Source organism: Haladaptatus ordinarius (genome assembly GCF_054177595.1).
The window spans coordinates 1-55088 of sequence record NZ_JBPEHH010000027.1 but is presented as its reverse complement, the minus strand read 5'-3'; the positions used below and the strand labels follow the sequence as shown (position 1 = coordinate 55088).

Annotated in this window: 55 protein-coding genes and 3 pseudogenes (1 of these 58 running past the window's edge); 28 read left to right on the top strand and 30 right to left on the bottom strand. The window is 60.6% G+C overall.

Annotation, left to right across the window (positions count from 1 at the left end; translation table 11 throughout):
* On the top strand, positions 1-1515 hold the 3' portion of the coding sequence (locus ACR3FF_RS11920; RefSeq protein WP_458188246.1) for an aldehyde ferredoxin oxidoreductase family protein. It extends 240 nt beyond the left edge of the window; 1515 of the gene's 1755 nt are visible here — the last part of the coding sequence; the start codon falls outside the window, past its left edge; it ends in the stop codon at positions 1513-1515.
* On the opposite strand, the pseudogene ACR3FF_RS11915 reads toward ACR3FF_RS11920, so the two are convergent.
* Together ACR3FF_RS11915 and ACR3FF_RS11910 are read right to left on the bottom strand one after the other, a co-directional pair.
* Positions 1512-2876: pseudogene (locus ACR3FF_RS11915) on the bottom strand (molybdopterin oxidoreductase family protein); the annotation flags it as partial. The gene ACR3FF_RS11920 and the pseudogene ACR3FF_RS11915 sit on opposite strands and share 4 nt — an antisense overlap.
* A gap of 79 nt (positions 2877-2955) precedes the next feature.
* Positions 2956-3339, bottom strand: a complete 384-nt coding sequence (locus ACR3FF_RS11910; protein WP_458188245.1) for a PaaI family thioesterase — start codon at positions 3337-3339, stop codon at positions 2956-2958.
* A gap of 55 nt (positions 3340-3394) precedes the next feature.
* On the opposite strand from ACR3FF_RS11910, the gene ACR3FF_RS11905 reads away from it, so the two are divergent.
* Positions 3395-4159, top strand: a complete 765-nt coding sequence (locus ACR3FF_RS11905) for an enoyl-CoA hydratase/isomerase family protein (RefSeq protein WP_458188244.1) — start codon at positions 3395-3397, stop codon at positions 4157-4159.
* A 129-nt stretch (positions 4160-4288) separates the two neighbouring features.
* Here the strand turns inward: ACR3FF_RS11905 and ACR3FF_RS11900 are convergent, their stop codons facing one another.
* The gene (locus ACR3FF_RS11900; RefSeq protein WP_458188243.1) at positions 4289-4687 is read right to left on the bottom strand and encodes a DUF7347 domain-containing protein; all 399 of its coding nucleotides are present in this window, start codon (positions 4685-4687) and stop codon (positions 4289-4291) included.
* 108 nt (positions 4688-4795) lie between these two features.
* Between ACR3FF_RS11900 and ACR3FF_RS11895 the strand changes: the two genes are divergently transcribed.
* Positions 4796-5494: a hypothetical protein gene (locus ACR3FF_RS11895; RefSeq protein ID WP_458188242.1), complete on the top strand. Its 699-nt coding sequence runs from the start codon at positions 4796-4798 to the stop codon at positions 5492-5494.
* Positions 5495-5620: 126 nt separating this feature from the next.
* The gene (locus ACR3FF_RS11890; RefSeq protein ID WP_458188241.1) at positions 5621-6298 is read left to right on the top strand and encodes a hypothetical protein; all 678 of its coding nucleotides are present in this window, start codon (positions 5621-5623) and stop codon (positions 6296-6298) included.
* Between the two features lie 45 nt (positions 6299-6343).
* Here the strand turns inward: ACR3FF_RS11890 and ACR3FF_RS11885 are convergent, their stop codons facing one another.
* The 5 genes from ACR3FF_RS11885 to ACR3FF_RS11865 all read right to left on the bottom strand — a co-directional run bounded on the left by ACR3FF_RS11885 (position 6344) and on the right by ACR3FF_RS11865 (position 10485).
* Complete coding sequence (locus ACR3FF_RS11885) at positions 6344-7621, bottom strand: RNA-guided endonuclease InsQ/TnpB family protein (RefSeq protein WP_458188252.1); 1278 nt, start codon at positions 7619-7621, stop codon at positions 6344-6346.
* A gap of 238 nt (positions 7622-7859) precedes the next feature.
* Positions 7860-8321, bottom strand: a complete 462-nt coding sequence (locus tag ACR3FF_RS11880) for a twin-arginine translocation signal domain-containing protein (protein ID WP_458188240.1) — start codon at positions 8319-8321, stop codon at positions 7860-7862.
* The gene (locus tag ACR3FF_RS11875) at positions 8318-9331 is read right to left on the bottom strand and encodes a DUF7972 family membrane protein (RefSeq protein WP_458188239.1); all 1014 of its coding nucleotides are present in this window, start codon (positions 9329-9331) and stop codon (positions 8318-8320) included. The genes ACR3FF_RS11880 and ACR3FF_RS11875 overlap by 4 nt, the downstream gene beginning before the upstream one ends.
* Positions 9328-9534, bottom strand: a complete 207-nt coding sequence (locus ACR3FF_RS11870; RefSeq protein WP_458188237.1) for a DUF4177 domain-containing protein — start codon at positions 9532-9534, stop codon at positions 9328-9330. Before ACR3FF_RS11870 ends, ACR3FF_RS11875 begins: the two co-directional genes overlap by 4 nt.
* A gap of 75 nt (positions 9535-9609) precedes the next feature.
* Positions 9610-10485, bottom strand: coding sequence for an amidohydrolase family protein (locus tag ACR3FF_RS11865; protein ID WP_458188236.1), 876 nt, complete (start codon positions 10483-10485; stop codon positions 9610-9612).
* Positions 10486-10625: 140 nt separating this feature from the next.
* On the opposite strand from ACR3FF_RS11865, the gene ACR3FF_RS11860 reads away from it, so the two are divergent.
* Positions 10626-12617 (top strand): hypothetical protein, encoded by a 1992-nt coding sequence (locus tag ACR3FF_RS11860; protein ID WP_458188235.1) that lies wholly within the window; start codon positions 10626-10628, stop codon positions 12615-12617.
* A gap of 228 nt (positions 12618-12845) precedes the next feature.
* Here ACR3FF_RS11860 and ACR3FF_RS11855 read toward each other — a convergent pair whose 3' ends face one another.
* Positions 12846-13307: a MaoC/PaaZ C-terminal domain-containing protein gene (locus ACR3FF_RS11855; protein ID WP_458188234.1), complete on the bottom strand. Its 462-nt coding sequence runs from the start codon at positions 13305-13307 to the stop codon at positions 12846-12848.
* A gap of 51 nt (positions 13308-13358) precedes the next feature.
* On the opposite strand from ACR3FF_RS11855, the gene paaI reads away from it, so the two are divergent.
* The 4 genes and pseudogenes from paaI (at position 13359) to ACR3FF_RS11835 (ending at position 16713) form a co-directional block, all read left to right on the top strand.
* Positions 13359-13751: a hydroxyphenylacetyl-CoA thioesterase PaaI gene (gene paaI, locus ACR3FF_RS11850; protein WP_458188233.1), complete on the top strand. Its 393-nt coding sequence runs from the start codon at positions 13359-13361 to the stop codon at positions 13749-13751.
* Between the two features lie 175 nt (positions 13752-13926).
* A pseudogene (locus ACR3FF_RS11845) lies at positions 13927-15027 on the top strand (RNA-guided endonuclease InsQ/TnpB family protein); the annotation flags it as partial.
* Positions 15028-15082: 55 nt separating this feature from the next.
* Positions 15083-15658, top strand: a complete 576-nt coding sequence (locus tag ACR3FF_RS11840; protein WP_458188232.1) for a LiaF transmembrane domain-containing protein — start codon at positions 15083-15085, stop codon at positions 15656-15658.
* Positions 15659-15813: 155 nt separating this feature from the next.
* Entirely contained in the window at positions 15814-16713 is a 900-nt protein-coding gene (locus tag ACR3FF_RS11835) for a universal stress protein (protein ID WP_458188231.1), read from the top strand.
* 61 nt (positions 16714-16774) lie between these two features.
* Here the strand turns inward: ACR3FF_RS11835 and paaK are convergent, their stop codons facing one another.
* Positions 16775-18064 carry a phenylacetate--CoA ligase PaaK gene (gene paaK, locus ACR3FF_RS11830; protein WP_458188230.1) on the bottom strand — a complete coding sequence of 430 codons (1290 nt, stop codon included), beginning with the start codon at positions 18062-18064 and terminating at the stop codon, positions 16775-16777.
* Positions 18065-18207: 143 nt separating this feature from the next.
* On the opposite strand from paaK, the gene ACR3FF_RS11825 reads away from it, so the two are divergent.
* Positions 18208-18630, top strand: coding sequence for a hypothetical protein (locus ACR3FF_RS11825; RefSeq protein WP_458188229.1), 423 nt, complete (start codon positions 18208-18210; stop codon positions 18628-18630).
* 18 nt (positions 18631-18648) lie between these two features.
* Here the strand turns inward: ACR3FF_RS11825 and ACR3FF_RS11820 are convergent, their stop codons facing one another.
* On the bottom strand, positions 18649-18774 hold the full coding sequence (locus tag ACR3FF_RS11820; protein ID WP_458188228.1) for a hypothetical protein: 126 nt from the start codon (positions 18772-18774) through the stop codon (positions 18649-18651).
* Positions 18775-18954: 180 nt separating this feature from the next.
* On the opposite strand from ACR3FF_RS11820, the gene tnpA reads away from it, so the two are divergent.
* Positions 18955-19386 carry an IS200/IS605 family transposase gene (gene tnpA, locus ACR3FF_RS11815; RefSeq protein ID WP_458188227.1) on the top strand — a complete coding sequence of 144 codons (432 nt, stop codon included), beginning with the start codon at positions 18955-18957 and terminating at the stop codon, positions 19384-19386.
* A pseudogene (locus tag ACR3FF_RS11810) lies at positions 19383-20656 on the top strand (RNA-guided endonuclease InsQ/TnpB family protein). Before tnpA ends, ACR3FF_RS11810 begins: the two are co-directional and overlap by 4 nt.
* Before the next feature lie 47 nt (positions 20657-20703).
* On the opposite strand, the gene ACR3FF_RS11805 reads toward ACR3FF_RS11810, so the two are convergent.
* Positions 20704-22959 carry an NADP-dependent malic enzyme gene (locus tag ACR3FF_RS11805; RefSeq protein ID WP_458188226.1) on the bottom strand — a complete coding sequence of 752 codons (2256 nt, stop codon included), beginning with the start codon at positions 22957-22959 and terminating at the stop codon, positions 20704-20706.
* A 72-nt stretch (positions 22960-23031) separates the two neighbouring features.
* The gene (locus ACR3FF_RS11800; RefSeq protein WP_458188224.1) at positions 23032-24111 is read right to left on the bottom strand and encodes a M24 family metallopeptidase; all 1080 of its coding nucleotides are present in this window, start codon (positions 24109-24111) and stop codon (positions 23032-23034) included.
* Between the two features lie 295 nt (positions 24112-24406).
* Between ACR3FF_RS11800 and ACR3FF_RS11795 the strand changes: the two genes are divergently transcribed.
* The 5 genes from ACR3FF_RS11795 to ACR3FF_RS11775 all read left to right on the top strand — a co-directional run bounded on the left by ACR3FF_RS11795 (position 24407) and on the right by ACR3FF_RS11775 (position 29155).
* Positions 24407-24886 carry a COX15/CtaA family protein gene (locus tag ACR3FF_RS11795; RefSeq protein ID WP_458188223.1) on the top strand — a complete coding sequence of 160 codons (480 nt, stop codon included), beginning with the start codon at positions 24407-24409 and terminating at the stop codon, positions 24884-24886.
* A 95-nt stretch (positions 24887-24981) separates the two neighbouring features.
* On the top strand, positions 24982-25821 hold the full coding sequence (locus ACR3FF_RS11790; RefSeq protein ID WP_458188222.1) for a transporter substrate-binding domain-containing protein: 840 nt from the start codon (positions 24982-24984) through the stop codon (positions 25819-25821).
* 18 nt (positions 25822-25839) lie between these two features.
* Positions 25840-26673 (top strand): amino acid ABC transporter permease, encoded by an 834-nt coding sequence (locus tag ACR3FF_RS11785; RefSeq protein WP_458188221.1) that lies wholly within the window; start codon positions 25840-25842, stop codon positions 26671-26673.
* Positions 26670-27404, top strand: coding sequence for an amino acid ABC transporter ATP-binding protein (locus ACR3FF_RS11780; protein ID WP_458188220.1), 735 nt, complete (start codon positions 26670-26672; stop codon positions 27402-27404). Before ACR3FF_RS11785 ends, ACR3FF_RS11780 begins: the two co-directional genes overlap by 4 nt.
* A gap of 77 nt (positions 27405-27481) precedes the next feature.
* Positions 27482-29155 carry a Na+/H+ antiporter NhaC family protein gene (locus tag ACR3FF_RS11775; protein ID WP_458188219.1) on the top strand — a complete coding sequence of 558 codons (1674 nt, stop codon included), beginning with the start codon at positions 27482-27484 and terminating at the stop codon, positions 29153-29155.
* Positions 29156-29439: 284 nt separating this feature from the next.
* Here the strand turns inward: ACR3FF_RS11775 and ACR3FF_RS11770 are convergent, their stop codons facing one another.
* The 4 genes from ACR3FF_RS11770 to ACR3FF_RS11755 all read right to left on the bottom strand — a co-directional run bounded on the left by ACR3FF_RS11770 (position 29440) and on the right by ACR3FF_RS11755 (position 32514).
* Positions 29440-30894, bottom strand: a complete 1455-nt coding sequence (locus ACR3FF_RS11770; RefSeq protein WP_458188218.1) for a replication factor C large subunit — start codon at positions 30892-30894, stop codon at positions 29440-29442.
* A gap of 42 nt (positions 30895-30936) precedes the next feature.
* Entirely contained in the window at positions 30937-31311 is a 375-nt protein-coding gene (locus tag ACR3FF_RS11765) for a type II toxin-antitoxin system VapC family toxin (RefSeq protein ID WP_458188217.1), read from the bottom strand.
* Positions 31312-31542, bottom strand: coding sequence for an AbrB/MazE/SpoVT family DNA-binding domain-containing protein (locus tag ACR3FF_RS11760; RefSeq protein WP_458188216.1), 231 nt, complete (start codon positions 31540-31542; stop codon positions 31312-31314).
* 300 nt (positions 31543-31842) lie between these two features.
* Positions 31843-32514 (bottom strand): DUF998 domain-containing protein, encoded by a 672-nt coding sequence (locus ACR3FF_RS11755; protein WP_458188214.1) that lies wholly within the window; start codon positions 32512-32514, stop codon positions 31843-31845.
* Positions 32515-32727: 213 nt separating this feature from the next.
* On the opposite strand from ACR3FF_RS11755, the gene ACR3FF_RS11750 reads away from it, so the two are divergent.
* Positions 32728-33177 (top strand): pyridoxamine 5'-phosphate oxidase family protein, encoded by a 450-nt coding sequence (locus tag ACR3FF_RS11750; protein WP_458188213.1) that lies wholly within the window; start codon positions 32728-32730, stop codon positions 33175-33177.
* A 91-nt stretch (positions 33178-33268) separates the two neighbouring features.
* Here the strand turns inward: ACR3FF_RS11750 and ACR3FF_RS11745 are convergent, their stop codons facing one another.
* Complete coding sequence (locus tag ACR3FF_RS11745) at positions 33269-33466, bottom strand: HalOD1 output domain-containing protein (RefSeq protein WP_458188212.1); 198 nt, start codon at positions 33464-33466, stop codon at positions 33269-33271.
* Between the two features lie 131 nt (positions 33467-33597).
* The gene (locus ACR3FF_RS11740; RefSeq protein ID WP_458188211.1) at positions 33598-34314 is read right to left on the bottom strand and encodes a bacterio-opsin activator domain-containing protein; all 717 of its coding nucleotides are present in this window, start codon (positions 34312-34314) and stop codon (positions 33598-33600) included.
* 224 nt (positions 34315-34538) lie between these two features.
* Between ACR3FF_RS11740 and ACR3FF_RS11735 the strand changes: the two genes are divergently transcribed.
* The 5 genes from ACR3FF_RS11735 to ACR3FF_RS11715 all read left to right on the top strand — a co-directional run bounded on the left by ACR3FF_RS11735 (position 34539) and on the right by ACR3FF_RS11715 (position 37228).
* Positions 34539-35144 carry a GNAT family N-acetyltransferase gene (locus tag ACR3FF_RS11735; protein ID WP_458188210.1) on the top strand — a complete coding sequence of 202 codons (606 nt, stop codon included), beginning with the start codon at positions 34539-34541 and terminating at the stop codon, positions 35142-35144.
* A gap of 2 nt (positions 35145-35146) precedes the next feature.
* Positions 35147-35746, top strand: coding sequence for a GNAT family N-acetyltransferase (locus tag ACR3FF_RS11730; protein WP_458188251.1), 600 nt, complete (start codon positions 35147-35149; stop codon positions 35744-35746).
* Positions 35697-36089 (top strand): DUF7385 family protein, encoded by a 393-nt coding sequence (locus tag ACR3FF_RS11725; RefSeq protein ID WP_458188250.1) that lies wholly within the window; start codon positions 35697-35699, stop codon positions 36087-36089. Before ACR3FF_RS11730 ends, ACR3FF_RS11725 begins: the two co-directional genes overlap by 50 nt.
* A 92-nt stretch (positions 36090-36181) precedes the next feature.
* On the top strand, positions 36182-36835 hold the full coding sequence (locus ACR3FF_RS11720) for a helix-turn-helix domain-containing protein (protein WP_458188209.1): 654 nt from the start codon (positions 36182-36184) through the stop codon (positions 36833-36835).
* Positions 36836-36988: 153 nt separating this feature from the next.
* The gene (locus ACR3FF_RS11715) at positions 36989-37228 is read left to right on the top strand and encodes a HalOD1 output domain-containing protein (protein ID WP_458188208.1); all 240 of its coding nucleotides are present in this window, start codon (positions 36989-36991) and stop codon (positions 37226-37228) included.
* Positions 37229-37244: 16 nt separating this feature from the next.
* Here ACR3FF_RS11715 and ACR3FF_RS11710 read toward each other — a convergent pair whose 3' ends face one another.
* Together ACR3FF_RS11710 and ACR3FF_RS11705 are read right to left on the bottom strand one after the other, a co-directional pair.
* Positions 37245-37754 (bottom strand): GNAT family N-acetyltransferase, encoded by a 510-nt coding sequence (locus ACR3FF_RS11710; RefSeq protein ID WP_458188206.1) that lies wholly within the window; start codon positions 37752-37754, stop codon positions 37245-37247.
* A 24-nt stretch (positions 37755-37778) separates the two neighbouring features.
* Positions 37779-38390 carry a metal-dependent hydrolase gene (locus tag ACR3FF_RS11705; protein WP_458188205.1) on the bottom strand — a complete coding sequence of 204 codons (612 nt, stop codon included), beginning with the start codon at positions 38388-38390 and terminating at the stop codon, positions 37779-37781.
* A 349-nt stretch (positions 38391-38739) separates the two neighbouring features.
* On the opposite strand from ACR3FF_RS11705, the gene glpA reads away from it, so the two are divergent.
* From glpA to ACR3FF_RS11690, 3 genes are read left to right on the top strand one after another with little or no spacing between them, the layout of a single operon-like run.
* On the top strand, positions 38740-40416 hold the full coding sequence (gene glpA, locus ACR3FF_RS11700; protein WP_458188204.1) for an anaerobic glycerol-3-phosphate dehydrogenase subunit GlpA: 1677 nt from the start codon (positions 38740-38742) through the stop codon (positions 40414-40416).
* Positions 40406-41728, top strand: a complete 1323-nt coding sequence (gene glpB / locus ACR3FF_RS11695; protein WP_458188203.1) for a glycerol-3-phosphate dehydrogenase subunit GlpB — start codon at positions 40406-40408, stop codon at positions 41726-41728. The genes glpA and glpB overlap by 11 nt, the downstream gene beginning before the upstream one ends.
* Positions 41725-43110: an anaerobic glycerol-3-phosphate dehydrogenase subunit C gene (locus ACR3FF_RS11690; RefSeq protein ID WP_458188202.1), complete on the top strand. Its 1386-nt coding sequence runs from the start codon at positions 41725-41727 to the stop codon at positions 43108-43110. Before glpB ends, ACR3FF_RS11690 begins: the two co-directional genes overlap by 4 nt.
* A gap of 229 nt (positions 43111-43339) precedes the next feature.
* Here the strand turns inward: ACR3FF_RS11690 and ACR3FF_RS11685 are convergent, their stop codons facing one another.
* The gene (locus tag ACR3FF_RS11685) at positions 43340-43522 is read right to left on the bottom strand and encodes a hypothetical protein (RefSeq protein ID WP_458188201.1); all 183 of its coding nucleotides are present in this window, start codon (positions 43520-43522) and stop codon (positions 43340-43342) included.
* Positions 43523-43776: 254 nt separating this feature from the next.
* On the opposite strand from ACR3FF_RS11685, the gene ACR3FF_RS11680 reads away from it, so the two are divergent.
* Together ACR3FF_RS11680 and ACR3FF_RS11675 are read left to right on the top strand one after the other, a co-directional pair.
* Positions 43777-44427, top strand: a complete 651-nt coding sequence (locus ACR3FF_RS11680) for a cupredoxin domain-containing protein (protein ID WP_458188200.1) — start codon at positions 43777-43779, stop codon at positions 44425-44427.
* Positions 44428-44496: 69 nt separating this feature from the next.
* A complete protein-coding gene (locus tag ACR3FF_RS11675; protein ID WP_458188199.1) occupies positions 44497-44820 on the top strand; it encodes a hypothetical protein in 324 nt (107 codons plus the stop codon).
* On the opposite strand, the gene ACR3FF_RS11670 is transcribed toward ACR3FF_RS11675, so the two are convergent.
* From ACR3FF_RS11670 to ACR3FF_RS11635, 8 genes are all read right to left on the bottom strand, one after another.
* Positions 44801-44917 carry a rubrerythrin-like domain-containing protein gene (locus ACR3FF_RS11670; protein WP_458188198.1) on the bottom strand — a complete coding sequence of 39 codons (117 nt, stop codon included), beginning with the start codon at positions 44915-44917 and terminating at the stop codon, positions 44801-44803. The two genes, ACR3FF_RS11675 and ACR3FF_RS11670, sit on opposite strands and share 20 nt — an antisense overlap.
* 68 nt (positions 44918-44985) lie before the next feature.
* Positions 44986-45918 carry a DUF368 domain-containing protein gene (locus ACR3FF_RS11665; protein ID WP_458188249.1) on the bottom strand — a complete coding sequence of 311 codons (933 nt, stop codon included), beginning with the start codon at positions 45916-45918 and terminating at the stop codon, positions 44986-44988.
* A 131-nt stretch (positions 45919-46049) separates the two neighbouring features.
* The gene (locus ACR3FF_RS11660) at positions 46050-49100 is read right to left on the bottom strand and encodes an oligosaccharyl transferase, archaeosortase A system-associated (RefSeq protein WP_458188197.1); all 3051 of its coding nucleotides are present in this window, start codon (positions 49098-49100) and stop codon (positions 46050-46052) included.
* 192 nt (positions 49101-49292) lie between these two features.
* Positions 49293-50729 (bottom strand): oligosaccharide flippase family protein, encoded by a 1437-nt coding sequence (locus ACR3FF_RS11655; protein ID WP_458188196.1) that lies wholly within the window; start codon positions 50727-50729, stop codon positions 49293-49295.
* Positions 50730-50775: 46 nt separating this feature from the next.
* Complete coding sequence (locus ACR3FF_RS11650) at positions 50776-51723, bottom strand: glycosyltransferase family 2 protein (RefSeq protein WP_458188195.1); 948 nt, start codon at positions 51721-51723, stop codon at positions 50776-50778.
* The gene (locus tag ACR3FF_RS11645) at positions 51716-53044 is read right to left on the bottom strand and encodes a sulfatase-like hydrolase/transferase (protein WP_458188194.1); all 1329 of its coding nucleotides are present in this window, start codon (positions 53042-53044) and stop codon (positions 51716-51718) included. The genes ACR3FF_RS11650 and ACR3FF_RS11645 overlap by 8 nt, the downstream gene beginning before the upstream one ends.
* A gap of 2 nt (positions 53045-53046) precedes the next feature.
* Complete coding sequence (locus ACR3FF_RS11640; RefSeq protein ID WP_458188193.1) at positions 53047-53724, bottom strand: glycosyltransferase family 2 protein; 678 nt, start codon at positions 53722-53724, stop codon at positions 53047-53049.
* Entirely contained in the window at positions 53693-54847 is a 1155-nt protein-coding gene (locus tag ACR3FF_RS11635; RefSeq protein ID WP_458188192.1) for a glycosyltransferase, read from the bottom strand. Before ACR3FF_RS11635 ends, ACR3FF_RS11640 begins: the two co-directional genes overlap by 32 nt.
* Positions 54848-55088: the final 241 nt, after the last annotated feature.

Here is a 55088-nt window from a genome sequence, read left to right as displayed (position 1 = left end):
TCGCCGCTGACGGGGACGTTCCTCGATTCGTACGCCGGTGGTTCGTTCCCGGACCATCTCGGTGGCGCGCTCGGCCGTCACGTCGGCGTCCTCGTTTCGGGCGTCGCATCCTCCCCCGTCGTCGTTCGTCTCTCCGAGGGGGACGCGACGGTTGAGGCCGCAGACGAACTCTGGGGTGCGGCCATCGACGAAACCTGTGACGCGTTCGACCGACCGGTCGCTTGCGTCGGCCCCGCCGGTGAACGACTCGTGCGATACGCGACCATCGGCTCCGACGGCGGCGACCACCACGCCGGTCGCGGCGGTGCGGGGGCGGTCATGGGGTCGAAACGGCTCAAAGCCGTCGTCGCGGACGGTGACCCGCCGTCCGAGGCGAGGGGAGAGAGCGACGGTGAGCACTACCGCACGACCGACGTCGGCCGGTGGCAGGCGTCGAGCGAGACGCTCGAAACGCTCGATTTCGCCGACGAAGTCGGCGTGCTCCCGACCAGAGGCTGGCAGGAAGGGTCGTTCGAGGGGGCGGACGAACTGGGGGTCGAAACCGCTCGCGAGCGGGCGACCGGTCGTGAACGTCCGAACGATGCCGTCACGGGAGGATTCCGCGTCGAGAGTAGCGAGGGAGAGACGGTACCGCGCGGTGCGACGCCGATTTCGCTCGGTGCTGGACTCGGTATCGACGATTTCGACGCGGTCGCGGTCCTCGGTTCGAGATGCGACCGCCTCGGCCTGGACGTCATCAGCGCGGGAAACGCAATCGCGTGGACGATACGTGCCGCAGACGAGGGGCTACTCGACAGGGACGTTGCGTTCGGCGACGACGAGACGGCACGCACGCTGCTTTCGGAAATCGCCTTTCGGTCGTCTTCGCTCGGCGACGCGCTCGCGGAGGGGGTCGATTCGGCGGCCGAAACGTACGGTGGGGCCGGAATCGTTCCCGCAGTGAAAGCGATGGATTTGCCGACGTACGACCCGCGCGCCACGCCTGCGATGGCGCTGGCGTACGCGACCAGCGACCGCGGCGCGTGCCACCGCCGGGCGCGTCCGGTGCTCGAAGAGGTGGTCGCCCCCGACGAGTGGAGCGACGAACGACGCGCAAAAGCGGTCGTCGCGGAACAGAACCTGCGGTCGCTGCTGTGGTGTCTCGTCGTAGACGACTTCGCGGGCGAGGCGCTGTGGGAGGACCGCGGGACGGGGTGGTTACGGTCGCTCGACTCCGCGTACGCGCCGACGGACTACGAGCGAGTCGGCGAGCGAGTCTGGACGATGACTCGCCTGTTCAACGTCCGCGAGGGGTTCACGAGAGCGGACGACGCGCTTCCGTCGGCCCTCACCGAACCGCTCCGCGGTGGTCCCCACGACGGCGCGCGACTCGCCACCGAGGAGTTCGAGCGTCTCCTTTCGACCTATTACGAGAGACGAGGGTGGGACGAACGGGGACGTCCGACGTGGAGTCTGCTCGAACGTCTCGAACTCGACGACGTCGTCGACGACGACACCCCGGTCGGGGGTCGCTAATTGTCGCTCGCCCGTTCCTCATCGGGTCGGCTATCGAACTCGTCCGCCGGCGGTTCGACCGAAAGTGGCTCCTCGCCGGGTTCCGGACCGAGTGGCTCGATTCTGACGCTCGTGACCTTGTACTCGGGGATGTAGGAGGTCGGGTCGAGTTCGTGTTGCGTGAGTTCGTTTATCGCCCCGTGGACGAAGTGCATCGGGATGAAGACGACGCCGGGGTCGGAGGTCTCTTCGACGCCCGCCTTCACCACGATGTCGCCTCGTCGTGATTCGACGCGGACGTACTCGTCGTCTCTCACCCCGAGTTGGTCTGCCATCTCGGGATGGATGGTGACGAAGCTCTCGGGGACGTAGTCCATCAGCACCCCGACCCGGCGGGTCATCGTTCCCGTGTGCCAGTGGTAGAGCACCCGTCCGGAGGTGAGCATCAGCGGGTACTCCTCGTCGGGCAGTTCGACTGGTCCGGCGTAGTCCGCCGGGACGAACCGGGCCTTGCCGTCCTCGAAGTTGAACTCGTCTTCGTAGAGGAACGGCGTTCCGGGGTCGTCTTCGTCCTCGCAGGGCCACTGGATACCCTCCGGCGTCGATTCGAGGCGGTCGTACGTGATGCCGCCGTAGATGGGCACGAGGTCGTTTATCTCGGCCATCACGTCGGCCGGGCCGTCGTACTCCCAGTCGAAGCCGAATCGACCGGCGAGGGCACAGAGGATGTCCAGGTCGGGTCTCGCCTCGCCGGGTGGCGAGACGGCCGGCCGGACACGTTGTACCCGACGCTCCGTGTTCGTGAACGTCCCGCTCTTTTCTGCGGCAGAGGCCGCCGGAAGCACCACGTCGGCGAACTCGGCCGTCTCCGAGCGGAAGATGTCCTGTACGACGAGGAAGTCGAGTTCTTCGATGGCGTGTTCCGCCTCACGGATGTCGGGTTCGGAGAGGACGGGGTTCTCGCCCATGATGAACATCTCTTCGATGTGTCCGTCGAGGATGGCGTCGTACTGTTCCGGCAGGCGGAGACCGACCTCGTCCGGCGGGCGGACGCCCCACGCGGCCTCGAACGTGTCGAGGACGTCGTCGTCGGAGAGGTCCTGATACCCCGGGAGCGTGTGCGGGGCAGGCCCCATGTCGCCGCCACCGCCTTGCACGTTGTTCTGGCCGCGGAAGGGCGACAGCCCGGCCCGTGGTTTGCCGAGGTTCCCCGTCACCAGTGCGAGGTTCGTGAGCGCGAGGACGTTTCGCGTTCCGTGAGCGTGCTGGGTCATCCCCATCGCCCACCCGAAGATGCAGGTGTCGGCCTCGGCGATGGTCTCCGCGGCGAACGTCAACTCGTCCAGCGCGACGCCGGCGAGTTCCTCGACTTTCTCCGGCGTGGTGGCTCCAGTTCTTCGATTCCGGTGGGGCCGACGCCGAGGACGGTCACGAGGATGGTACGCCCGCGACGGTGCAGTCTCATCCGGTCTTGTAGACGCCGCGAGCGTCCGCGACGTGCTCGTCGTCTTCGTCGTAGACGCTCACGTCCACGGTTCCCACGTCGCTTCCGTTTCTGACCACATCCGCCTCGGCGTAGAGGTCGCCCGTGCCCGCACTGAGGTAGTCGATGCGCATGTCGATGGTCGGTACGGGCTGGTCGTTGAGCGAGACGAGCGCCGCGCCACCGACGGTGTCCGCGAGGGTGAACGTGACGCCGCCGTGGGCCATGAGGCGGTCCTGATTCCACGACAGCTCTTCGCGCATCTCGACTCTCCCTTCGGCGTGTCCATCTGCGGCTTCGGTCACTTCCACGCCGAGCAGGTCTGCGAAGGGCATCCCCTCGAAGAACGCTTCGATGTCCATACCCCGACTGCACGTGGGGAGTAATTAAATGTACGTGCAGTGACCCAGTTCTCGTATGCACGTTTCCGACGACGACGGAATCCGCACGGTGACGTTCGACCGCCCCGAGGTTCGTAACGCGTTCACGCCGGAGGCGGCGGGCGAACTCGCCGAGATACTCGCCGACAGCGACCCGAAATCCATCGACGCGGTCGTGTTGACCGGCGAAGGCAAAGCGTTCAGCGCGGGGGGTGACATCCAGTCGATGGCCGAGCGCGAGGAGAACGTCCGCGACGCCTACGAGCGAGTGCGCGACACGCTCTCGCGCGTCGTCCACGAGGTGCTGTCTGCCCCGGTTCCGGTCGTGGCGAAGGTCAACGGGGACGCCGTCGGCGCGGGGATGGCGCTCGTGACCGCGTCGGACTTCGCGTACGCCACCGAATCGGCTCGCTTCGCGGCGTCGTTCATCAACGTCGGTCTCATCCCCGACATGGGCGGGACCTTCCTCCTGCCGCGACTCGTGGGGCTGCGGAAGGCAAAGGAACTCGCGTTCACGGGCGAACTGATTTCGGCGGCCGAGGCTGCCGAACTGGATATCGTGAACGAAGTCGTGCCGGACGAACAACTCGACATCCGAGTGACGGAGCTAACCGACCAGTTGGCCGAACAGCCGACCCGAACCATCGCGCTCGGCAAGCAAGCGCTCCACGAGAATCTCGGCAAAGATTGGCGTGAAGCGCTGGACTACGAGACGATGATTCAATCGCAGGCCTACGATATGCCCGCCCACGCGGAAGGTGTCTCGGCGTTCCTGGAGGGACGGGACCCCGAGTTCGAGTGATTCGGGGGAGTCAAGTCGCGGTGTCGAAAGGCCTCAATTCGATATTTTGACACTCGCTCGTCGTCGTCCGTAGTCGAATCTCGAATCCATACATCGCATGTCGCTCTACGAAATGACGGATAAATTATTTTACACTCCCGACAGATGGACGTGGATAACGCGATTGCAGTCTTCTTCGCCACAAACTGCACACTCGTCGCTTCGCTCCGTGCCTGCTTCGGCAAGCGCGACGGCCCCATCTGCATCCAAGTCGGCGGTTGCGAGTACGACGCGCTCGCCAGCGTGACCGAGTTCGTACTTCCCGTCGGTTTCCCGGACGAATCGCTCGCGGAGTTCGGAGAGATGGTAGTTGAACCGACCCGTGTCCCGGATTCCTACTCGCTGGCGCAGTTCGGAGAATGCGAGGGGTTCGTCCGCTGTCGCCAGTTCGCGGAGAATTGCGATGCGGTGTTCGCTCGCGAGGGTTCCGAGTGCGTCTACCGCGGATTCCGCGATTTCCTCGTCCATCGCAGGTGATTCGGGATGCATGCGTAGCCGTCACGCAGTCTCCGTGACATACTTTCTGGAACTGGTTAGCTCGACTACAGAAACAACGTTCGCGGAAACGATATATTTCTCTCGCCCGGCACACCGAACATGGCAGGTGCAGATGTCGAATTTCGGCTCGAATCGCCCGCCGACGAAGAACGGTTCGTTCGGAAGTATCTCCCGGATGCCTGGCATCGCTTCGAAACCAGTGATTTCTGGGAGACGGGCTGGTATTGGGCGTATCGCCAGTTCGCGGAGTACGATTCGGGCCCTGATTGCGGACTGGTTCGAATTATCTTCGAAGGCGACCCGGACGCGCTGGTCGAAAGCGAAAGTGACCACTGGAATCGATTCGACGGACTCGAATCGTGGACTCTCCGGCGATACGAAGAACCCGAGGAGGGGTACGAAAGCCTCCTCGAACAGCAGATGGACGCGAAAGGCGAAGTCGGCGGCGAGTGGGAGTATCGACTGAAGCCACTCACGGCGCGGTTCGCACTCTCGTATCTCCGCGAGTTCGAGGAGGAACTACCTGCCGTCGCTGAGCGAACCGACGAAAATCTGCCGGGAATCGGCTTCTGGACGGTGTATCACGACGCTATGGTTCAGTGTGGCTACGACTGGTACGACGAAACCGATGCCTGTCTGAAAGGGATGAAAAACCGACTGAAATCGCTCGCCAGTTACGAAGGGGCTGACTCGGCCCGTGAGGAGTACGACCGACTGCTCTCAGAGTGGGAGGCCTACCGGGAGGAACTAGAGACGTGGCTCGACGAGAATCCGACGGGCGAATCATCGGAGTCCTGATACTCGCTCGTTCGTCGAAACCCGAATCGGAATCCAGCTCTCGATTCGATGAACTGTGCCTCTACGGGTGAAATTCTACCACGTCATTTAATGGAATCGAACGCGAGTTTGTGAGATACGAATCCGATGGTAGTAGATTCTCTCACGACGGCGGTCGCGGTACTGGCGACGGGGCTCGGCCTCGCGTTCACGTACTTCGGCTACTCCGTCGTCACGCGACTCACGTCGTTGATCGGCGGACTCGGCGGTGCCCTGTTGGGAAGTTTCGTCGGACGGACGCTCGTCGCGCCAGCAGCCGGTATCTCCGCACCCGACGTGATACTGATTTCACTGGTCGGTGCCCTCGTCGGCAGTCTCGTCGGGAGTCGCATCGCTCACTCCACGCAGCGATTCGCCATCGTCGCGCTCAGTTTCGCCGTCTCGTCAGCCGTCGCGTACTCGATGCTTGGCAACACCGACCTCCTCCACTCGGTGTCCTCGCTGTCACTCGGTTCCGGAGCCCTCACTCCCGTCTTCGGGTCGGTCGTCGTCGGCGGAATCGTTGGAATCCTGGTCTGGCAGTTCTACCTCCCGTTCTTGGCGGTCGGAACGAGTTTCCTTGGCGCGAGCATACTGCAACGACTCGTGCGCCACTGGAGCGGTTTGCTCCCGGTCTTCCAGTCGGACGTGTGGACGTCTCTCGGGACGAACCCCGCCGTCTGGCTCCTCCTCGTCGGGTCAGGTATCGTCTATCAGTATCGCCGATACCGCAGGTCGAAATCGAGGAGTCGTCTCTCGCGGCTTCACCGACGACGACTTGGTTGACATCCTCTCGCGCCTGAAGACGCGGGAATCCCGAGCGTTGGGATATTAGGGTTTGCAGTCTACCACTTGGTCCCTCGGTGAGAATCCGTGAGACAAGTCATGAAGGTAGACTCCGGGCTGTGCCAACCAGCCGGTACTCCTATCCCCAACCAAATCGGTCGAGGACTTGGAGTTACTTTCTGCTTCGTTGATGTTGAGGCGGATGTTCTCCGCCCCGTTCACGTCCGCGTTGAACGCCGCGTCACACTCTTCGCATACGTACAGACCGCGTTCAATGCGCTGACTGTCGTCTTCTCTACCGCAGACGCAACACGTCTTACTCGTGTCGCGCTCTGAAACGTCTACGACTTCAATTCCTTCGACTTTCGCCTTATACGTGAGATTTTTGGTGAAGCGGTCGAACGCCCAGCCGTGCAAGTCGAGGTTTCCGTGGCGACCCCGGTTCTTCGAGTCGCCGTTCTCATCCTCACGGACACCAGCGAGCTTCCCGATGTTAATACGCCCCACGCCACGCTTGATACACTTCTCTACGATGTGTTTGGCGAGGCTGTGGAAGAAGTGTGCGCGGCGCTCCGACCATTTGCGGTGAAGTCTGGTGGCCTCAGACCCGCCTGATTCGTCGCATTCGGCTATTTCTTTCGGGAAGTAGTAGCCGTCCTGTTTTAGGCGGTTGCCGGGATACAAGTCGGCTTCCTCGGTGCTGTACGCAACCGCCGCGAAGTTACAGATGCCGAGGTCGATGCCAGCCGTCTCAGTACCGGGGGAGTCGGGCGTCTCGACTTCGTGTTTGCACACGAGATGTAGTTCCCAGCGACCATTCGCCTTGTCGTAGACTGCACGGACTTGTTGCAGGTTCTCGACCGTGACACCGGAGCGAGTTTCGTATTCAACAAGGATGTAGTCCCAGTCTCGCGGGTGGTCTTTGTGGTTCGCACCTTTCGAGAGTCTCACTCGGTTGTGCTTGGTGTCGTGACGGATACCTTTCTGTTTCCACGTCACGGTCGAACGCGGGTGTTCTTCGTGGACGCGGTTTCCATCGTCGTCGTAGTAATTGCGTTTGCGGTAGCCGGGCAGATTTGCACGAGAGTCGTTCTTGCGTTTGCCGTACCACGAGTTGAAGGCTTCAGCGAGTTCCTCCAGAATGCGCTGACTGGACTGCGAATGGAGTCCTTTGTATTTTGGATGGGTCTTCAACTCGCGTTTCAAATCAGAATCATCGGGAATCTCGCCCGTGTCATCCCACATTTGGCGGGAGTGATAGTTTGCGACGTTCCACAGTTTCGATGCACTCCATCCGTGCCGGGCGAAAATCCGTGACCACAGTCAAGTGGAGCGGATTTTCGCCCGGTAAGTACGATGGATGTGCATTCGTGAAACGTCTCCATAACGGATTATGGAGCGTCGTATTGTAAAAATTTGGGTTAGAGCATGGAATATCCGGCCGGGCAATCGAACGGTGGTTGGTGTAGAGTAGTGTCGGATTCATCCTGACCCTAAAGGGTCAGGTATTCTCCTCGATTTCGTATAATCCTCTCGCTCGCGGAGAGCCGGGGTACACGTCTCAGAAGAGTTTTCTACCGCCGACGGTGACTGTGACGCTATCGACCGTCTCGCCGTCGAAGTCGACAGCGGTGAGCGTCGACTTCCCCACGGGAAGAAATAGCTTCTTTTTCGTCTGTCCGCTCTGAACCGAGGCCGTATCGAACTCCGAGCCGTCCGAATGAACGACCGTCAGCCCACGGACGCCGAGTTCCGTGGTCGCCGTCGGGGTGAGACTGACTTTCGCCGACACCCGTCCACTCGCCCACGGTTCGCTGACCGAGACGCGCTCGAAGACGGACGAACCGGACAGTCCCGACACGCTCACGGTCGGACTGAGCGTGACACAACCACTGAGTCCTGCGACACTGGCACCGACCGATGCTCCGAGGAGGGACCGCCGGGAGAGCGCCGTCTGGTCGGTTTCGGCTCGCCCGTCGCGTTCGGTTCGCTCGCCTCCCTCCGTTGGTTCGTCCCCCGTCATCGTTGTGAGTCCCTGAGAATCAGCGGCCCGATGGCGAGCGTTCGTTTCGCGACCGTGGCGATACGCAGGATGTACGCGACGAGTAGTAAGAACGGGACGAGCGTGATGGTAAACGCCCCGCTGACGACCAGGAGGATGTTGGTGAAGCCGAACGTCGTGCCGTCGAACGTTCCGCTTCCGACGAACGCGAGCATGCCCCCGGCCACGAACAGTGCCGGAATCGCCGCGTAGAGAATCATCTGTGAGAGGTCGATGAGCGCCCACTGGAAGTAGAGGGTCTTGATGTGTTCGCGTGCAGGCCCGAACATCGACAGCGACGTCTTCAACTGCTCGAACAACCGGTACTGTTCGTCCGTGAGGTCGTCGGCGTAGTCGTCTCGCATCCGTTCGACGTGGAAAATCTTCCACGAGTAGTTGAAATCGAGCGCCGCGAACAGCACGTCGAACGTGCCGAACTTCGCGCCGTCGAGTTCGTCTTTGACCGTCTCCGCGTTGCCGGTCAGACTGTCGATGAACTCGTCCAGTTCCGCACACAACTCTTCGTTTCCGCCCTCGCTGACCGAGTTCCGGAGCGCTGTCGCTCGACTCTCCGTCGTGTCGATTATCTTTCGGAGAAACGTCGACGGGTCGGAGGGCGTCGTGTGTCCGAGCATCTCCCCGACGAAGTTGCGAAAGTCCATCGCTTCACTCATCCGCTGGCGTTGGTCACCGAGCGGGCCGTTCTCCTGGGAGATGACGAGTTGACTGATGGTGACGACCAGCGTCGTCCCGGTGATTATCCCGCCAATCATCGTCGAGAACAGCGTCTCGATGGTGTCCGTCCGTGCGATTTCGGATTTCAGCGGCGGGTAGAGGAACGTCCCGGCGACGACGAACGAGACGAAGAAGATGAACGCGATAGCCCCCGTCACCACGAGACGTCGCGCACCGAGGACGAGCCACAGCTTTACGCGGCTCTCTCCCGCCCGTTCGCGCATCGTGTTCGCGGTACTTATCTCGTTGTCACTCATTCTGCGTCGTCACCCGAGCGTGCCGGTCGCTTGAAGACGAGATATTTCGTTCCACCCCCGACGTATTCGATGGTCTCGACCAGTTCCCACCCGTCTTCCCCGAGGTCGTTCAGGTCGCTGACGGGGTCGATAGACTCCTTCTTCGTCGCCCCCCTGGGCGGCCTGATGGTGTGGTACTCCCACTGTTCGGACGCGTGTTGCATCACGAGTGGTGTTCTACCGCCTCGAAGAAAGAGGGTTGTGGCCCGCAGACGTATCAGTCGTGAACTTTCGTGGTGTTAGAGCCCGAGGAACCCTTCGGCGTTCTCCCACAGAATCTTACGCTGGACGTCCTCGGGGAAGTCGAGTTCTTCGAACTGGTTCAGCCACTTCTGCGGACGAATCATCGGGTAGTCGGTGCCGAACATCACCTTGTCCTGCAACAGGGTTCGCGCGTAGTGGAGCACCTGGTCGTCGATGTACTTCGGCAACCAGCCCGAGAGGTCCATGTAAACGTTGCCCTTCTGCTGGCAGATGGCGAGTTGCTCCTGTTCCCACGGGAAGGCGGGGTGTGCGATGAGAATCTGGAGGTCTGGGTGTTCTGCGGCGACGTCGTCGATGAGCATTGGATTGCCGTACTTTATTTTCAGCCCTCTGCCACCGGGCGCGCCCGCACCGAGCGTGGAGTTGCCGCCGTGGAAGACGACCGGAACCCCGAGGTCTTCGATGGTCGAGAACAGTTCCTCGTGTTCGGGGGCGCTCGGGTCGAATCCCTGTGCGATCTGCTGGAACTTGAACCCGGAGAGGTCGAGGTCTTCGACGACGCGCTCTGCCTCCTCGACGCAGTCGTCTTTCAGCGGGTCGACGCTCCCGAACCCGACGAAGAAATCCGAATACTCGTCGCGTATCTCGGCGACGTAGTCGTTCGGCACGGGGGGATTTCCGGTGTTTGTCTCGGCGTCCCACCCGAGCAACACCGTCTTGCCGATTCCGGCTTCGTGGTACTCGGAGACGAGCGAGTCGTAGGTGTCCGTCTCCATTTTCGCGCCGAACTTGTTCGCGGCGTCCTCCATCATCTGCCCGCCGGCGTCCTCCAGGAACTCCTTCGTCGGCTGGTGGGCGTGGGTGTCGATGATTCGCGGTTCGTCTTCGTCTGCGAGGATGTCGATTGGCATACGTGACCGTTCTCGCATCGTCATTAAAAAGATAGGCAACACGACCTCACGTCCTTCAGCTGCTCTACATTTGTGAAATATAATTTTAATAAATTATATATGAACTAATTTTATAAATAAAATCGTCGAAGGTGGTTATTATGCCGAATCCCACTGATAAATCAATTTCCGAGGCCCCTACGGTCGGTCGGCGGTCGTATCTGAAACTGGCAAGCGGGTCGCTGATATCTGGTGCAACACTTGGCGGTGCCGCATCGACGGCGACCGGCGCGCAATCCGGTGACGATGTAACTTCCCAAACCGTGACGACTGACGATTTCCAGTTCGATACCGTATACAACGTCGTTGACGACCTCGGAATGGACCCGACAGGTGGAGAACCGATCGACGATATCCTCGAGGACAACATCCAGAACAATACGAAACTGGAGTTCCCACAGGGCGAGTTCCTCGTCACCGACTTCACGTTCGACTTCGGTAATGGACTTCACGATTTCGGCATGGTCGGCATCGACCCGGGTGCGACCATCGTTCTCGATACGGCAGATGACGTTACGCCGAGTTCCGGTGCGATGTGGCTATCACTCGGCGGAAAAGATTCGTCCAACCTCCTCTACGAGGGCCTGAGACACGATGTCGGCGGCGCTTCGGAAGCGCCGAGAATGCAACTCATCGTCGACGACGGACTGCTCGTCCGGGACGTTCTCCATCGCGGGAGTCACGACGGTTCGCGAGGGCCGTTTTTGTTCGGTGTCCGAACGCCGTCCGGACGCGGGCTCGTGAAGAACCTCCGCGCGCCCGACGGTGCGCCCGACGGGAGCGGAGCCGTCGGAACCTTCGTCGAGATGAACACGACGGGCGAATTGAAGTTCCGGAACTGTCACCTGGAGGGGTTTCCGAACAACGGTCTCTATCAGTCGAGCAAAAGTACCGGACCCGTCCGTGTTATCGGCGGATGCTACCAGAACAACAACATCTCGAACGTCCGCCTCGCCGGCGCGGGAAGCGAGGTCCGGGACTGTTGTGTAACCGTGGACACGCCCCACTCCGACGACTCGTTTCCCACGAACATGCGGGGAATCTGGCTGTTCGCACGCGATACCACGGTTGCGAACTGCGAGGTGAACCTCACCGCGGATACGGTTAGCGACGGCGGCATCGTCATCGTCGGAGGCGGAACACACCAAATATGCGACGCTCGGATTCGAGTCGACACCGACGAGACGGCGGCGATGTATGCTGTGCAACCGGACACGGCTCCGGCACCAGTTCGGTGTGTAAACGTACAAGTGACCGGAAATGCCTCGCACACGTCAGGCGGGTATCCCGGAAGCGCCGCGCTCCGTGCCTACGGTCGTCCGGACTCGGTGTTTAAATCCTGCTGTATCGAGCAGACCGGCTCCGGTCGCGACGGAATCTTGCTACAGTACTGCGATGGAAGTCGCGTCGTGGACAGTTCGTTCGACGTAACCGGAGACCGCATCGTACTCGATAACTCCAGCAACGTCGTTCGTCGGCGTAACGAAACCGGCGCGTCATGTTCGCCGCCATCGTGTTCGTACTCTCCGACGACGGTGGTCGATGGATTCGAGGATGGCACTCTCACGGAGTACACGTTCGACCGCGGCGAATCGGGGGCGAGCATCGTTTCGTCGCCGACAAAAGGGGGAACGAACGCCCTCGAAATCGCCGGGACGAACACGGAACTGGTAAGCACATCGGGTCTACCGACGTATCCGAAGGCAGGGAACTCGTTTAGCTACTGGATTCGCGGCGACGGCGGAGCGAAGGACAGCAACCTTTCGTACGGTGTACAGGGGCCGGACAACCGATATTTCGTCCGCGTCGATATCGCCAACAACGACCTCATTCTGTTCCGGTACAAGGACGAAACGGCCTATCGACTTGACTCGGATTCGACGGGATACACCCTCTCGCAGGGTTCGTGGTACGAACTCGTCGTAGACTGGAGTGCGAACGGCGACCACATGGTGACGCTCCGCGATGGGGGCGGAAATCGTATCGCTCGCGTCTCGGCGACCGATTTGGCGTGGGTGGACGGTGGGGTCGGTTACGATGCGTATCTCGGATGTGGGGAGCGCTTCTACGTGGACAGCGTAGAGATACGATGATCACCTGAGCCAAAAACCGTCACGATTCGACGTTCTATTTTCGGTTGTGAGGTCCGGTGTAGTTCATTCGTTGTGCCCCACCCAGCCGTATAATCCGTTCGATGAGAGTGACTCGACGTGAGCGAACGTACCAAACAGCAGGAGGAGTATGCTCACGTCGATAGAGGGCTCGAAGCGGTCAAAAACGCATCTATCGATTTCTGACCCGAAATGTCCGGGTTCGACCGTTCACTCGCGGCGCTTGATGAGGAACTTCATGTCGCCCTCGAAGACGACGGTGTCCTCCTGGTTGGTCATCGTGGTGTCGATGACGACGAGGCCGGAGTCCTCGCGACTGGAGAGTTCTTTCGTCTCGGTGACCTCCATGTCGAGCGAGATTGAGTCGTCCATGTAGACGGGCGCGGGAATGTCCATGTAGTTCATACCGAGGAACGCGAGGACGGTGCGCTCTAGGAATCCACACCGGTAGACGAACCCGGTGGCGAGCGAGAACGTCATCGGGCCGTGGGCGACGCGTTCGCCGAAGTACTCGTCTTCGGCGTAGTGTTTGTTCGTGTGGAGTTCCGTCCAGTCGCCCGTGAACGCCGAGTGCATCACGAAGTCGTACTCGGTGACGGTTCGACCGACGCTCTCGAACGTCTGTCCCTCCTCGAAGTCCTCGAAGTAGTGGGGTTCGTAGCTGTACGGCATACGAAAACCCACTCGGGTAGAATATAAGTAACTACTGCACAGACCCGATTTATGGCTGATATCCCAGACGACCGACGCGAGAAAATCGCCGCCGACCCCTTCTGTGCGACGCTCGGAATCGAACTCACGGACCTCGGGCCGGGCAGTGCGCGAACCGAACTCGACGTCTCCGAGGACCTGCTGAACTTCCACGGGACGCCCCACGGCGGGGCCGTCTACTCGTTGGCGGACGCGGCGTTCGCGGCGGCGTCCAATTCGGAGGGTGAGACGGCGCTCGCGCTGGAGACGAACGTCTCGTATCTGGCGGCGGCGGACGTCGACGAGACGCTCGTCGCAGTCGCAGAACGGGAACACGAGAGTCGGAGCACTGCGTCGTACCGGGTAGACGTGACCGCCGACGACGAGCGAGTCGCCATCTTCCGCGGTCGCGTGTACAAACCTTGACAAGTGCTATCTCAGGACCTTATACGCTGAATAGGCGCAATACCACGGCCTTTAGGCCGTGGATACGCGCCGCTACTGAGTGACACATTCCACCGATACCGACAGGGTCGGATATTCCACGCCAAACCCAGCCATTAATTATCTCTGTCTCATAATGTGTTATGAACACAGTCCGATGCTGGAGACAACCCGCACATACGTCGCCAAAATTACGAACCACAGTCAGGTTCATCGACCTCGACCAGTGCGGGTTCTCCGCCTCGAAACTGTGGAACGTCGGCCGCTACTACATCCAACAACGGTGGGATGGTGATGGCGAAATCCCCGATGACGGCGAACTGAAATCGGAGTTGAAAGCCCACGAACGCTACAGTGACCTGCATTCTCAGTCAAGTCAGCGAGTTCTCGAAGAACTTGCTGAAGCGTTCACCGGCTGGTACAACTCCGATGACGGCAACAACCCACCCGGCTACCGGAAACGTGGCGACCGACACCCGCGTTCCACCGTCACGTGGAAACAAAAGGGAATCAAACACGACGAGAAACACGGTCAACTTCGCCTCTCGAAAGGCTTCAACCTGAAAGAGTCACGGTCAGACTTCATCCTCGCGGAGTACGAAACCCCCCCGACGTACAAGTCGAAAACATCCAGCAAGTACGTACCGTCTGGAACGGCGACCGGTAGGAACTCCACTTCGTCTGCAAGAAAGAAATTCCTGTTGGGGACGCGCCCGGCGACAAGACGGTGGGTATCGACCTCGGCATCAGCAACTACCTCGCCATCGACTACAAAGATGGCGCAGGTGAGCTGTATCCGGGGAACGTGCTGAAAGAAGACAAGCATTACTTCACCCGCGAGGAGTACCAGACCGAAGGCGAGAACGGCCCGTCGAAGCAGGCGTTGAAGGCTCGTCGGAAGCTCTCCCGACGTAAAGACCACTTTCTCCACACCCTCTCGAAACACATCGTGCAACGGTGTGTCAAAGAAGGGGTGGAGAAGATCGCGGTTGGCGACCTCAGCGACATTCGAGAGGACGACGATGGAGAGTCTCGGAATTGGAGTGCATCGGGGAACAAGAAACTCCACGGCTGGGAGTTCAACCGCTTCACGAATCTGCTTGAATACAAGGCCGAAGAACACGGTATCCTCGTTGACCGCGTAGATGAGGAGAACACGAGCAAGACGTGTTCGTGTTGCGGGCAGATTCGTGACAGCAACCGTGTGGAGCGCGGTCTGTACGTCTGTTCATCGTGCGAGACGACGATGAACGCAGATCGTCCTGCTCGGCATCCTGTTACTTCTCGACACGATAGGGGTGGCCGATACGACGATGCTACTCGACTACGTTCCGACGCTGTTCGTCCTCGTAGGCCTCTACGCGCTCGTCACCAGTAGATTCCACAACGTCGCCGGCCCCCTCGTCGTCATCGCCATCGCAGGCGCGTGGCAACTCGTAGCCCTCGACGTCGTGGCCGGAGCGGACGTCGTACAGTTCTGGCCCATCCTGCTCATCGTCTTCGGTCTGTCGGTCATCCTCGGTCGGATGCAAAACCGGGTCGAGAGAGTCGAAGGCGAGTACGTCAGCACGCTCGCTATCTTCGGCGGCCGCGACCAGCGAGTGACCGCTCGACCGTTCGTCGGCGGTGACCTGACCGCGTTGTTCGGCGGGGTCGAACTCGACCTCCGAGACGCGACGCTCGAAAACCGTCCCGTCCACGTAACCGCGAACGCCCTGTTCGGCGTCGTCGACGTCGTCGTCCCGCGCGAGTGGAACGTCGATGTCGACGTGCTCCCGGTGTTCGGCGGTGCCGGTGACGAACGCGCGCGCAGTGAGAAACGACACGGCGAAATCGATCTCGTCGTGACCGGATTCGCGGCGTTCGGTGCCGTCGAAGTGTCCGACTGACCGACGAACTGGCGTCACGGGTTACCACCGCCGGCACCCCGACGTCGACACCGACTTCGTATTCTTTGTGAATTTTCCACCTCTCTCCTATACTATATTCAGAAATATGAGAGTAGACCCTGCGATTTATGGCCTATCAGTAAGAGTCGTGGAGTATGAACGTAAGTCCCACACCGTGGACTCCGTCGTTCCTGTACACGGGGGACAGTCAGATCACCCGGCGAAACGTCGTCCTTCCACTCTCGGACGGAACGGCCGACGACCGGGTGATAAACTTCGCCGCGAGCCTCGCGAACGAGATGGATGGTGACTTGATTCTCGTTAACGCCGTCGTCCGACCGTCCGGAGTGGCTATCGACCACTCTGAAGAGGTGCTGGACGAACATCGAACCGTCGCACAGCAACTCTTGCAAACGTCGCTCGACCCGTCGACGAAAGTCGAGGCACGGAGTACGGTCCGAACGGGGCGGACGTTCTCCGCTGTCGTTCGGGAGGCAAGCAAGCAGTTTTCGGCTGGGGCTATCGTTCTCGACGATTCCACCCCGAACACTCCGTTCAGACGAGACGCTACCATGCGCATCGTCGGGAGCGTCGACTGTGACGTCATCACCGTCGGTGGAAACCACACGTCGTCTACCGTCTCTTCGCTGCTCGTTCCCATCGCCGGTGGTTCCCACTCGGGACTGGCGGTCGACGTGGCTCGAAAGGTGGCCAACGCACACGAGGCGTGGGTCGAACTCCTCCACGTCGTGACCGAAGACGCTGGAGACAGAGCCCGCGCCGAGGCCGAAGAGTACGTCGCCGCCGGGCGCGAGCGACTCGGCGAGTTCGACGACGTGGATACGTGGGTGCTCGAAGCCGACGACGTTGCCAAAACCATTGTCGAACAGTCCCGCTACTACGACGTGACGGTAATCGGTGCGCCACAGAAAAACAGGCTCAAAGAGTTCGTGTTCGGTTCGACCACCGACGACGTTCGAACGGGAGCACACAACACCGTCGTCACCGTCGAACGACCGCACAAACGAGATTCGCTCCTCGGTGGGTGGCTCTAATCCCGGTTGCCGGTTCGCGCCTCGGCGTATTCGCCACGTCGGTGCCCCTCGACGTGAACCGTCACTCCCGGTGGTCGAACACGCGCTTTACCTTCCCGACCTCGGTTCGCTCGACCACACCGGGACCGACCACCTCGATTTCGTCCGGTTTCACGTCCAGCGTCTCTTCGATCTCTGCTCGGATGCGCGTTTCCAGTTCGTCGTGGGTGCCCTCGTAATCCTCGTGGTACTCGACGGTGAGTTCTATGCGGTCTAAGTTGCCTCGCCGGTAGAGGTCGATGCGATAGTGGGGTGCGACGTTCTCCAAGTCGACCATCACCTCCTCTATCTGGCTCGGATAGACGTTCACGCCGCGAACGATGAGCAAGTCGTCCGTCCGCCCGGTGACGTTGTCCATCCGAACCGCAGTGCGCCCACAGCCACACGTCTCGTAGTTCAGCGAGGTCATGTCGCCGGTTCGGTACCGCAGCACCGGGAGTGCCTCTTTCGTCAAACTCGTGAGGACGAGTTCACCTTCTTCGCCCTCCGGAAGCACCTCGCCCGTGTCCGGGTCGACGATTTCGGGGTAGAAGTGGTCTTCCCAGACGTGGAGGCCCTCCTGTACCTCGGCACACTCGATGGAGACGCCCGGCCCGATTATCTCAGAGAGACCGTACACGTCTACGGCGGTCACGTCGAGTGCTTCCTCGATCTCCTCGCGCATCGGGTCGGTGAACGGTTCCGCGCCGATGACGACCGTCGAGAGCGGGAGGTCGCGCGGGTCGATACCGCGTTCTTCGGCCGCCTCCGCGAGATAGAGACAGTAGGAGGGCGTACAGGCGAGAACGTCGCTCTCCAAATCCTGGAGCATGTCAATCTGCCGGGCGGTGTTGCCCCCACCGACCGGAATGACGCACGCACCGAGTTCTTCGACACCGTCGTGGAAGCCGAGTCCGCCGGTGAACAGCCCGTACCCGTAGGCATTCTGGACAACGTGACCGGGTTCGACATCCGCGGCGACGAGCGAACGAGCCATCACGTCACGCCAGACGCCAAGGTCCCCCTCCGTGTACGAGACGATTTTCGGCTTTCCGGTCGTCCCCGAGGAGGCGTGGATGCGCCGCACGTCCTCGTGTGGAACTGCGAACAGTCCGTCCGGGTACTCGTCGCGAAAGTCCTCTTTCGTCGTGAACGGGAGTTTCGAGATGTCGTCGACGCCGTCGATGTCGTCCGGAGAAACGCCAGCCTCGTCCAGGACGTTCCGGTAGTACGGAACGTTCTCGTAGACGCGGGCGACCGTTTCGGACAGTCGCTCGTCTTGAAGTGCTTGCAGTTCGTCCCGAGACGCAATCTCGGTGTCACTGTATGGCATGCTGTTGAACGATTCGAAGGGCGGTGTCAAAACTGTTACCCGCCACTCGCTCGAACGACGGCCACTCTCTTGCGGTGGGTGTGGGTCGCTAGTCACGACACTCGACTGAACGTTTATCCCGTTTCGCGTTGCACATCGAACGCATGATAACTCTCTCGGAACGACTCCTGTGGGGTCGCTCGGAGCACAGAGCACGCCACTGGTCGGTCTACGTCGGTGGGTTCGGTGGGGTCGTGTTCGTTCTCTCGCTCGCGATGCTGTTCGGTGATGGATGGGGCTCACGTCTGGCGTCCAACCTGTTTCCGGTCGCGTTCTTTTACGCGCCGCCGGTCGTCGCAGCACTCAGTGGTTTTCGGGGTGGCGGGTTGCTCGTGAGCCTCGCCGTCGGTCTGATGCCTGCGATTCTGTTCGGCGTCGTAGCGCTCGTTTGGCGAGGCGTGGCTGGCACCGGTGCCGGGGACGGACCGCTCTGGGGACTGCTGGTCGCGTTCGGCATCATCGGCGTCGGTGGCGCTGTCGTCGGATTCGCCGTCGGATGGGGTGGAGTGCGACTGCTCAGACGCTGAGTGTGTGTGTGTGTGTGCTCACTTCCTGACCGCCGAGGTACTGGTGACCGACACCCGAACGCGAGCGGTCGTCCGTTCGTCCACGACCGCGACGCCCGACAGAGTCACGCTCCGACGAGCCGTCCGCGCTCCTTTGTCGCTCACGGAGACACCAAAAAATAGCTCCCTCCCGTCGGTCGCTCGCGGAATTACGGAAAATTCGAGGCGAAAGCCTCGCCCTTCAGGGCAGAGATGAAGCCGACCAACAGTATTCAACCGCCGACGATGGCACTGACGAGGTTCCAACGCAATCTTTACACCGTCTGACGGTGATAGTATGCATAGATGGTGAAGAGTACCCGTCATGCGCAATACGAACTTTACTATCACATAGTGTTCGTGCCGAAATCTGGCGGGACCGAAAGTCCCGCTGACCTCGCGGAACAGGGTTCCGCTCAGTATCGGGGTTCGCACCTGACGGGGAAGACGAAGGAACGTCTCGAAACCATCTTCACGGAAATCTGTGAGGACAAAGGCCTCGAACTGGCCGAGTCCGAGGTCATGACCGACCACGTACACCTGTTCATCGGGAGTCCACCGAAGAACGCCCCGTCCCTCATCGTCAACTGGGTGAAGGGCATCTCGGCGCGGAAGTATAACCAGCGGTACGACGACCGCGTGAAGTGGACTCGTTCGTACTACGTCGGAACGGCGGGAAGCACCTCGAAGGGCACTGTCGAACGCTACATCGCTGCACAGGAAGGTGGCGACGAATGAAGCGCGTCAATACCTTCGAGGTCGTGCCACAGACCGAGAACGACAAAGAGTGCATTCTACGGCTACTTGACGCCTCCGCCTCCTTGTGGAACGAACTGACCTATAAAAATCGTCAGAACTACTTCGGAGACGGCGACGTGTAGGACACCTCCGAGTACCGAGGGCGCTACAACGGTGTCGTCGGAAGCGCGACCGTCCGACAGGTCACGCGCAAGAACAGCGAAGCGTGGCGGTCGTTCTTCGCCCTCAAGGAGAACGGCGAGTACGCCAACCCTCCGTCGTACTGGGGCAACGAGGAGGACGGACGCGAACTCCGCACCTATATTCGGTGCAACCAGTACACGATTCAGTGGGGCAAGCGAAGCTGCCTCGAAATCCCCGTCGGGCAAGAACTGAAAGACGACTACGGATTCGGCTACCACGAACGACTCCGCCTCAAAGTCCGAGGCACCCCGAAGTGGGACGGCAAACAGGGTCGTCTGGAACTTGAGTACGACGAGGTTAGCGACACGTTCAGGGCTTTCCAACCAGTCACCGTCGATGATTCTCGACTGGATTCACCACTGGCTTCCCACGAAGCCGCCCTCGACGTTGGCGCAAACAATCTCGTCGCCTGTTCCACGACCACTGGGAACCAGTACCTCTACGACGGTCGGGAGTTGTTCGGACGGTTCCGCGAGACGACCGACGAAATCGCCCGCCTACAGTCGAAACTCCGAGAGGGACGCTACAGTTCCAAACGGATTCGACGGCTGTACCGACAGCGGACGAAGCGCCGTGACCACGCACAGAACGCACTGGTGCGCGATCTCGTTGAACGACTCTACGAGGAAGGCGTGGCGACGGTGTAGGTGGGCGACTTGACTGACGTGCTGGAAACGCACTGGTCGGTCAGGGTGAACGAGAAGACGCACAACTTCTGGGCGTTCAAGAAGTTCATCCACCGTCTCGCGTGTGTCTGTGAAGAGTACGGCATCTCTCTCGAAGCCGAGTCGGAAGCGTGGACGAGTCAGACGTGTCCCGAGTGTGGCGACCACGACGCGACGATTCGCCACGAGGATACGCTGACGTGTCCGTGTGGATTCGAGGGCCACGCTGACCGCATGGCGTCTGAGACGTTCCTTCGAGAAAACAGCGATTGCGAACTCAGGCCGATGGCACGGCCCGTGCGATTCGAGTGGGACGACCACGAGTGGTCGGGGAAACCCACCCTCACGAAAGTCCCAAAGAAGTGCGCACGAACCCGCAAGTTGCCTCCGTGGGTCGGTAGCCGAACCCCCAACGGAGGAATCCTCGCGCTTTAGCGCGGGGAGGATGTCAATCTTGCTGTGCGTCCACGACCGCGACGCCCGCCAGATTCACGATGTCCTTGACCTCGTCGCCGCGCTGGAGGACGTGGACCGGCTTGCCCATGCCGACGAGCATCGGGCCGATGGCCTCCGCGCCGCCGAGACGCTGGAGGAGTTTGTAGCCGATGTTGCCCGCTTCCAAGTTCGGGAAGACCAGCACGTTCGCCGGTTCCTCCAGGTCCGAGAACTCGTACGTTCCGTTCAGTATCTCCTCGACGACGGCGGTGTCGGCCTGCATCTCGCCGTCGACCGGGAAGTCGATTTCGGGGTCGTTCCGGAGTCGTTTCGCGGCCTCGCGGGGCTTTCGGGTGCCTTCGTTGTCGACGCTTCCGAAGTTGGAGTACGAGAGGAGCGCGGCACGCGGTTCGACGTTGAACCGACGAGCGAGTTTGGCGGTCTGGCTCGTCACCTCGGTCAACACGTCCTCGTCGGGAGCCTGATTCACGGTCGCGTCGGCGATGAAGACGACGCGATTCTTGAACGTGAGCAGGTAGACGCCGGCGGCGTAGTCCACGTCCGGCGCGGTGCCGATGACCTGCAGTGGCGGTCGGAGCGCCGAGGGGTAGTGGTGGGTGAGGCCGGTGAGCATCGCGTCGGCGTCGCCCTGTTCGACCATCACGCTGCCGAAGTAGTTGGTGTCTTTCTCGATGCGGTCGCCCGCTTCGCTCCGGGTGAGGCCCTTTCGTTTACGGAGTTCGTACAGGCGTTCGGCGTACCCTTCGTAGTCGCCGTTTTTCGGGTCGACCACCTCGGGGTCGAAGTCGAGTCCGAGGTCTGCCGCCGTCGCACCGATTTCCTCGCGGTCACCGATGAGCACGGGTTCCGCGATGCCCTGCTCTCCCAGTTGGTACGCCGCGCGAATCATCTTCTCGTCGGTACCTTCCGCGAGCGCCACGCGCTTGGGGTCGCTTTTGGCCTTGTTCAGGACGACGCGCATCATCTCGCGAGACTTGCCGAGACGCGCTTCGAGCGTCTCGACGTACGCGTCTGTGTCGAGTTCGCTCCGGGCCACGCCGGTCTCCATCGCCGCCTCCGCGACCGCCGGCGCGACCTCGAACAGCACGCGGGGGTCGAGCGGTTTCGGGATGATGTACTCTGGGCCGAACTGGAGCGGTTGGTCGCCGTAGGCTTTGACAACGGCGTCGGGCACGTCCTTCTTGGCGAGTTCTGCGAGCGCGCGTGCGGAGGCGATTTTCATCTCCTCGTTGATGTCGCTCGCGCGCACGTCTAACGCCCCTCGGAAGATGAACGGGAACCCGAGAACGTTGTTCACCATGTTCGGGTAGTCGGAGCGGCCGGTCGCCATGATGACCGTGTCGTCGCGGGCGTTTTTCGCCGTCTCGTAGTCGATTTCCGGGTCGGGGTTCGCCATGGCGAAGATTATCGGGTCGGCCGCCATCGAGCGAACCATCTCCTCGCTGACGATGTCCGCCACGGAGAGGCCGACGAACACGTCTGCGCCCTCCATCGCCGTCGCGAGGTCGCCTTCGGGGATGTCGCGGGCGAACTCGGTTTTGTACTCGTTCACGTCGCCGTGTTGAGCGCGGTTCTCGGTGATGATTCCCGAGGAATCACACATGATGATGTTCTCCTTTCGCGCTCCGAGCGAGACGTAGAATCGGGCCGTCGCAATCGCACTCGCACCGGCACCGGAGAAGACGATTTTCAGGTCTTCTAACTCCTTCCCGTTGATTTCGGCGGCGTTGAGGAGGGCGGCCCCGCTGATGATGGCGGTACCGTGCTGGTCGTCGTGGAAGACGGGGATGTCCATCTCCTCACGCAGTCGCTCTTCGATTTCGAAACACTCCGGCGCTTTGATGTCCTCGAGGTTGATACCGCCGAAGGTGGGTTCCATCGCGCTGACGGTTCGAGTCAGGTCGTCGACATCGTGCTGGTCGAGTTCGATGTCGAACACGTCGATGTCGGCGAATCGCTTGAACAGGACGCCTTTCCCCTCCATGACGGGTTTCGACGCCTGCGCGCCGATGTCGCCGAGACCGAGCACGGCCGTCCCGTTCGACACTACTCCCACGAGATTCCCTTTCGCGGTGTAGGAGTATGCTTTCCTGGGGTCTTCGGCAATCTCCTCGCAGGGTGTAGCCACGCCGGGCGAGTACGCGAGGCTCAGGTCGCGTTGTGTGTTCGTCGGTTTCGTCGTCGATATTTCGATTTTTCCCGGTGGGTCGCTCCGGTGATAGTCGAGAGAGTCCTCTTCGAGTCCCATGTCCGGTACGTCCCTGTGCTCCTGTAAAAAGGTATCCGAACCCGTCGAATTTGCGTTCGACGTTCGTCGAAATCAGCGTTCGAGGATGGCTGGCCGTGACAACGTCCGCTGGTGACCGACCGCAGACACGGTGTTCGTCGGCCAACGACCCGTTTCGGTGAGTGGTTCGAATCCGTCTTCGGAGACGAGAACGGTTCCTTCGCTCTTTGCGCCCCGGACTGTCGGGTTCCACGCGAACGCCATCGGGAGGCGAATTTCGTCGTTCGTCGTCGGCGTGGCTATCCACTCGCGTCCGGCGTAGCCCGCCGCACCTCCCTGATGGTGACACTGCCACTCGCCTTCGAAGCCGACCCGCTTGTAGGCAGATTGAATCGCTTCGAACACGGCACTTCCCGTCCCTCCGTTGGTTCCGACCTGCCGGGTCGCGGCGAGCGCCGTCGTCTCGACTCTGCTCGCCGCTCGATGGCGCGTTTCGAGCCACTCCGGCGGGTCGAAGGCGACGGTTCGCGTGAGACTGGCGTGGAGTCCCGCCCGCTCCGCGGTGACCGACACCAGCACGTACTCACCGAGTTCGGTAGCCGTCGGTGTGTAGTGGCGGTACCGCCGGGCGCGCTCGCCTCCCCCCACGAGAACCACTGGCGTCTCGATACCCTGTGAACCGAGCGCACCCCGAATCGCAGACGCCACCTCGCGCTCCGTGTCGTCGGGGTCCAGTTCGCGACAGACGGCTTCGACCGCCACCGCGGTTTCGGTGCCGAGTTCCCGGTAGGCCGCGACGTCCTCGTCGGTGAGGGGCTGGCGCAGTGGTGAGGCGTCGACCGACTCGAAGCCGGGAACGTCGAAGTCGGCCGCGGCGGGCGTCACCGCTCGTTCGGCGACGGCTTCCGCGAGCGTCCTCTCGTACCACTCGTATTCGGAGACGGCGACACCGTCGGGTAGTTCTTCCTCGCGGAGGCGCGGACCCTCGATGGTGTCGGTGACGAGTCGAACTGCGTCACCGTCGTACCCCACTGCCGCGACCCCTACGTCTCCCTCCCGGTCGACGACGTTGTTCCCGCCGGTGAGCCACGCGAAGGAGTTGGGGCGTGCGAACCAGACGGACTGGAGGTCACGCGCGTCGAGGAGAGCGTCGAGGCGTTCCAGTTTTGTCATGTTTCCAGCGTCGCCCGCCGTTCCCTTGAAAGACCGGTTTCGGTCGAAATCTGCCGTCCGTCTCGTCCCCGTGAAAGTCACGTTCCACAAAACTTATTACTGGCTTACAAGTACGTGAGGTCATTCCACCAGTCTCGCCCCCTGGTGGTCTCGCAGTACTGCACGGTTCCCGCTGAAAGCGGCACCAACACTACCGTTCTCACTCTCGGGGAAAGTCGGACAGACCTAAATACACCGCCTCCTAACTGCCGGGAAAGGGGATTCCTGTGATACGACACGACGAGGTGCGTGCCTGATGGGAACGCGATTTCGGCGATTCGCCGCATTCACGACCAGTCTGACGTTCGCTCTCATTCTGCTCGGCGTCTACACCGCCGCCGCAGGGGCTGGATTGTCCTGTAGCGCCCAGTGGCCGTTCTGTGACGGTGGGTTGCTTCCGAAAACCATCCCGAGTTTCATCGAGTGGTTCCACCGCCTCGTGGCGATGGTGACCGGCTTTTTCATCCTCGGAACGACCTACGGCGCGTGGAAGTACACCGAGAGCACCCGAATCCGAGCGGCGACGACCATCGCGCTGGTCGTCCTCCCGGTTCAGATTCTGCTCGGTGGCGCGACCGTCCTCGTGTACGGTCCCGTCGTCCAGGTGGCCCACCACGCGGCTGCGATGACGATATTCGCCGCCCTGCTGGCGGCCACGTTGTGGCTGTACGAAGAACCCCGCCGACCCGAAACGGCCGCGGCCGAATCGACGAGCGGCTACCCGTCTGACGACTAACACGAATCGGCGAAAGTTTTAGCGGACCCCTCCGAGCAACCGATAGTAGCTTTCTATACGACGATTGACTATGTGAGTATCGGGGGAAAATCGAAATGCACAGACGAACCTTTCTCAAGGGGAGTACCGGAGCTATCGCTGGCCTGACGGTCGCGGGAGCCGTGAATGCACAAGACGGTGGCGTAATCAGAATTGGGTCGGACATCCCGTATCGACCGTTCGAGTACAGAACGACAGGTGGGGAGCTCGTCGGGTTCGACGTAGACATCGCCGAGGCGATTTTCCAGGGCCAACTGAACCGGAACTACGAGTTCGTCCAGACGAGTTTCGACACCATCATCCCGAGTCTCAACAACGGGAACTTCCGCGTCATCATGAGCGCGATGACCATCAACGAGGAACGAGAACAGCAGGTCGATTTCTCCGACCCGTACTTTACGGCGTATCAGACGATTCTCGTGTTGCGAGACAGTGACATCAACGAAGTCGCAGATCTGCGAGGAACGACGGTCGCGGTTCAGAAGGGCACGACCGGTGAAGCGGCGGCAGAGGAGTTGAAACAGGAGTTCAACGGCAACCTCACTATCGACAGCTACGACCAGATTCCCGGCGCGTTTTCCGCACTCGGCAACAATCAGGCCGCCGCAGTCATCAACGACAACACGGTCAGTGCCGAGTTCGCCAACCAGAACGAGAACGTCGTCTTCCTCGAAGCGGAGGAAGACTCCGCGGCGACGGGCGAAGACGCGCCACCGTATCACACGCTCACCGTTGAGGAATACGGTATCGCGTTCCGGCAGGACGACGACCAGTTCCGCCAGCAGGTCAACGACGCGCTGGCAACGATTCAGGAGGATGGAACCTACGACGAAATCTACTCAGAATACTTCCAGCCAGTAGAAGGAACCGACGGAGGCACGACGACCAGTGGCTAATCGCCACAGGAGGACGTGATGGCCGAGACGTACACCGACGAGAGAGGTATCGAACGTGCAACGGAGACCGACGAGGGATTGCTGACTGACCGGCGCGTCAAGTGGGTCGGGATGGCGGTTGCGGGCGTCTTCGCGACAGGAATCGCCATCTTCCTCTATCTCATCCTCGCGGATTTCGTGAACTACGACCTGCTGGTCGAAATCCTGCCGCAATTCGCCGAGGCATTGGTTCTCGTCTTGCAGATAATCCTGATTGCAGGCGCGCTCTCGCTCTTTTTCGGCGTCCTCGTCGGATTGGGGCGCGTCTCCAACACGACGTTTACGCAGGCGATTGCGACGATGTACGTCGAGTTCTTCCGAGGAACTCCCCTGCTGTTCCAACTGTTCGTCATCTACCTCGGCGTCCCGGCGTTCTGGCCGCCCGGCGAGTTCCCGCTTCAAAACTGGAGTTTCGCCGCCGCCATCATCGGCCTGACGCTGAACCACACCGCCTACATCGGCGAGGCAGTGAAAGGCGGCATCAACTCCGTCGCCGAGGGACAGACCGAGGCGGCGCGGTCGCTCGGCATGTCGTACATCGACTCGATGCGTTTCGTTATCCTGCCCCAAGCGTGGCGGAACGCGCTGGCGGCCATCGGTAACGACCTCGTGATTCTCGTCAAGGACACGTCGCTGTTGACGGTGCTGGCGATTCCCGAACTCATCAGCGTCTTCCGGAACGTCAACAGCACGACGTTCGACGCGTGGACGCCCATCGTGGTCGTCTCCATCGCGTATCTCGTCATCACGCTGCCGCTCGGCAAACTCGTCCGGACGATGGAAGAGCGCACCATGTGGGGGTCGGAACGATGAGCGTGCCGGAGGTCGAGTTCGACGACGTGGACAAGTACTTCGGCGAGACGCACGTCCTGAAGGACGTCTCGCTTTCGGTCGACGACGGTGAGGTTGTTGTCGTCATCGGTCCGAGCGGGAGCGGGAAATCGACGCTCCTTCGGTGTGCGAACCGACTCGAAGAGATTCAGGACGGCGACATCCGTATCGAGGGAGAATCCATCGCCGACCCGGAGGTGGACGTAAACCAACTCCGCCAGCGCATCGGGATGGTGTTCCAGAGCTTCAACCTCTTCCCGCACAAGACGGCCCTGGAGAACGTCGCGCTCGGACCGGATGTCGTCAAGGGGATTCCGAAGGAGAAAGCCCAACAGTGGGCGAAGGCGATGTTAGACCGGGTGGGATTGGCAGACCAGGCCGACTCCTATCCGAATCAGCTCTCGGGCGGCCAGCAACAGCGAGTCGCCATCGCACGGGCGCTTGCGATGGACCCGAGCGTCATGCTGTTCGACGAGGTGACGAGCGCGTTAGACCCGGAACTGGTCGGCGAGGTGCTCGAAGTGATGCGCGATTTGGCGGACGAAGGGATGACCATGCTCGTCGTCACGCACGAGATGGGATTCGCCCGCGAGGTAGGCGACCGGGTCGTGTTGATGTCGGAGGGGCGCATCGTGGAGTCGGGACCGCCGGTCGAGTTCTTCGCCAATCCCGAGACTGAGCGTGCGAGACAATTTCTCACACGAGTCAATTAGAGTATAAGTTTTTCATTGCAACGTGTTAGTTTCGAAATTGCCATAACCAATATATAGGTCTACTTGGGAAACATGGTATGGCACTCGATGGCATCAATGCAGGCATCTGGTCGATAATTCCAGCATTACTGGCAATTAGTCTCGCGTGGCACTCACGTGATGCTATTATCGGCCTGTTCGTCGGCGTCGCCAGCGCTGGCGCGGTCTACGGCGCGTTGAAACCCGCCTCAGCGGGTGTTCCGAAGGACATGATCGGTAGCACGTCTGGAACCGTACTCGGAGCGATATTCGGGTTGAAACACGTCCCGACGCTCATCGCAACCGCACCTCTCTTCTCCGATTCGTGGTACGTCGAAAACGTCTTGCTCGCCATCTTCGCTATCGGTGGCATGATCGGTCTGATGATTCGTTCCGGGGCGATTCAGGGCGTCCTCGAAGCACTCGTGTCCCGAGCAGACTCCCCCGAAGACGCGGAGAAGGCGGCGTTTCTGGCAGGCATCGCGATTCACATCGACGACTACTTCAACTGTCTGGTGGTCGGCTCGATGATGCGCCCGCTGACGGACAAGTACAACGTCTCGCGGGCCAAACTCGCCTACTACGTGGACAGTGCCGGGAGTCCGGCGGCCCGCCTCGCGTTCTACTCGACGTGGGGCGTCGCACTCATCGGCTTCATCGGCGGTGGTATCGAACAGGCCGCGAAACAACAGATTCTCCCCGCCCACATGAGCGGCTTCGTCAACACGGGCGGGCAGGAGGTGACGGCCGTGACCGACCAGATCTGGCCGCTATTCTTCAACAGCCTCGTCTTCGGCTTCTACTCCTGGACGGCGCTCATCATCGCGGGACTGGTCGCGTGGCAGGTCTTCCCCAACATCTTCGACATGGGAGAAGAAGAGACGCGAGCACGCAGCGGCGGCGGCGTGGTCGGCGAGGACGACGACCCGATGATTTCCCGCGAGATGGACGAGTACGAGATGTCGGAGACGGCGACCGCCGACTGGCGCAACTTCGCCATCCCCATCGGGACGATGATCCTCGTCGGTCTCGGCGCGATGTTCTGGCGCGGCAGTCCCGTCATCTCCGCGCCGCAGATGAGCACATTGTTCTCGCTCGGTGGCTACGAACTCATCCTCCCGGCGGGCGGCAAGTGGTCGTTCAACATCGGCGGCGTCAAACTCGGTCTCGCCTCCTTCGCGGCGCTCATCGTCGCGTTCGTCCTCTATCGCCTGAAGGGCGACATCCCGAGCAACAAGGATGCGACGGACGCGATGGTTCGCGGATTCAAGGGTATCCTGCTCGCGGCAGTCATCCTGATGTTCGCCAGTTCCATCCAGAACGCGGTGACGGTGCTCGGCATCGCCAACTTCGTCACCGACTGGTTCGCTGGCGTTCCCCCCGCCCTCGTCCCCGTCGCGCTGTTCCTCGTCACCAGCGGCGTGAGCTTCTCCGATGGCAGTTCGTGGGCGACCTACGGCATCATGTTCCCCATCGCCATCCCGGTGGCCTTCTCGACCGGTGCGAACCTTCCGCTCGTCCTCGGGGCGGTGTTTAGCGGCGGTATCTTTGGCGACCACAGTTCACCCATCAGCGACACGACCGTGCTGGCCTCCTCGACGAGTGGCAGTGACCACCTCGTTCACGTCAGAACCCAGATTCCCTACGCGATCATCTGTGCGACCATCGCGGGAACGCTGTTCCTCCTGCTCGGATTCGTGCTTCCGGAAGGCTTCCGCGTCTTCCCGTACTGAATTCGAGGTTCGTTTTCGATCTGGAGGTGGATTCGCTGTGACTGCTGAAGCTTGAGCTACATTCTACCCAGGGGTCGACTAAGATAGCGGTTGGTTTATCGTGACTACTGCTGCTTGAGCAAAGTCACACCTGCGGAAGAGTTCCGCTCTTCCGTGGCCGAGGAAATCTCCGATTTCCTCCGGCCCTCACTCGGTCACCGTCGAAAGTCATCCATCAACTCCGACGACATCTCCAGCACAAACTAGTATAAATCAGTACGTATCAGTACAAAATAAAACTCGGCTCACATGAAGTCGCCGAGACCAGACTGGCCGTCGTCCGACTGGGCTTCGTCTTCAGCTTTCGCGGTTTCCGGTTCTTCGATCTCCGGTTCGTCGTCCGATTCATCGTCACCTGATTCTCCGTCGCCCGACTCGTCGGACGCGAAACTGCCTTCGAAAGCGCCGCCCGAGTGCTCGACGGCGGCTTTCTCCTTCCGCTCTCGTGCGTCTTCGACGATTCGCTGGACTTTCTTCGTGTCCTTTCCGCTGCCGGTGACGAACGCGACGTGCTTTTCGTCCATGTCGTAGCGTGCCGCCATCGCCACGGTCAACTCCCGATTCTTGCAGTGGTGGGTCATCTCCGCGAGGTAGGGGATGACCTCTCGTCGGGCCGTGCTCATGCTGATGCCGCTCTGTTCGGCTATCTTCCGGGCGATGTAGTCTCGCGTGTCGCGGGTCCCCCGTGAACTCCCGAGCTTTCGCCAGTAACTCGGCGGGCCGTAGCGCGTCCACCCGCCCTTCTTGCCGCGACGAGCGGCGGCGACGCCGGCGGTCATGTTGTCGCTCGCGTAGCGCCAGAAGCGATAGTTCTGCGTGGCGCGCACCCGTCCCAGCCAGCGGTCGGCGTTCGCCATGTAGCCGTAGGCGTCGGCGAGTTCACCACCTTCGTAGTCTTTCGGCACGTTGTCCTCGATCCAGTTGAGCAGGTTGTCCGGCGTCTCGTCCACGTCGTACGAGGCTTTCAGCGCGCCCTCTGCGTCCTCTTTCTTGATGAGGTCGTCGAGAAAGTCGAAGATACCGCTCGTCGTGTCGCGTTGGCTCGTCACCACGTCCGCCTCGGTGAGGTGGCCGTTCGTTTCGGCGGCCGCCTGGAGGTCGTTCACTGCAGAGCGGAGGTCGCCGCTGTCGTTTTCCGCGATGGCCTCCAGTGCGGCGGGTTCGTACTCGACGTTCTCCTGTCGGCAGATGTCACGGAGGACGGGCGTGATACTCCGCGATGACACGTCCCGAAACTCGATGGTCTCGCAGGCGTTTCGAAGGGAGTTCGACATGTCGTAGAACTCGTTTGCGATGAGCAGGAGTGGTTGACTCGCCGACTTCACGACCTCGGTGATCGCCCGTGAGCCACCTCGGTCGGCGTTGTGTGTCAGATTGTCGGCTTCGTCCAGAATGACGAGTCGCCTGCCCGCAGTCCCGTCCGTCAGCGTCCCGCTTTTCGCCGCCTCACCCGCGACACGCTTGATGACGTCGCCGGTCCGCTGGTCGCTCGCGTTCAACTCGATGGTCGGCCAGCCCATGTCGCTCGCCAGCGCGTGGGCCGCCGACGTCTTCCCGACGCCGGGGCTTCCGTGGACGATGACGGCGTCCCCGTGTTCCTTCCACGTCTCGGCCCACTCGCGCAGTTTGTCCCGGGCCTTGTCGTTCCCCCGAACTTCCGACAGCGTGCTCGGGCGATACTTCTCCGTCCAGTCGGTCATTACTGGTGGTAGGAACGAACGGCGTTTAGTGGTTGCGGAGCGTTACTCCTCGCTCTCCACTTTCAGGTCGAGTCGTGGAGCGAAATCTTCGTACGTACGGTCGCTAGAGACGATAGTATCGCCATCAGATTCGACGAGGTGGAGTGCATCGAATGGGGTGAAGCCATGGTCTTCGACGTATGTGGCCGCTGCGACGACCGTATCCACGTCCCCGTCCACTTCGACGAGGTTTGCGGCATTCGTGACAACCCGTTCTGTGTCGCGGTCTTCGCGGTAGGCGACTAGGAGAAGTTCGATGAGCATGAACTGTGACGTCCATAGCTCGTCTTGATGGTCACGGTAAACGGCTTCCGCGGCATCCCCGAGCCAATCTTCGTCCTTGATGAGGGCCAGCAAGAAATCTGTTTCAGCGTACATTTATCGCCCAGCATCGTCCAGTGCCGCTTCACGTGCTTCCTCTCTGAGTTCGTCGGCCGTCTTATCGACCTCCGAAAACTCGTCTCGAAGTGCGTCCAGAGGGTCGTCCGCGACCGGAATTAGTTTGATTCCGTCGTGGAGGTCGACGACGTGGTAGTGGTCTCCGTATCGCTCTCGAATCTCCTTTGGGAGCGTCAGCCGTCCCCGGTCGTCGAGCGTCGCATCGGACATATGCTCTCTTATGATGGGTACATGTAAAAGAGTTCCCCGAAATTGGCCTCTCTCCCACCGAGAGTGCGTCAGGTGCCGTTCGTGTCTTGGAGTGATGTGAAAAGCCAATGAACAAGGAAATTAGAGACCCTGTTGAAACCTTCATGACTGACGCTAAGCGATGTGAGCAATTTGTGGTGCTTATCTACCAACTTTGACTGGCTATCTTCGTTGGCATCTCATCCAGTGACTGGCTATAAGAATCACACAGAGACCTCTGCATCGGTCACGTGGCGATTCTCGTCGTCAAAAATTGGTCCGCTAGTCGGAGAGCGTCGCCTCGACCGACCGTCCCGCTTCGTCCTCGCGGCTACCGAGGAGGTAGCCACCGAAGACCATCAGCCACATCATCGGGGGGTAGACGATCATCCGTTCGGTTCCGCCGTGTCCGATGGGGCCGAAGAGCGCCGTGTTGCCGCCGTCGCCCAGGGCCATGAGCACCACGAAGGCGATTCCGAGCACCCCTGCGAATATCGAGAGCACCTTCATCGGGCCGGACAGTCGGGTCGCGCTCGCGATCGCCTGCACGTTGAAGAACAGGAAGGCCAGGAGCGCGAAGAGTCCGTGGAGTCCGGTGGGGTCGTCGAGCGTGAAGACGCCCGCACCGATGGCACCGATTCCGGCGAGCGCGAAGAGGCCCATCAGCCAGCGCGTGTCGTGTGAGCGGTAGAAAAAGTACCCGCCCAGGATGTTGAAGACGCCGCCGACGACCAGCGAAGCGTTGAACAACAGTGCGGTCTCACTGAACACGCCGAGGTCGCTGATGGCTGCCTCATTGAAATCGTACCCGGATACCATCGCTGCTCCGAGCATGATGACGGTCATGAACTGCGCAGCGAGCACGAAGAAGAATATCCCCGCGAGCTGTCGGCTGTCGGCGACCGTTTCACGTATCGTTCCCGTCGTTTCTTCGTAGGCCGCTAGCTCAGTCATCGTGATTCACCAGTTATCGATTCGCCTTCTATCGACGTACCTCCATACGATGACTCTCGATTCTTAAAAACCAGTACTCCCGATGTTGTTTTAATCCTCTTCTCGAGGGGGCGTCGTGCTTCGAGGTGGCGGACGTTCGAACCCAGAAAATCGAGGCCCACGCGAGGAAATCCGCACACCATCTTTTTCCTCCGTCGGGTGGTACTCTATCTCATGGGTGATGTCAATACGGTACGAATGTCCGACGACGAACGAGACGAGTTTCTGGGGCGAGGGGGGACGGGAGTCATTTCGTTCTCGTCGGAACCCGACGAGTCCCCGTATTCGTTGCCGGTGTCGTACGGTTTCGACCCGGACACTGGAGAGTTCTACTTCCGACTGGCGCTCGGGCCAGACAGCGGAAAGATGGACGTCGTCGGCCGACCCGTCTCGTTCGTCACCTACGACCAGACGGAGAGCGGGTGGCGAAGTGTCGTCGTCACCGGGGAATTGGCGGACGTGTCCGAAGCGGACGTTGACTCGGACGTGACACAGGGGATGCGCCACGTCGAGATTCCGCTCGTCGAGGTGTTCGACCGGAGTCCGAGGGAGGTTTCGTTTTCGTTCTTCCACCTCGACCCCGACGACGTGACGAGTCGAAAGGAGGCACGAACTGACGAGTGACCCGAAAGCGAAGTGGCCGAACGGTGGGTGACCTGATACCGTAACACGCGAACAACGACGAGACGTTCACCGAAGGATTTTTCGTCGAACACTAACCGATTTCGACCGTCCCATCGCCACGGACGACCACCTCGTGACCAGCGAACGGAAACGAGACGACGAGGTTGCTATCGCCACGTTCGACCAGTTCGTCGAGTGCGTCCGGTTCGATGCTCTCGTACAGCGGTGGAAGGTCGATAGTTCGAGTACCCGCTTCGTCGGCGACCGCGACGACGACTCGGTAGCTCACAGATTCGGTGCTCGAATCGCGATACTTCGTTTCTGTAACTCGATCATTGCTCTTCATGCGTGACTCTCTGTTCCGACGTTCCAGGTTACGACCGAACTGCCCTGACTGTACTGCCTATGCCGAACGGTTCGTCACTCGACCCCATCGTCTGTGGCACCCACGTCGTCTAGCATCGCAGCGAACACCTTCTCGAGGCCGGTCCAGAGGTGTTGGCTGAACGTCGGTTGTGAGACATCGAGCGCCTCGGCACACTCGGTGGCAGTACTCTCGCGCGGCCACGAGAGGTAGCCACACCGTACCGCGGTTTCGACCGCAGTGCGCTGTTTCTCGGTCAGATTCGCCCACAGATGTGCTGTCCGTTCTCCGTCCGAGAGGGCCGGGACACTTTTGTCGAGCGTCCGCTTGGCGACGAGTGAAGAATCGGGATGGTGCGTCTCGAACGTTTCGACGACCTCTCGTACCGTCCCGTGTGGCGGCACGTCGGCGACGACGGTAGCCTGGCCGTTCTCGGCGTGCGCTCGTTTCAACACGGCCTCGGTGTCGGCCAGCGTCGCGGCGACACACGGCCCAGTGACGACGAACTCCATCAGATTCGCCTCCTGTCGCTGTGTGACCATCCGGCCCTGGTTCGCGGTCGGCAACTCGTCGGCGACATCCAGGACGGTCTCCGGGGACGCCCCCCGGACACTGAAGAATTCGAGGACGTTTCCATCCGTCCGATGAATCGCCTCTTCGCCCACGAGTTCACACTCGGCCCGTTTGGAGGCGGCGACGAAGAAACACCGCTGGTCGTGGAGCGAAAATTCCAACTCGACGGTATCGTCCCACCGCGTTTGTTCGGAGACCATCCTAACCCGTTACGGTACTCGGACGATTAGGTGCTTCGTGGGAATTGAGAACGCGGGACGTCCCAGTCGACGACCGACGAGGAGACGAGAGTGACCGACTGGTGGGTCAGTCGCCCGAACCACCGGCTCCGCAGTCTCTCCAGCGATGAGAACCGTCGTCGCGGACGGCCTCCGAACTCTCAACTGTCCGAATATTTTTGTCGCAGCGACGTATCATCCGGAGTATGTTCCCCGAGCGAATCGAGACGGAACGTCTCGAACTCGAAGCGATAACGCACGAGACCGTCGACGTGTTCGACCTCTACAGATACACCGCACACGACGCGCCGCACATCGACGAGCTAACCGAACACCTCTCGTGGGACCCCCACGCCACGCCGAAAGAGACGAAGGAGTTCGTCGACTGGGCGGAGAGCAGGCGGGAGAAGACGAAGGGTGCCGAGTTCGTGATTCGTCCGAAAGCGGGTGAACCGAACGCGGGCGAATTCGCCGGGACGACCGGTCTCGGCATCGACTGGGAGCGCCGAACCGGTACCTTCGGCCTGTGGCTCCGCAAACCGTTCTGGGGACGTGGCTACTCGGGCGAACGCGCGGGGGCACTGATGGAACTGGCCTTCGACCGACTCGACCTCGAACTGGTCGCCGTCGAACACCTCGACGGAAACGAGCAATCCCGTCGTGCCATCGAGAAGTACGTCGACGCACACGGCGGGCAGTACGACGGTATCCTGCGCAACTGGCAACCTGACGGTGACGAGGTGCGCGACTCGCACCGCTACACCATCTCCCGCGAGCAGTGGGCTGCGAGCCACGAGGGAGACGGTTCGTGACGCTGTTCCCCAGTCGTATCGAGACGAAGCGACTGGTCCTCGAACGACTGTGTCACGAGAACGTTCCGGTACGGGAACTGTACGACCTGTTCTCCGGTCCCGAGGCGAGCGAGGTGTTCGAACACGTTCCACAATCGCCTTTTCGGTCGTTGAAAGAACCGCACGACCGCGTCGAGAAAGCCCAACCGCAGTGGGAGAACGGAACGACCGCCCGATACGCGGTTCGTCCGAAGACGGGTGAACCGAACGCGGGCGAACTGGCCGGGACGACGGTGCTGTATCCGAAGTGGGAGAGGCGGAGTGCCCAGCTCGGTCTCGTCCTCGGCGAGCGATTCTGGGGGCGAGGATACTCAGGAGAGCGGGCGGCGGTTCTGCTGGAAGTCGCCTTCGACCGCCTCGACCTCGAAATCGTCACGGTCGGCTACAACGTAGGGAACGAGCAGTCGCGCCGCGCCATCGAGAAGTACGTCGACGCACACGGCGGGCAACACGATTGCCTGCTTCGCAATTGGGTGCCGATGGACGACGTGGTAGACGACATGCACCGCTACACTGTCTCCCGCGAGCAGTGGGAGACCGAATCGGGGGGCGAGGAGTCGTGACGGACCGACTGGACGTTACGCGATTCACCACCGCCTGAAACTGGTGAAAGACGCCGGACAGACCCAATTGGACGAGAACCGCGATTCGGTCGCGTGTCCGGTCTGCGACGCGCCGTTCGTCGACCTCTTCCTGACCGAACGACGGGAACAACGGTTCAGCCCCACGTCGGCTGTGGAATCTGGCCGACCAGACGTGGCGGCGAACGACGGGAACAACGGTTCAGCCCCACGGGTTCGATGCGCTTTTGCGTCGTTCGAGAAGACGACCGAACGGTGGTGCTCACGCACGATTGAGTCGGTAGTTCTATTTTTATTAGGCCCAGAATATTCGCGGGTGATGTAAATGTGGTGTATTGAATAGAGTGCACCATCTAGCTCGTGAGTGACGAACCACCTCGAAGGCCACACTCCCGAGTGCAAAATCAACCGACAATAATGAACTTCATCGCCGAGTTCGAGATACGAACGCCGATTTTTGAGGAGACCCGGAAGGCCATCGCCGAACTGGTAATCGAAATCGAAGACATTCAGCTCAGGGCGGATAAGTTGCCGAAACTCGTCTGCTGGGTGCACTGTGAAGATTTCGAGACCTTCGAGCGCGTGGTGCTGTCAGACTCGACCGTCGAGGATTTCGAGGTTCTCGCTCCGGGTCCCGACCGACGCTTGTATCGAGTCACCCTCTCGGAAACGGGTGAATCTGCCCTCACGTACCCCATCGCGGTAGAACACGACATCACGTTTCTCGAAGTCCGAGGGACGGACAGCGGCACACAGGTTAGCGCCCGAGTCCCTGACAGAGAGGACCTGTTTTCCTTCCGTGAGAAACTCTCCGAACGGGGCATCTCGTTCCAGCTCAAACGTATCTTTCAGGCGGACCCCTCCCACGATACCCAGTACGGCGTCACCGACCGCCAGCGTGAGGTTCTCCTCTACGCTCTGGAGGAGGGCTACTTCGACGTGCCGCGACGAATCACGTTAGGAGAACTGGCGGCCGAGTTCGACGTCTCGGACCAGGCCGTCTCGACGCTCTTCCGACGCGGGCAGGCCAATCTACTCCATCACACGCTCGCCTCGGGCTCTGGAACTTAAAGGGTTGGGTGGTCAACGACAGATGATACCCGAGTCCGACCGGAAAGTAGAGCTAGCATGACCGGCGGAAGTTCATCACGAGAGTCTAACAGAGAGGGATTCCGTTATTATTCGGAGGCCGAGGAATCCCCGAGTGAGGCGGTACTCAGTGCAATGGCGACTGCCACGGGTCGAAATCCGATTCCGAACGGCACAGCCGACGAGGACGCCGGTGCACTAGAGCCCCTCTACGACTGGATAAATCCGGATGCACTCGACGCGCTTTTCCGGACGACGGGAAAGCGAACACCAGGGACTGGGACCGTGACATTCGCGTACTGTGGCTACGAGGTCACCGTCGAGAAGACGGCGACGGTGTCGGTCACGGTTCGCGAAGACTCCGACGAGGAGTAAAAGTATCTTTCGTGCGTTACACCTTTCGCGCGACCATCTCACCCCAGTGTTCGAATCCGTGTCGGTCGTAAAACGCCTGAGCCCTGTCGTTTTCTCGGTCGACGTCGAGCACTAACCTGTCGAGCGGGAGTGTCTGGTCGCGGGCGAGCGCGACGGCGGCGTCCATTAGGTCGTCCGCGACGCCCGTCCCTCGGTAGTCGGGATGGACGAAAATCTCGTTCAGGACGGCGGCGTCCCAGATGAACGCGAGCCGCTCGGGGAGCACGAAGACGTAGCCCGCGAGTTCGTCGCCGGCGTCCGCGACGGTGACACAGCGTTCGTCGTCGTCCACGCAGCGTCCGACCCAGTCGACGTACCGCTCGCGATAGTCGTCGGTCAGCTTTCCGGCGTACATCTCGGCTTTGTCGCCACCGCCGGTTCCCTCGCCGAGTCCGAGTTCGAAACCGCGTTTTAGTTTCCACAACGCCGCCACGTCGCTCGCGTCGTCCGCGTCGTACGGTCGAATCGTCGTCTCTGCTGTCGCCATGCACCCTGTCTGTGCGACGGGGGCTTACTTCTTGTGCGATTCCCACACCCGAAATCCCAGGATGCCGAAACTCATCACGCCGAAGAAGAACTGTCGACCGTTGTTGACGATGGGAAAGACACGTTCTTTCTGCTTCGGGTCGGGACCGCGCGCGAGGTCGAAACCGGTCCGGTAGTGGGTGGTCTCCGTCGACCCGCGAGACTTCGACTCGACGAACGATTGGACGATGCCGCGTTCGTTCGAGACGCTTATCTCTCCGGAGAGACTGTAGAACTGGTCGTGAACGGGATAGAAGACGTTCACGCCGTTCGTGAACAGGTCGAGACCGATACCTGCGACGAGGAGAGAGACGAAGCTCACCCAGGCGACTCGGACCCCGTACGGTCCCCATCGCTCACGAATCCAGTGGCCGCGTGCTCTGTCCGCGACCAGGAGCGTCCCGATTCCCGCCGGGAGCAACAGAGTGTGCAAGACGGCTCTGTGTCCCCCCGGAACCCACAACCCCACCAGCGTATCGAGGTCTGGGAACGCGGCAGCGGCCATCACCACCACTGCTGCACGCCCGTCGAAGTGGTCGGTGAGCAGTGACGTGGCGAGCAAGCCTGCCACCGCGACGTGGACGACCGTCGATGGCATCAACCGTTGGACGAGACCGCCGATAAAATGGTTTTTCCCCTGCCGAACACCGTAAGGAGGCCGTACTTTCGAAGGATCACGTTAGCTCGGCCTCGGCGTTCGGTGGGCCGTGCTTACGAATGGTACTCGGTCGTTGAACGCACGTATGGATGGCAAGACGAAAAGTCAGGGGTGATTTTCGACCGTCGGCACGCCGAGAGGTTTGTCCCGACCGGCGACCGTGACCGACAACCGTCGCCCACTCGTCATGTTGTGGGAAAAGAAATCGACGCGAGTATTCCTAAGCTGTCTGTCGATTTTCGACATGGTGGGTCGGTATGGTAAAGTGGGTCCCGCCTAACCCCCACACATGGCAATGGACGCCGAAGTACTCGTCGTGGGGGGTGGTTCGACGGGTACCGGAATCGCCCGCGACTTGGCGATGCGAGGGGTGGACGTCACGCTGGTCGAGAAGGGCAACCTGACACACGGGACGACGGGGCGGATGCACGGTTTGCTCCACAGCGGGGGGCGGTACGCCGTCTCCGACCAGGCCAGTGCGAAAGAGTGCATCGAGGAGAACCGCGTCCTCCGGGACATCGCGGCCCACTGCGTCGAGACGACGGGTGGGCAGTTCGTGCAGTTGGAGGGCGACGACGACGATTACTTCGAAGAGAAGTTACGGGGCTGTCGGGAGTGTAACATTCCGGCCGAAGTGCTCTCCGCGAGGGAGGCCCGCGAGCAGGAACCGTACCTGACCGAGGACGTAAAACGAGCCATCACAGTGCCAGACGGGGCTATCGACCCCTTCCGACTCTGCGTCGCCAACGCCGCCGACGCGGAGATGCACGGCGCACGCATCGAGACGCACGCGGCGGTGACCGACGTTCTCGTCGAGGGAAACGACGTGACGGGCGTCGAAGTACGCCACGAGAGCGGGCCGGGAAAGCGAAACCACGCCACGCCCGGAACCACCGAGGAGATTCGGGCCGAGTACGTCGTCAACGCGACGGGTGCGTGGGCCGGGCAACTCGGCGCGATGGCGGGCGTCGACATCGAGGTCCGCCCCTCGAAGGGCGTGATGGTCGTGATGAACTGCCGGCAGGTCGACACGGTCGTCAACCACTGCCGACCGAAGGGAGACGCCGACATCGTCGTCCCCCACGAAACCACGGCGATTCTCGGGACCACGGACGAAGAGGTTCGCGACCCCGAAGACTACCCCGAAGAGCAGTGGGAAGTCGACATGATGATAGACGAGTTGTCGAAACTCGTGCCGATTCTCGAAGACTCCCGGACGATTCGGTCGTTCTGGGGCGTGCGCCCGCTGTACGAACCCCCCGGAACCGGCACCGACGACCCGACCGACATCACCCGCGATTTCTTCCTCCTCGACCACGAGGAGCGCGACGACCTGACCGGGTTGACCAGCATCGTCGGCGGGAAGTTCACCACCTACCGGATGATGGCCGAGCAGATAGCAGACCACGTCTGCGAGCAACTGGGCGTTCGCGGCCGGTGTCGGACCGCTGACGAACCGCTTCCCGGTAGCGACGATTTCTCCCTCCTCCGCGATTACATGGACGAGTTCGGGGTACGGTCGCCCATCGGCAGGCGGAGCGTCCAGCGCCTCGGCAGTCGCGCCGAAGACGTGCTCACGACCGACGACCCGAATCCCGTCCTCTGTGAGTGTGAGGCGGTCACTCGCGCCGAGATTCGAGACGCCATCGGCGGGTCGGGAACCGACCTGAACGCGGTTCGCATCCGCACCCGCGCCTCGATGGGGAACTGTCAGGGCGGCATCTGCTGTCACCGGATGGCGAACGAACTCCACCCGGAGTACGACGAACCGACCGCCCGCGACGCCCTCGACGAACTGTTCGAAGAACGCTGGAAGGGCGAACGCCACGCCCTCTGGGGCGAACAACTCTCGCAGGCCGCGCTGAACTACGCACTCCACGCGACGACGATGAACAGAGACGCCACCGACACGGAACTCGACATGACGGACTTCGCCGCCTTCGATGGAGGACAGAATGGCGATTGAAGACGACGTCGTCGTCCTCGGTGGCGGACTCGCCGGGATGACCGCCGCGCTCGCGGCGGCACGGGACGGAGCGCGAGTCAGACTACTCTCGCACAAAGACAGTACCCTTCGACAGGCGAGCGGACTCGTCGACGTGCTGGGTTACGACGACGGTGGAATCGTCACGAACCCCTTCGACGCGGTCTCCGACCTGCCTGATACACACCCCTACCGACGAGTCGGGGAGGAGGGCGTCCGAGACGGCCTCGCCCTGTTCGATTCGGTGACCGACTATGCGGGCGGACACACCGACCGAAACGCGCTCGTCCCCACCTTCGGCGGCACCGTGAAACCGACGGCTCGCTATCCACCCCACACCGCCCCCGGACTGGCGAGCGCCCCACGCGACACCTTGCTCGTCGGGTTCGAGACGGTCGTGGATTTCGACGCGCCCGTCGCCGCAGCGCGCCTCACGGAGATGGCTCCGTTCGAAACCCACGGCGTCACGCTCTCGTTTCCCGGAGACTTTCGAACGGACGCCCGCGTCACCCGACTCGCCCACGCGCTGGACGAGAACGAGCGAGTCGAGACTGGGCGAGACGAACGAGGGCGAGGCGGTCGGGGGCGAAACGGGGGCAAATCGGCGGGCGTGACCGTCTCCATTCCCGTCAGAACCGCACTCGCCGAGCGAGTGAAACCCCACCTCGATGGCGCGGAACGCGTCGGGTTCCCGGCGATACTCGGCGAAACTCACCCCGGCGACGTTCGGGCCGACCTCGAACGAGAACTCGGCGTCGACGTGTTCGAAGTGCCGATGGGACCGCCAAGCATTCCTGGGATGCGCCTCGAAGCCGCCTTCCACCGTGCCCTCCGGGCGGCGGAGGTTCGAACGACGAGTGGGAATCCGGTCGTCGACTCCGAGGGGGAAGACCGGATTCGAGCCGTCGTCGTGGAACGTAACGGTGCGCAAATTCCGTTCTACGGCGAGCAGTTCGTGCTGGCGACCGGCGGTCTGGTGGGCAAGGGCATCGACTCCGACCGGGGTGGCGTCCGCGAACCGATATTCGACTGTCACGTACCCGCGCCGGACGACCGGTACGACTGGTTCGAAGACGGAGCGTTCGACGACCATCCCTTCGCCCGCTTTGGCGTCCGGGTAGACGACGAGCTACGGCCACTCGATTCGAGTGGCGACCCCGAGTTCGACAATCTGCGCGCTGCTGGTGGCGTGCTCGGCGGGTGTGACTTCGCGGCGGAGAAATCGGGGAGCGGTGTCTCGCTGGCGACCGGCGTCGTCGCGGGACGAACAGCGAGCGACGAGGTGAATCCATGAGTGAGAAAGAAGCTGAAAGACGAGAGGCATCGGAGCTACAGGACGTGTTCAGTGGCGAACCGATGGACCTCAGACCAGGGTCCGACGACTGTTATAAGTGTTCGACCTGCGACACGGAGTGTCCGGTCGCCGAGGTGGACGACGACTTTCCGGGACCGAAGTTTCAGGGCCCGGAGCAATGGCGACTCAAGCGCAAGGACGACCACGACATCGACGACTCGGTCATGTCGTGTTCGAACTGCATGCGCTGTGACAACGTCTGCCCCTCCGACGTGCCACTCTCCCAGATGCACAACTCCGCGAGGGCGGAGTACGTCGACGAGCAGATGTCGCGCTTCTCGCGTGAGTACGTTCGAAATCGAATCCTGGCGAACTACGGGCGACTCGCACCACTCGGTGCGCGATTCCCGCGACTCACGAACTTCGTCATGGGGCTCTCGGTGACGAAGTTCGTCAACGAGAAACTGCTCGGCATCACGGGCGAACGTGAGTTTCCCGCCTTCGCCACGCAGACGTTCCGCGAGTGGTGGGACGAGCGGGGTGGCGAGGCGGCCTCGAGAGCACGAGCGCGGACGGCCCGAGGGACGAGTGTGACCGACGGGGGCACCTCGATCGGCCAGGTGGAGAACACCGACACGCGAGACGATTGCGAAAAAAAGCGCGTCGCCTACTTCCACGGGGATTACTCGAACTTCAACACGCCGGAGGTGGCGAAGGCGATGGTTCGGGTGTTCGAATCGTTCGGTTACGAGGTGGCCGTCCCCGAACAGCGCTGTTCGGGGACGCCGATGTTCGCGAACGGGATGGCGGACGACGCCCGTCGCGCCTCGAAGTTCAACGTCGAAACCCTCGCCGCGCTGGTCGAACGGGGATACGACGTGGTCTGTTCGTGTACCTCCTGTTCGATGGCGCTCAGACAGGAGTATCCCGAACTCTACTCGTTCGACGGGACGGCGAAAGTCGCGGCGAACACCTACGAAGCCCTCGAATATCTGCGGGTCCACGAGGACCTGGATGGCGCGCTCGCCGACTCGTCCGTCCCGGAATCGGAGTTCGGCGAACTGGCCTATCACGCACCGTGTCACGCCAAGAATCAGGGTGTAGACGGCCAGGCGGTCGAACTGCTGTCGAAACTCGATGGAACCGAACCGGTCGACGTGGGCGACTCCTGTTCGGGTATCAGCGGCACCTACGGGTGGAAAGAGGAGAAGTACGAGACGTCGATGAAAATCGGCGAGGAGATGTTCGAGCACATGAACGACGTCGACGGCGAGACGGGGATGACAGAGTGTCCGACCTGCGCGATGCAGATGAACCACGGCACCGGTTACGAGATTCGACACCCACTCGAAGTGCTAGAAGCCGCACTCGTGGACGCTTGACATCCTCCCCGCGCTGAAGCGCGAGGATTCCTTCGTGGGGCGTCGGGCCGTCCGACGCTACCTCGAAGGCAACTTCCTCTCCCTGCATGGAGAGTACCGGGTTCGTGCGCTACACGTCGGCCCCCGAAACGAGGGTATGGCGTATTCGGCGCCCGAGATGGAACGCGGTATCCGCTTGTGCCGTACCCGATACCGCCTGAACCGAGGCGTCCGAATACCGGGCAACCACTCACGGTTGGAACGTGGGCGGACACGGGTCGTGCCATCGACCGTACTCCGCCGACGAGGACGGAGTGCAACCGCGAACGGGGCGTGTTTTGGTGTGCTGTCGCCCCTCGTTTACGCGGTCGTTGCCGACCATCTCCAGTGACGGGTAGAGGTGCTGTGAGGACGGCGAACGAGTCTGAACCACGTACTCCCCACCGGGTTTGCCGGTGGTGGGCGTGGAACCGTCCGTATCAGCGGGAAGCGACCCCGAGTCTTCCGATTGAGAGTTTACGTGAGTTGTCTTACCGCACGGTACGACGCCGGGCTACTTGTTCATATAGGTTGCGTAGGGTTTATCGGCTTCATCCCCGCGCTAAAGCACGTGGCTTTCTCCTCGATTTTCCGTAACCGACATACACCTTCTTACCATCTCGCGTCGTGACACGATTCGGGGGGACGATGTCACGACAACAATCGGGGGGAGTGACGCGACGCACGTTCTGCACGGCACTCGCGGTGGGATCGCTGGCAGGGGCGAGCGCACGCACGAGCGCACAGGCGGAGACGTTCCGTCTCGGCGGTGAGGTCGTCGCGTGGCACGGCCGCGAACCGCAACGTATCGCCGACCAGGACAATCCGACGTTGCAAGTGGAGGCGGGCCAGCAGTATCGCGTCGTCTGGGAGAACGTCGACGGTCAACCGCACAACTTCCAGATACTGGATTCGAACGACAACGCACTGCTCACGAGCGAAACCATCCAACAGCAAGGTGCGACACAGACGGTGACGTTCACCGCGAGTCCGGAGATGGCGCAGTATCGCTGTCAGATTCACCCGACGACGATGCTCGGCGAGATGCAAGTTTCGGGCGGTAGTGGTGCGGGTGGTGGAGACGGGGGCGGTGGCGGTGGCGGCGAAGGAGGCGGTGGCAATGGCGGCGGTGGCAATGGCGGCGGTGGCGGCGAGGGAGGCGAAGCTGCCCCTATCCGGATTCCAACCGCCGCGTACTTCCTCGCGGCGGCGATGGTGCTCGCGTTCGTCTCGCCAATCGTGTTCGCACTGCTGTTGCTGGTCGTCGGGACGGGAGACAGGATTCGCTCGTCGAAATAGGGAGCCGACCGTAGTTCTCGATACCACTCCGGAGGAACGTTTTAACCGGTTCCATCACAGTCTTCTTTCGTGTTCGAAAAGCTCGACCACGAACTCGACCTGCTAGAGCGGGCGTACCGGACGCTTTCGCTCGTCCGAACGCACGAACCGGTCGGCATCCGCCGCATCTCGACGGTATCCGACTACGAACACCACGAAGTACGGACGGCGTTCCGACTCCTCGAAGAAGAGGGCCTACTCGAGGCGACGCCGGTGGGAGCGGTCACGACCGACGCTGCAGAGCAGGCCCTAGAGGAGTTCGACGACGACATCGACGACGTTGTATCGAAAATCGACACGCTTCGCCCGCCATCATCCGAGCAGTTGCCCGCGCTCACTCGCGGGCAACGCTGACGTTCCGCATCTCTCCCTCACAGGCCGGACATTCGCCGGGGTGCTGGAGCGCACTCACACGGCGACCACACGTTTCACACTCGTACATAGCAGTCATAGCAATGTCTATACGCTACGCGAAGAGATAACAGTATTTCCTCTCTACGAATCTACAAGTTCGTCCCGTCAGTAATCGAGATCGTCGGTGTAGTGGTCGAGCAACAACACCGCGCCTGCACCGACGAGCGCGGCGACCACTGCACCGCCGAGAACGGTCGGCGTCCACGCGAAGGTATCTGCGGCGAGAACGCGCTCGACGGGGAAGCGAAGCGCACCCACCATCAGGCTGACCAGGAACGTGAGCGTCGCCGCCCGGTAGTGGTCGAGCGCCCACGAGACGATTTTGGCGACCGTCAGGAGTCCGACGCCCGCACCGAGCACGAACGTGACGACGACGATGCCCGGCGTGACGATTGCCTCGACGGTACCGCCGTCGAGGAGGCCCACGACCGCGTCTTTGAACCCGTGGAGGTTGTTCGAGAGGAACTTGTACTGCCCGAGGAGCATGAGGATGAGTGCCCCGGAGATACCCGGGAGCACCATCGCGCTGATGGCGACCGCGCCGGTCAGAAAGACGAAGGGAAGCGGCGTCGACGCGGCAGACTGCTCGACCGCACCGGAAATCAAGAACGCGATAGTGAATCCGGCGATGGCCGCGCCGATTTGACCGGGAGTGCTCACCGAAACCTCGTCGTAGAGGATGATGGCAGAAGCGCCGATGAGACCGAAGAAGAAGCCGTAGAGGAGTACGGGATAGTGGTTTCCCGCCCAGACCACCAGGCCTGTCACGGTCACGACGGCCGTGACGATTCCCGCCCCGAGTGCGAGCAGGAACGGCAGATCCATCTCGGCGAGCATCTGTCGCGTCTTCGCCCGTTCTTCGGGGTCGTGAATCTGGAGGACGCTCGTCACGATTCGCGGGTCGAACGACGCCACCGCGGAGATGAGCCGTTCGTAGATCCCCGTGATGAGGGCGATAGTTCCGCCGGAGACGCCTGGAACCGCGTCGGCAGCACCCATACAGACGCCCTTCAGGTAGATGGTCAACAGAGCACGCATCGCTCCGGGGTTTCCGGGCCAATCAAAAAACGATTCCCATCCACGCTCGACGCCGGCACGCTCTCGCTCGTCTTCCGTCACAGTGGTCGGGTCTACGCGCCACCCCGATATGAGAATGTGGGCCGGTTCGTTCAGTCGCGTCGGGCGACGACCAGTGCTGCGGCGTACGCGCCGACGAGTCCGGCCCGCGTCACGGGTGAAGCGGGGCCGGGAAGCGAGTTCGACTGGTTGCCGGTCGAGTCGTTTCCGACCGTCGAATTGTTTCCGACCGTCGGGTTGTTGCCGGTCTGGTTGCTGGGTGGTGCCGAACCGTTCGTGGAGTTCGTCGAGTTGTTCGCGCCACCGGGCTGAATTGTCTGCTGTTGGTTCACCGAGACCGTGACCGGTTCGTCGTTCTCGCCGAGCACCTGTCCTTCGGTGACCTGTGCTGTGCCGTTCTGGAACGTGAAGCCGCCGTCACCGGCTTTCATCGGCGTCCGGAACTCGTAGGGGCCGGCCGCGCGGACGCTGACGTTCGTGTAGCCTTTCTCGGTTCCCCACTTCTCGTAGCCGGTCGTGGAGTACGGAAGCGTCATCGTGAACTTCCCGTTCTGGTCGGTTCTCGCCTTCTGCGTGTACGTGAACGTCCCGCTGTCGGATTGCATCCGCACGGACGCGGTGATGGTCGTGTTCGCGGGACCAGTGCCCTGCACGGTCGCACCGGGGACGCGTTCGAACGCCTTCACCCACGCGGGTGAGGTGCGGAAGAAGTCCTGGCTCGAGACGCCCGCCTGCTGGAGCAGTCCGAGTCGCTGCTGGAGGACCTGGATGTGTGACGGCACCTGCGTCGACCGTGACCGACTCTCTTTGACGACGCGGTAGTGTTCGAGTGCCGGGACGCGCTCGCTCGGATACGGACCGATACCGCCGATCTGCGAGGTCTGGTCCTGCTCCACGTACTCGCGGGCCTTTTGCATCGAGTCGAAGCGCTTTACGATGGTCTCGTTCGGGCCCTGCGGAGCCTGTTTGAACGACTGTCCCTGATACGAGGCCGGGTCCCAATCGACCACGACCGGTTTCGGTTCGACCGCACTCCCGTGATAGCGGTAGAGTCGAACCATCATGGTCTCGTAGTACGGCTGTTTGTGTTGGACGACGTACTGGTTCTGCCCGAGCAGGATGTAATCCATGAACGTCGACTGGGAGACGTTCTGGTTGAAGACGGTCGGGGCGTAGAACTTCGTGTTGCCCGCCTGCCCTCGCGTCTCGACCATCTTCCAGTCGACCATCACGTAGCGCGTCTGCTCGTTCGCATCGCCCATTCGTTCGAGTTGCTGGTTCGCCTCGGACTCGTTCTGGGCGAGCAGGTAGTTCGCGGCGGGTCGCGCACCCTCCTGGAACGGATTGGCGTTCGGGATGCGTTCGCCTTCGACGGTGATCCAGTGACCGTAGTCCCACCAGGACATGACGCCGTAGGTTCCCTTCGGGTAGTCGTAGTCGCCGTCGCCCTCGGAGTAGGTGCCGTAGTACGCCATCTCGTTTCTGACACCGCCGTAGGTGCCCTCCGCTGGCGTGTTCGTCTGCATCCACTCCAGCGTGCCGTCCCACTGTGTCACCGCACCGGGACCGGTGCTGTTGCCCATCTGGACGGCGTTGTACGTCTTGGTGTTGCCCACCTGCACGGGCACGACGAGCGCCGGCAGGACGAGCATGAAGACGAAGACGACAGCCAACACCTGATACGCTTGGGCGTTCTCGAACGTCTCACGCGAGGGAGTCTCGAAGCCGACGAAGCCGAGTACCCACCCGAGGAGGTAGGCGTTCAACACCGCGACTGGAACCGCGAGGTAGTAGTTGAACCGCACCTGCGTGAACGCGGCGGAGGTGATGAACGCCGCCCAGACGAGCACGAGCAGTTTCTCCGCCTCGTGTTCGTCGGCCGCGAACGAGCGCCAGACCATCACCAGTGCGCCGACGATGGCGGTGAAGAACGTCAGTCCGTACTGCGGGATGACCGCGGAAGAGAGCGATTGGCCGCCCTGCAGGAACGGTTTCGCCTCGCCGATGGTCCGCTGTGCCGCACCGGCACCGAAGCCGACGAACCGGACGAGGTTGACCCGGATGAGGTTGAAGAGGTCCGGCAACGCGAGGTACACGACGAGCGTGCCGACCGCAAGGATGCCGAAGATTGCGGCCGGGTAGAGCGTCGGCGAGAGGTCGCGGTCGTCCCACTCGCGGGCCAGCCACGTCATGAAGCCTGCGCCGACCGCGATGGCGAACGCCACGAGCGGTTGAAGCAGGGAGAACTTCGTCGCGCTGAACGACAGCGTCCCGAGCGGGACGAGTAAGAGCAGTCCTGTCACGCCCATGCTCACCGTGGCGACGAACGCGAGGTGGTCGGGGCTGACACCGCGGACGTAGTCGGCGGTGAGCTTCAGCAGGAAGAACGCGCCGAAGATACCGATGAGGAGGACGCCCGGTGGCCACGTCCAGAGGTAGAGGGCGGTGGCGACACCGGCGAGGACGCTGTAGCCGAGCGGGCGGCGAACCGCCGCGAAGTCGCGGTCTGCGAGGAGTTCGAACAGCGGTCGTTCGCGTTCGGCCGCCGTGACAGCGACCATCATCGCCAGGACGGCGAACGCTTGGAAGAGCGGCTCGACGACGTTGTGGTCCGCGAAGCCGACGAGGCCGCGCCGCAGGAAGACGCCCGGAAGCAGTGCGAGGATGAGCGCGCCGAACAGCCCGCCGAGACGGCCGCCGAGTCGCTTGCCGATGAAGTACGTGGGGACGAGGACGAGCGTGCCGAACACGGCAGGCGCGACGAGGAGCGTCAGCGCGACGGTCTTTTGTGAAGGGTCACCCAGTCCGACGACGAGTGCGGCGGTGGCGACGAGCTGGTCGTAGAGCGTGCCGAACTGCCCGACGCTCGTCCCGTATGGGTAGTACGTCCACGGGTCGAACGGCATCGTCGCGGGCCAGTTGTTCACGGTGTACTGTACCTGCCGGAGGTGATACCACGCGTCGTTGCCGGAGAAAAACACCTCACCGTTGACGGTGAAGTTGCCGTAGGCCTGGAGCCGCACCCACAGCATGAATCCCAGCAAAAGCGCAAGGACGGGGACGTGGTACCAGTCTTCGAGTTGGTCGAGGACGGAGTCGACGAGGTTGGAGGACTCCTCGACCTGTTCTGTGCCTTGGCTCATTAGGTGAAAGGTCTGGCAAAACGCGCATAAGCCTTATGATAGCGTGATAGGAAATCGAAGCTCGCGGTGCTATTGGGAAGACATGTACGATGTCACATTGGGTATTTTACCACTTTAGTACGAGTCCAGGAAGGTACTTCTTGACCGAAGAACCACGTGAATCGCCTCGGGGTCAAGCCCCGGGGCATTCTCCTATGCCGCCTGTAAAACGCTCCCGATGGTGCCGCGTAACTCCCGACTCACGGCTAGCAGCAGACCGATGTATGTCACTCCACCGACCAAAAGTAGGATACTAAGGTCGAACCACGACTGTACAATCACGACGCGTTCGGCAGCGGAGACGATAAGGAACATTACTGCGCCGACCCCGACCTGCACGCGCAGTGGTCGCGGGAAGAGTTCAATAGATGGAAATTCTTGTTTGAGAATATACGCAGCACTTACGTAGATAAGACTCTCCGCGATGACAGTGGCGACAACGACACCGATCGAACCAATCCGAAGCGTGAGGGCGACACCAAGAACGATGTTGATCGCCAGTGCAACGCTGGAAATCCACATATTTACATCTGGTCTATCGAGACCATTCAGCGTTTGACTTAGCGGCGTCGTCTGCGTTGAGATGACCCGATAGGCCGCGATACCAGCAATAAGCGTAGCCCCAAGCGTGTACTCTGGGCCATACACCGTCACGACCAATGGCCTTGGAATAGCGAGCGCGCCGAAAAAAATTGGAATCGCAAGGATACTCGAAAACGCAATTGTGTTCGTTATTTCCTGTGCTACCGCTTTCCCTTCGCTCCATAGCTTGCTCACGCGCGGCATCAATCCACTCCCGGCGAGCGTCGCCACGAACGTCGCCGGGATTGTCAGTTGTGCCGCAACCTCGTAATTAGCCGCCGTAGCAGGTACCAACAGTATACCTAACAGAATTACATCGAAGCGGTTGTACAACGTTGCAAAGAAATCTGTTGGGATGCTATATCGGGCGTAGCTGAAAAGACTCAAAAAGGTATCAAGCGATGGTACTGCTGGTCTTGTTCCGAGATAGTAGAAGACGATGGGGAATGTCAATACCGTCGCACCCACGAGTCCATAGACCATCCCGTCCGCACCATATCCTGCAAGAATGAAAACAAAAACGAACTGTAGCGGCAGTGTTAGGTAGGATCGAAGTGCGTCGGTCCACGTTGCTATTCCGATTTGACCTCTAGCTTTTAGCACGCGATCGAACGACTCATAGTTTGACTCAGAAGCAAGCAGTATCACGAATAGGAGTGGTGCCATCGTGAGACCGCTGTAAGACTGGAGTTGATCGGCCAACAGCAGTGCCATGCCCGAGGTGAAGAGGAGCCAGAGTGCATTGAAAAGAAACTGCGCACCGACGATTTCACGTCGTCGAGCCGCATTTTCGGAGAACCGTTTTTTGCTTGCAGTCGCCCACCCCGTCAACGGTCTGTCTGCAAGTTTCGTCGCGCCAAAAAGTAGGTAGTACCCACCGAATACCGTTGGACCGAGTTCTCGCGCAAAGAGGACGCTCGCGAAGAACCCGGTTGCTGCCATAGCGAACTTTGCCACAGTCGCCTTCGCCGTTTCGCCACCGAGACTGACGTCCGTCGCTTCGGTCATGTTCTATTCCCATAACAGTCGGTCAGTCTAAACTCCGCGCTAGTATTCATGGTCTTAGACTCTTCTCTCGTTGCCGTACACCGTCGACTTGCGCTTTGAGATCATCCAAAAGTTTGTATAGTCGCTCTCCGACCACCGAACGGAGCAATAGCCGATAGAACGGCCACTCGCTCGGACACAAGAGAATTGCGATTAGGGTATACCATATCGCGGTTCGCCTGTTTCCGGCATCATAAGCCATCTTCCCAAACTTCCGAAACCTCCATCCATTCACGAACCTCCGACCGTATCGCTCGACGAGGTCATTGTGTTTTTCCAACAACTGCGGATACGCCGACTCCCGTGCCATCTCAAGGTTGCCACTCATCTTCCTCGGAGACTCCATCGCGTACTGTACAAGTGGCTCGTCGACGCAGCCGACGGCGTACTCACGTGCAACCCGAAGGTACCACTCGCGATCTTCCCAGAGCATGAAGTTCTCGTCGAAGTTTCCAATCGACTTGACAACCTCACGTTCGACCATCACGCCTGACGGTGGTCCGATGACGTTGCGACAGAGCAGTTTCCGTAGTAGATTTCCGTCGATGTCCACTTGGGCGATAGACTGAACCTCATCCAAACGATTAACCATATACCGCCACGACGTACAGAGCCCCACATCTGTGCTCTGTAATACCCGAACCTGCTTTACCGTCTTGTCCGGTTCCCACACATCGTCGTCGTCCAGAAACGCAAAAATGTCACCCGATGCGGTGTCAATACCTCGATTTCTCGCCTTCGGTAGCCCTTCAGGCGAGTCGCCGCCGATATATGTCAGATTTCTACCAATATTTTCGAACGACGGCGGCAACACGTCTTCGTAACTCGAATCGTCGACGACCACGATTTCAATATTCGAGTACGTCTGTGCGTCTATACTTTCAACTGCCCGTTCGACCAAGCGTGGCCGATCCAATGTCGGCACGATTGCACTGACGAGCGGTTTGTCAGGCATAACCGAGGTCTTCGAGTTGGTCCATCACTTGTTGACTCAGTTTATCGCTATCATTGCCGTTCGTGTCGGCGTAGTCGAGCTCGGCAGTCAATTCGCGGATTCGTTTGCGTGGGTCGTCGTACGGTGAGGATCCAATTTCCTCGAACCCACCGAACGTCTCAAAACCGTAGTAATTACTGTTGACAATGCCGTCGAGTTCCGTCTGGAGGAACTGGATGTCACCATATCCCTTGCTTTGCAGCGCGAAATAGTTCCGGTCGTGAAGACCGTGGTACTCCACTAGATACTCTCCCTCTTCGATGTTATCTAATAAGTTTTGACCGCGTGTGCCCGCTGGAGCGTCAACACCTGTAGCCGAAAGAACCGTCTGGTATACGTCAAGGATACTTACGGTCTCGTGGACGCTCACAGCGTCGTCTTCACCCGAATATATTGACAACGGAATGTGTGTAAGTTCGGGATAGATGCCATACATGTGTTCCCATGCTTCGTGTTCGCCGAGGAGCTCGCCGTGATCTGCGAGGGTTATTATGACGTCGAAGTCCTCCTTCAGGGTCTCAAAGATGTCAGCGTAGATATCGGAGAGGTAGCGAACGCAGTCGTTGTAGGCTCGCCTAACCTCCTCAGGGGCGTCCGCGGGTTCTTCGAACGTCGCGTCGAGTCCTCGAATATCTACTTTCTCTCCGGTTGCGAATCCCTCAGGTGGGTGGTACGGCGCGTGTGCTTCCATGAGATTCAGAAATAGGAACTCATCGTCGCGGAAGTCAGTATTTGACACAAGATTAAGTGCGGTCGCCGCACCATCGTCAACGGTGTCCTCGTCCTTGTTCGCATCTCTGAGCTTCAGTTTCACCCCCCGCTTGAGTGACGGAATGGTGGCATACTCCCCCAGCACTACTTCCTTGAGTGCATAGAGAAACCGCTCTGGACCCATGTCCCGTGTCCGAGCGATGAACTTGTCCCAATTAAATGTGTTCCGTTTCATCCCCTCAAGACGCCAACTCCCACGAAACATGTCGAAGCCCCTGTCGGCATCAAATGTCGGAGAGATGTTAGGGTTTGCACTGAACATCCTAGTCGTATATCCCGCTTCCGAAAGCGTCTCTGCTAATAGTGGATAGTCAGTATCGAACATCTGGTTACTAGCGTATATCCCGACCTCACTCGCGTACTTACCCGTAAACAGTGACGCATGCGTAGGGACGGTCCAATGACTAGTACTCCATGCGTTCTCGTACCTATGACCGGGGAGCCAATCAAAATGTTCATCGAACGCGTCTTTACGGAGGGTATCCAGAACGATGAGTGCAATATTGGTCATTGTTATTTCCTCTGGCGAATAGTATCTACGAAGTCCCAGACTCCGTTCCGCCATAGCCAATCGTTTATTCGACCAATCGTCGTATCTGGTACAATAATGTTTTCGTATCGGTCAGGGTATGCTGCTCGGAGTCGAGATTCGATTGCACCGTCGATGGTCGCTCGGGGCAATTCGGGGTGAACCATCCGAACACGGTCGCTGTACCGACAGTCACCGTCCGCGTCCCGCTCCATCCGCCAACCAAACTCAGTGTCATCGCGCCAGCCAGCGTAATTGCTGTCGAAACCCCCAGCCTCGAGCGCAACACTCCGCTTGAATGCGAGGTTACACCCTACGTACTTACGCGCTCCCTCATATGTTCGACCACCATCAACACGGCCTTCAAGACAAACCAAGTTAGGGTATGTTTCGAACTCATTGGCGATGTTTGAAAGCCAGTCTGAGCCCGGTCGACAGTCATCGTCCGTCAACGCAACGATATTTGCGTTAGCGGCCTCGATTCCCACGTTTCGAGCCTCACAAATGTTGAGGGTGGCGTCATTCACGATGAGAACTTCGAATGCGTTGAACGTCTGTGATTCGAGGAAGGCGACAACTTCCTCGTGGCTGTTCGTGGGGAGCGTCGGAATCACCACCGAAATCTTCGGTTCACTCGCAGTGAGTGGACATTCTATCAACATTTCTCACCCCCACAGCGGTACGTTCGACTACGTCCTGCAATCCCTGCTGGAACGATTCATAGCTATATCGCTCAGCGCAGTCCTGAATCACCTTGCTATCGTACTTATTAGAATCAAACGCGCGAACCGTCTCACGGATGGATTCAACGGTCGACTCGAACAGCTCACCAGTCACGCCTTCCTCAACTTGATACTTCGTGAACCCCTCGTTCACGCCAAGCAAAGGCTTCCCAGCCATTAGCGCCTCTGCACCGACGAGTCCGAAGTCCTCTTGAACGGGAGCGTAGATGACCGCCGTCGAACGCGCGACGAGCGATTCGATGTCGTCGACGAACCCTCGCACTTCGATGTTGTCGTGACCGCGTGCGATGCGCTCGACTTTCTGGCGGTCAACTCCATCACCCGCGATGACGAGACGTTCGTCCAGTTCGGTGAATGCCTCGGCGAGTAGCGGCATTCGTTTTTCGGGAGCCAACCTTGACCACGTGACGAAATATCCATCATCGCCCTCGTTGCGCCAATTCCCGGTTACGGGCGGATACACTATCTCCGCGTCACGATGGTAGTACCGCCGGATTCGCTCACAAATCAACTCGCTGTTGGCAACGAACGTATCGACGTAGTCGTTTGCCTCCTTGTCCAACGCGCGCCACCATTTTGCATAGGTTTTCAAGGCAAATCGAACACCCGGATAGTCGAACTGCGCCATCCGATCGCGGTAGAGGTCGTAGAGCCAGCGTGGTGGGCTGTGCGGGTAGTGGATGATGGTTTGGTCGACAGTCGGGACATAGTGTTTGGACAGTGGTGCACTCTCCAGAATCACGTCGTACTCGGTGAGATCTGGGTGTGCGTCGGTCATGTCCATCGCCACAGAGAGCGTTTCGAGCGGATTCGATCCCTCGTTTTTCCACGCGAGGACGTGTTTCGACAGACCCCGTGCGTACTTTTCCTGTTTGATGGGGATGACGCGCACATCGTCCGGAATCTCTGTACCAGGATAGACGTACATCGTGTAAATCGGCGCGTCGAGGGTTCGAGCCGCCTCGATGGCGAACTTCTCACCACCACCCATTTGCGGAAAGCGGTCGTGGAGGATAGCGACAGAGGGAGAGTCGTCCGGCATTCCTTAGACCTTTGAAAACCACTCAGGAAGTATAAGCTTTCTCACTGCTGTTGTTCGAATATCACGAGCTATCGATTTCATTTTGCTCACAGAGATTCGAGGCGGAAGCCCACGACTGAAGTCCTGTCTCTTACCCACAAGTGCTAACGCCGCAGCTGACGAACCGAGGCTGTAAGATGCGGCATGGTTCACATAGTTGGCGGCCTGATATAGATGATGACGGAGAGTTGTGTGACATGGA

What these genes read in the sequence shown, in the direction of transcription:
- ACR3FF_RS11855 (WP_458188234.1), bottom strand. Translation starts at nt 13,307, where the DNA reads ATGCCGTACAGCTACGAACCCCACTACTTCGAGGACTTCGAGGAGGGA.
- ACR3FF_RS11770 (WP_458188218.1), bottom strand. Translation starts at nt 30,894, where the DNA reads ATGACCGACTGGACGGAGAAGTATCGCCCGAGCACGCTGTCGGAAGTT.
- ACR3FF_RS11785 (WP_458188221.1), top strand. Translation starts at nt 25,840, where the DNA reads ATGGCCGAGACGTACACCGACGAGAGAGGTATCGAACGTGCAACGGAG.
- ACR3FF_RS11840 (WP_458188232.1), top strand. Translation starts at nt 15,083, where the DNA reads ATGCTACTCGACTACGTTCCGACGCTGTTCGTCCTCGTAGGCCTCTAC.
- ACR3FF_RS11635 (WP_458188192.1), bottom strand. Translation starts at nt 54,847, where the DNA reads ATGCCGGACGACTCTCCCTCTGTCGCTATCCTCCACGACCGCTTTCCG.
- ACR3FF_RS11910 (WP_458188245.1), bottom strand. Translation starts at nt 3,339, where the DNA reads ATGGACATCGAAGCGTTCTTCGAGGGGATGCCCTTCGCAGACCTGCTC.
- ACR3FF_RS11665 (WP_458188249.1), bottom strand. Translation starts at nt 45,918, where the DNA reads ATGCGTGCTCTGTTGACCATCTACCTGAAGGGCGTCTGTATGGGTGCT.
- ACR3FF_RS11740 (WP_458188211.1), bottom strand. Translation starts at nt 34,314, where the DNA reads ATGGTCTCCGAACAAACGCGGTGGGACGATACCGTCGAGTTGGAATTT.
- paaI (WP_458188233.1), top strand. Translation starts at nt 13,359, where the DNA reads ATGGCTGATATCCCAGACGACCGACGCGAGAAAATCGCCGCCGACCCC.
- ACR3FF_RS11895 (WP_458188242.1), top strand. Translation starts at nt 4,796, where the DNA reads ATGGCAGGTGCAGATGTCGAATTTCGGCTCGAATCGCCCGCCGACGAA.
- ACR3FF_RS11835 (WP_458188231.1), top strand. Translation starts at nt 15,814, where the DNA reads ATGAACGTAAGTCCCACACCGTGGACTCCGTCGTTCCTGTACACGGGG.
- ACR3FF_RS11690 (WP_458188202.1), top strand. Translation starts at nt 41,725, where the DNA reads ATGAGTGAGAAAGAAGCTGAAAGACGAGAGGCATCGGAGCTACAGGAC.
- ACR3FF_RS11640 (WP_458188193.1), bottom strand. Translation starts at nt 53,724, where the DNA reads ATGTTGATAGAATGTCCACTCACTGCGAGTGAACCGAAGATTTCGGTG.
- ACR3FF_RS11795 (WP_458188223.1), top strand. Translation starts at nt 24,407, where the DNA reads ATGGGAACGCGATTTCGGCGATTCGCCGCATTCACGACCAGTCTGACG.
- ACR3FF_RS11645 (WP_458188194.1), bottom strand. Translation starts at nt 53,044, where the DNA reads ATGACCAATATTGCACTCATCGTTCTGGATACCCTCCGTAAAGACGCG.
- ACR3FF_RS11760 (WP_458188216.1), bottom strand. Translation starts at nt 31,542, where the DNA reads ATGTCCGATGCGACGCTCGACGACCGGGGACGGCTGACGCTCCCAAAG.
- ACR3FF_RS11755 (WP_458188214.1), bottom strand. Translation starts at nt 32,514, where the DNA reads ATGACTGAGCTAGCGGCCTACGAAGAAACGACGGGAACGATACGTGAA.
- ACR3FF_RS11655 (WP_458188196.1), bottom strand. Translation starts at nt 50,729, where the DNA reads ATGACCGAAGCGACGGACGTCAGTCTCGGTGGCGAAACGGCGAAGGCG.
- ACR3FF_RS11650 (WP_458188195.1), bottom strand. Translation starts at nt 51,723, where the DNA reads ATGCCTGACAAACCGCTCGTCAGTGCAATCGTGCCGACATTGGATCGG.
- ACR3FF_RS11880 (WP_458188240.1), bottom strand. Translation starts at nt 8,321, where the DNA reads ATGACGGGGGACGAACCAACGGAGGGAGGCGAGCGAACCGAACGCGAC.
- ACR3FF_RS11790 (WP_458188222.1), top strand. Translation starts at nt 24,982, where the DNA reads ATGCACAGACGAACCTTTCTCAAGGGGAGTACCGGAGCTATCGCTGGC.
- ACR3FF_RS11660 (WP_458188197.1), bottom strand. Translation starts at nt 49,100, where the DNA reads ATGAGCCAAGGCACAGAACAGGTCGAGGAGTCCTCCAACCTCGTCGAC.
- ACR3FF_RS11905 (WP_458188244.1), top strand. Translation starts at nt 3,395, where the DNA reads ATGCACGTTTCCGACGACGACGGAATCCGCACGGTGACGTTCGACCGC.
- ACR3FF_RS11750 (WP_458188213.1), top strand. Translation starts at nt 32,728, where the DNA reads ATGGGTGATGTCAATACGGTACGAATGTCCGACGACGAACGAGACGAG.
- ACR3FF_RS11825 (WP_458188229.1), top strand. Translation starts at nt 18,208, where the DNA reads ATGATAACTCTCTCGGAACGACTCCTGTGGGGTCGCTCGGAGCACAGA.
- ACR3FF_RS11890 (WP_458188241.1), top strand. Translation starts at nt 5,621, where the DNA reads ATGGTAGTAGATTCTCTCACGACGGCGGTCGCGGTACTGGCGACGGGG.
- ACR3FF_RS11710 (WP_458188206.1), bottom strand. Translation starts at nt 37,754, where the DNA reads ATGGCGACAGCAGAGACGACGATTCGACCGTACGACGCGGACGACGCG.
- glpA (WP_458188204.1), top strand. Translation starts at nt 38,740, where the DNA reads ATGGCAATGGACGCCGAAGTACTCGTCGTGGGGGGTGGTTCGACGGGT.
- paaK (WP_458188230.1), bottom strand. Translation starts at nt 18,064, where the DNA reads ATGCCATACAGTGACACCGAGATTGCGTCTCGGGACGAACTGCAAGCA.
- ACR3FF_RS11900 (WP_458188243.1), bottom strand. Translation starts at nt 4,687, where the DNA reads ATGCATCCCGAATCACCTGCGATGGACGAGGAAATCGCGGAATCCGCG.
- ACR3FF_RS11800 (WP_458188224.1), bottom strand. Translation starts at nt 24,111, where the DNA reads ATGACAAAACTGGAACGCCTCGACGCTCTCCTCGACGCGCGTGACCTC.
- ACR3FF_RS11715 (WP_458188208.1), top strand. Translation starts at nt 36,989, where the DNA reads ATGGCGACTGCCACGGGTCGAAATCCGATTCCGAACGGCACAGCCGAC.
- ACR3FF_RS11765 (WP_458188217.1), bottom strand. Translation starts at nt 31,311, where the DNA reads ATGTACGCTGAAACAGATTTCTTGCTGGCCCTCATCAAGGACGAAGAT.
- ACR3FF_RS11720 (WP_458188209.1), top strand. Translation starts at nt 36,182, where the DNA reads ATGAACTTCATCGCCGAGTTCGAGATACGAACGCCGATTTTTGAGGAG.
- ACR3FF_RS11805 (WP_458188226.1), bottom strand. Translation starts at nt 22,959, where the DNA reads ATGGGACTCGAAGAGGACTCTCTCGACTATCACCGGAGCGACCCACCG.
- ACR3FF_RS11870 (WP_458188237.1), bottom strand. Translation starts at nt 9,534, where the DNA reads ATGCAACACGCGTCCGAACAGTGGGAGTACCACACCATCAGGCCGCCC.
- ACR3FF_RS11865 (WP_458188236.1), bottom strand. Translation starts at nt 10,485, where the DNA reads ATGCCAATCGACATCCTCGCAGACGAAGACGAACCGCGAATCATCGAC.
- ACR3FF_RS11680 (WP_458188200.1), top strand. Translation starts at nt 43,777, where the DNA reads ATGTCACGACAACAATCGGGGGGAGTGACGCGACGCACGTTCTGCACG.
- ACR3FF_RS11780 (WP_458188220.1), top strand. Translation starts at nt 26,670, where the DNA reads ATGAGCGTGCCGGAGGTCGAGTTCGACGACGTGGACAAGTACTTCGGC.
- ACR3FF_RS11735 (WP_458188210.1), top strand. Translation starts at nt 34,539, where the DNA reads ATGTTCCCCGAGCGAATCGAGACGGAACGTCTCGAACTCGAAGCGATA.
- tnpA (WP_458188227.1), top strand. Translation starts at nt 18,955, where the DNA reads ATGGTGAAGAGTACCCGTCATGCGCAATACGAACTTTACTATCACATA.
- ACR3FF_RS11670 (WP_458188198.1), bottom strand. Translation starts at nt 44,917, where the DNA reads ATGACTGCTATGTACGAGTGTGAAACGTGTGGTCGCCGTGTGAGTGCG.
- glpB (WP_458188203.1), top strand. Translation starts at nt 40,406, where the DNA reads ATGGCGATTGAAGACGACGTCGTCGTCCTCGGTGGCGGACTCGCCGGG.
- ACR3FF_RS11705 (WP_458188205.1), bottom strand. Translation starts at nt 38,390, where the DNA reads ATGCCATCGACGGTCGTCCACGTCGCGGTGGCAGGCTTGCTCGCCACG.
- ACR3FF_RS11875 (WP_458188239.1), bottom strand. Translation starts at nt 9,331, where the DNA reads ATGAGTGACAACGAGATAAGTACCGCGAACACGATGCGCGAACGGGCG.
- ACR3FF_RS11860 (WP_458188235.1), top strand. Translation starts at nt 10,626, where the DNA reads ATGCCGAATCCCACTGATAAATCAATTTCCGAGGCCCCTACGGTCGGT.
- ACR3FF_RS11775 (WP_458188219.1), top strand. Translation starts at nt 27,482, where the DNA reads ATGGCACTCGATGGCATCAATGCAGGCATCTGGTCGATAATTCCAGCA.